Annotated in this window: 33 protein-coding genes and 2 pseudogenes; 19 read left to right on the top strand and 16 right to left on the bottom strand. The window is 73.1% G+C overall.

Features of this window, described 5'->3' with window-relative positions:
• Nucleotides 1-450: 450 nt before the first annotated feature.
• Both ABZ464_RS47410 and cyc2 read left to right on the top strand, forming a co-directional pair.
• Nucleotides 451-1854 carry a damage-control phosphatase ARMT1 family protein gene (locus ABZ464_RS47410; protein WP_359288284.1) on the top strand — a complete coding sequence of 468 codons (1404 nt, stop codon included), beginning with the start codon at nt 451-453 and terminating at the stop codon, nt 1852-1854.
• Nucleotides 1855-2003: 149 nt separating this feature from the next.
• Entirely contained in the window at nt 2004-4181 is a 2178-nt protein-coding gene (cyc2, locus tag ABZ464_RS47405) for a germacradienol/geosmin synthase Cyc2 (protein ID WP_359288282.1), read from the top strand.
• Here cyc2 and ABZ464_RS47400 read toward each other — a convergent pair.
• Entirely contained in the window at nt 4169-4900 is a 732-nt protein-coding gene (locus ABZ464_RS47400; protein ID WP_359288280.1) for a hypothetical protein, read from the bottom strand. The two genes, cyc2 and ABZ464_RS47400, sit on opposite strands and share 13 nt — an antisense overlap.
• Nucleotides 4901-4985: 85 nt before the next feature.
• Between ABZ464_RS47400 and ABZ464_RS47395 the strand changes: the two genes are divergently transcribed.
• The 5 genes from ABZ464_RS47395 to ABZ464_RS47375 all read left to right on the top strand — a co-directional run bounded on the left by ABZ464_RS47395 (nt 4986) and on the right by ABZ464_RS47375 (nt 9474).
• Nucleotides 4986-5852 carry a LysR family transcriptional regulator gene (locus ABZ464_RS47395; RefSeq protein WP_359288278.1) on the top strand — a complete coding sequence of 289 codons (867 nt, stop codon included), beginning with the start codon at nt 4986-4988 and terminating at the stop codon, nt 5850-5852.
• A gap of 116 nt (nt 5853-5968) precedes the next feature.
• The gene (locus tag ABZ464_RS47390) at nt 5969-6535 is read left to right on the top strand and encodes a PDZ domain-containing protein (RefSeq protein ID WP_359288276.1); all 567 of its coding nucleotides are present in this window, start codon (nt 5969-5971) and stop codon (nt 6533-6535) included.
• Nucleotides 6536-6611: 76 nt separating this feature from the next.
• Entirely contained in the window at nt 6612-7247 is a 636-nt protein-coding gene (locus ABZ464_RS47385) for a LysE family translocator (RefSeq protein WP_359288274.1), read from the top strand.
• Nucleotides 7248-7352: 105 nt separating this feature from the next.
• On the top strand, nt 7353-8480 hold the full coding sequence (locus tag ABZ464_RS47380) for an aminopeptidase P family protein (protein WP_359288272.1): 1128 nt from the start codon (nt 7353-7355) through the stop codon (nt 8478-8480).
• A gap of 61 nt (nt 8481-8541) precedes the next feature.
• A complete protein-coding gene (locus tag ABZ464_RS47375) occupies nt 8542-9474 on the top strand; it encodes an aminoglycoside phosphotransferase family protein (protein WP_359288270.1) in 933 nt (310 codons plus the stop codon).
• Between the two features lie 97 nt (nt 9475-9571).
• Here ABZ464_RS47375 and treZ read toward each other — a convergent pair whose 3' ends face one another.
• The gene (gene treZ, locus ABZ464_RS47370; RefSeq protein ID WP_359288268.1) at nt 9572-11317 is read right to left on the bottom strand and encodes a malto-oligosyltrehalose trehalohydrolase; all 1746 of its coding nucleotides are present in this window, start codon (nt 11315-11317) and stop codon (nt 9572-9574) included.
• Between the two features lie 173 nt (nt 11318-11490).
• On the opposite strand from treZ, the gene ABZ464_RS47365 reads away from it, so the two are divergent.
• From ABZ464_RS47365 to ABZ464_RS47355, 3 genes are all read left to right on the top strand, one after another.
• Nucleotides 11491-12042, top strand: coding sequence for a DUF1707 and FHA domain-containing protein (locus ABZ464_RS47365; protein WP_359288265.1), 552 nt, complete (start codon nt 11491-11493; stop codon nt 12040-12042).
• A 183-nt stretch (nt 12043-12225) separates the two neighbouring features.
• A complete protein-coding gene (locus ABZ464_RS47360; protein WP_359288263.1) occupies nt 12226-13545 on the top strand; it encodes a M14 family zinc carboxypeptidase in 1320 nt (439 codons plus the stop codon).
• The gene (locus ABZ464_RS47355) at nt 13542-13991 is read left to right on the top strand and encodes an SSI family serine proteinase inhibitor (protein ID WP_359288261.1); all 450 of its coding nucleotides are present in this window, start codon (nt 13542-13544) and stop codon (nt 13989-13991) included. The genes ABZ464_RS47360 and ABZ464_RS47355 overlap by 4 nt, the downstream gene beginning before the upstream one ends.
• Nucleotides 13992-14027: 36 nt before the next feature.
• Here the strand turns inward: ABZ464_RS47355 and ABZ464_RS47350 are convergent, their stop codons facing one another.
• The 4 genes from ABZ464_RS47350 to glgX all read right to left on the bottom strand — a co-directional run bounded on the left by ABZ464_RS47350 (nt 14028) and on the right by glgX (nt 20609).
• Complete coding sequence (locus ABZ464_RS47350; RefSeq protein WP_359288286.1) at nt 14028-15278, bottom strand: M14 family zinc carboxypeptidase; 1251 nt, start codon at nt 15276-15278, stop codon at nt 14028-14030.
• A 129-nt stretch (nt 15279-15407) separates the two neighbouring features.
• Nucleotides 15408-16019, bottom strand: coding sequence for a GNAT family N-acetyltransferase (locus ABZ464_RS47345; protein WP_359288258.1), 612 nt, complete (start codon nt 16017-16019; stop codon nt 15408-15410).
• 30 nt (nt 16020-16049) lie between these two features.
• Entirely contained in the window at nt 16050-18392 is a 2343-nt protein-coding gene (gene treY / locus ABZ464_RS47340) for a malto-oligosyltrehalose synthase (RefSeq protein WP_359288256.1), read from the bottom strand.
• A 108-nt stretch (nt 18393-18500) separates the two neighbouring features.
• Complete coding sequence (gene glgX / locus ABZ464_RS47335; RefSeq protein ID WP_359288254.1) at nt 18501-20609, bottom strand: glycogen debranching protein GlgX; 2109 nt, start codon at nt 20607-20609, stop codon at nt 18501-18503.
• Nucleotides 20610-20801: 192 nt separating this feature from the next.
• Here glgX and ABZ464_RS47330 point away from each other — a divergent pair, with 192 nt between their 5' ends.
• The 4 genes from ABZ464_RS47330 to ABZ464_RS47315 all read left to right on the top strand — a co-directional run bounded on the left by ABZ464_RS47330 (nt 20802) and on the right by ABZ464_RS47315 (nt 25189).
• Nucleotides 20802-21614, top strand: coding sequence for a Tat pathway signal sequence domain protein (locus tag ABZ464_RS47330; RefSeq protein WP_359288252.1), 813 nt, complete (start codon nt 20802-20804; stop codon nt 21612-21614).
• Between the two features lie 59 nt (nt 21615-21673).
• The gene (locus tag ABZ464_RS47325; protein WP_359288250.1) at nt 21674-22993 is read left to right on the top strand and encodes a copper amine oxidase; all 1320 of its coding nucleotides are present in this window, start codon (nt 21674-21676) and stop codon (nt 22991-22993) included.
• A gap of 102 nt (nt 22994-23095) precedes the next feature.
• Complete coding sequence (locus ABZ464_RS47320) at nt 23096-24334, top strand: SAV2148 family HEPN domain-containing protein (RefSeq protein WP_359288248.1); 1239 nt, start codon at nt 23096-23098, stop codon at nt 24332-24334.
• Between the two features lie 129 nt (nt 24335-24463).
• Nucleotides 24464-25189: a 3'-5' exonuclease gene (locus tag ABZ464_RS47315; protein ID WP_359288246.1), complete on the top strand. Its 726-nt coding sequence runs from the start codon at nt 24464-24466 to the stop codon at nt 25187-25189.
• Nucleotides 25190-25196: 7 nt separating this feature from the next.
• On the opposite strand, the gene ABZ464_RS47310 is transcribed toward ABZ464_RS47315, so the two are convergent.
• A complete protein-coding gene (locus ABZ464_RS47310) occupies nt 25197-26060 on the bottom strand; it encodes an aminoglycoside phosphotransferase family protein (protein WP_359288244.1) in 864 nt (287 codons plus the stop codon).
• Between the two features lie 84 nt (nt 26061-26144).
• Between ABZ464_RS47310 and ABZ464_RS47305 the strand changes: the two are divergent.
• From ABZ464_RS47305 to ABZ464_RS47295, 3 genes and pseudogenes are all read left to right on the top strand, one after another.
• Nucleotides 26145-26286: pseudogene (locus ABZ464_RS47305) on the top strand (sugar ABC transporter permease); the annotation flags it as partial.
• Nucleotides 26287-26735: 449 nt separating this feature from the next.
• The gene (locus ABZ464_RS47300) at nt 26736-27959 is read left to right on the top strand and encodes a transposase (protein ID WP_359288242.1); all 1224 of its coding nucleotides are present in this window, start codon (nt 26736-26738) and stop codon (nt 27957-27959) included.
• Nucleotides 27960-27999: 40 nt separating this feature from the next.
• Nucleotides 28000-28479: pseudogene (locus tag ABZ464_RS47295) on the top strand (nucleotide disphospho-sugar-binding domain-containing protein); the annotation flags it as partial.
• 72 nt (nt 28480-28551) lie between these two features.
• Here ABZ464_RS47295 and ABZ464_RS47290 read toward each other — a convergent pair.
• On the bottom strand, nt 28552-30807 hold the full coding sequence (locus ABZ464_RS47290; protein ID WP_359288240.1) for an MMPL family transporter: 2256 nt from the start codon (nt 30805-30807) through the stop codon (nt 28552-28554).
• Between the two features lie 211 nt (nt 30808-31018).
• Here ABZ464_RS47290 and ABZ464_RS47285 point away from each other — a divergent pair, with 211 nt between their 5' ends.
• Together ABZ464_RS47285 and ABZ464_RS47280 are read left to right on the top strand one after the other, a co-directional pair.
• Entirely contained in the window at nt 31019-31567 is a 549-nt protein-coding gene (locus tag ABZ464_RS47285) for a DUF1697 domain-containing protein (RefSeq protein WP_359288238.1), read from the top strand.
• A 9-nt stretch (nt 31568-31576) separates the two neighbouring features.
• On the top strand, nt 31577-32587 hold the full coding sequence (locus ABZ464_RS47280) for a 2-dehydropantoate 2-reductase N-terminal domain-containing protein (RefSeq protein WP_359288236.1): 1011 nt from the start codon (nt 31577-31579) through the stop codon (nt 32585-32587).
• On the opposite strand, the gene ABZ464_RS47275 is transcribed toward ABZ464_RS47280, so the two are convergent.
• The 8 genes from ABZ464_RS47275 to cysD form a co-directional block, all read right to left on the bottom strand.
• A complete protein-coding gene (locus ABZ464_RS47275) occupies nt 32577-33374 on the bottom strand; it encodes a serine peptidase (protein WP_359288234.1) in 798 nt (265 codons plus the stop codon). The genes ABZ464_RS47280 and ABZ464_RS47275 overlap by 11 nt on opposite strands.
• A complete protein-coding gene (locus tag ABZ464_RS47270; protein ID WP_359288232.1) occupies nt 33371-37321 on the bottom strand; it encodes an NACHT and WD repeat domain-containing protein in 3951 nt (1316 codons plus the stop codon). Before ABZ464_RS47270 ends, ABZ464_RS47275 begins: the two co-directional genes overlap by 4 nt.
• A gap of 294 nt (nt 37322-37615) precedes the next feature.
• On the bottom strand, nt 37616-38356 hold the full coding sequence (locus ABZ464_RS47265) for a sirohydrochlorin chelatase (protein ID WP_359288230.1): 741 nt from the start codon (nt 38354-38356) through the stop codon (nt 37616-37618).
• Nucleotides 38357-38364: 8 nt separating this feature from the next.
• Nucleotides 38365-39246, bottom strand: a complete 882-nt coding sequence (locus ABZ464_RS47260; RefSeq protein ID WP_359288227.1) for an ABC transporter permease — start codon at nt 39244-39246, stop codon at nt 38365-38367.
• Entirely contained in the window at nt 39233-40036 is an 804-nt protein-coding gene (locus tag ABZ464_RS47255) for an ABC transporter ATP-binding protein (RefSeq protein WP_359288225.1), read from the bottom strand. Before ABZ464_RS47255 ends, ABZ464_RS47260 begins: the two co-directional genes overlap by 14 nt.
• An 11-nt stretch (nt 40037-40047) precedes the next feature.
• Nucleotides 40048-41184: an aliphatic sulfonate ABC transporter substrate-binding protein gene (locus ABZ464_RS47250; protein ID WP_359288223.1), complete on the bottom strand. Its 1137-nt coding sequence runs from the start codon at nt 41182-41184 to the stop codon at nt 40048-40050.
• A gap of 235 nt (nt 41185-41419) precedes the next feature.
• Nucleotides 41420-42754, bottom strand: a complete 1335-nt coding sequence (locus ABZ464_RS47245; RefSeq protein WP_359288221.1) for a GTP-binding protein — start codon at nt 42752-42754, stop codon at nt 41420-41422.
• 2 nt (nt 42755-42756) lie between these two features.
• On the bottom strand, nt 42757-43212 hold a 456-nt coding region (gene cysD, locus ABZ464_RS47240; protein ID WP_359288219.1), incomplete at its 5' end, for a sulfate adenylyltransferase subunit CysD.

The raw sequence follows: 43212 nt of genomic DNA, 5'->3' as shown, positions 1-43212 counted from the left end.
GGCCTCGCGGCCTGGCGGCCTCGCGGCCTGGCGGCCTCGCGGCCTGGCGGCCTCGCGGCCTGGCGGCCTCGCGGCCTCGCGGCCTCGCGGCCTCGCGGCCTGGCGGCCTCGCGGCCTGGCGGCCTCGCGGCCTGGCGGCCTGGCGGCCTGGCGGCCTGGCGGCCTCGCGGCCTGGCGGCCTCGCGGCCTGGCGGCCTGGCGGCCTGGCGGCCTGGCGGCCTCGCGGCCTGGCGGCCTCGCGGCCTGGCGGCCTGGCGGCCTGGCGGCCTCGCGGCCGTGGCTGGGGCGGGTGAGCATGGTCGGCCGGCGGCGCGTGATGCAGTGGGTGAGGGGCGACGGACGCTGCGGGGCTGACGGTCCGGCAGGGGGCCGGCCCACCCGTTCGGGGCGGACTGATCGCGTGGGCGGACAACGGGCAGGTGGGGCGGCCCGGGCGTTACGGTGAGCCGTATGCCCGACAACCCCGCTCCGTCGCCCGGCACCCCCACCCCGCCACCCGGAACTCCGGCCCCGCAGCCCGGCACCCCTACCGCGTCGCCCGGAACTCCGGCCCCGCAGCCCGGCACCCCTACCGCGTCGCCCGGAACTCCGGCCCCGCAGCCCGGCACCCCCACCCCGCCACCCGGAACTCCGGCCCCGCAGCCCGGCACCCCAACCCCCACCCCGCCGCCCGGAACTCCGCCCCCGCCGCCCGTCATCCTCGGTGACGAGCCCGGTTCGTTTCCGTACGGTGTGCTGGCCGAGCGGCACCCGGCGATCATTCGGCAGGTGCGGGACGCCTTCCCGTACGACCCCGCCGTGCACCACGCCCTGGACGCGCTGCTGGAGAGCTGTCTGAAGGGCGTGATCGAGCCGCTCCCCGTCGGCGCGCACGACGGGGACCGCTGGCGGGGCTGGGGCCTCGGCACGTACACCGGCCGGTCCTGGTTCGAGGTGCCGTGGCTGTGGTCGGAGAGCTACTTCTACCGCCGACTCCTCGAAGCCGTCGGCCACTTCGGCCCCGGCGTCTGGCAGGGACTCGACCCGTTCCGCCCCTTCAAGCACGCCGAGCTCGACGCACCCGAGACCGGCGAGGAGCTGGCCGCGCTCGACACCCTCCGCACCCGCCCGGCCGAGGAGCGCGCCCGCGCCCTGCTCCACGGCTCGCTCTGGGGCAACCGCGCCGACCTCGGCTTCCGCCTCTCCGACGCCGACGCCGAGACACGGGACGCCGCCCCGGGACTGGTCGCCGACGACAGCGAGGCCCTGTGGGCACTGCTCCCGGCCGGCCGCAGGACCCCCGGCACGGTCTGCCTGATCGCCGACAACGCGGGCCGCGAACTGATCCCCGACCTCCTCCTGGCCGCCCACCTGCTCGAACAGGGCCGGGCGGGCCGGGTCGTGCTGCACGTCAAGCCGTACCCGTACTACGTCTCCGACGCCACGCCCGCCGACGTCGTCGACGCGCTCCGCACACTCACGGCCGCCCCGGGCGAGGCCGCCGCGTACGGCCGACGGCTGTGGGCGGCGATGGCGGACGGCACCCTCGGCGTCCGCGCCCACCCCTTCGCCGCCGCCCCGCTCCCGTACGCCGAGATGCCGCCCGACCTGCGCGCGGAGTTCGGCGCGGCCGACCTGACGATCGTCAAGGGCGACCTCAACTACCGCCGCCTGGTGGGCGACCGCCGCTGGCCCCCCACCACCCCCTTCGCCGACACCGTCACCCACTTCCCCGGCCCGGTCGCCGCCCTGCGCACCCTCAAGTCCGAGGTGATCACGGGCCTCACCGAGGAGACCGAGTCGGCCCTGATCACGGCGGAGGCCCAACGCTGGCGCACCACCGGCACCCACGCCCTGATCCAGGTACGCACCTGAGCCGGGCCCGGATCGCCCCGCCCCCCCGCCCCGCCGCCCCGGCCGGGAAAAGTTCCCGATGAGCAAGCCCGGCCGCCCGGTTCACGCGATGGTGTGATCATGTGCCGCCCCGCGGATGGCCCGATGAGGCCCCGGGTAGGGGCCCGGCCATGAAGCAGCCGTTCGAACTCCCGCACTTCTACCTGCCGCACCCCGCGCGGCTGAACCCGCACGTCGAGGAGGCGCGCGCGCACTCGACGGGGTGGGCGCGCGACATGGGCATGCTGGAGGGGTCCGGGATCTGGGAGCAGGCCGACCTGGAGGCGCACGACTACGGCCTGCTCTGCGCCTATACCCACCCCGACTGCGACGGCCCCGCGCTGTCGCTGATCACCGACTGGTACGTGTGGGTGTTCTTCTTCGACGACCACTTCCTCGACATGTTCAAGCGCACTCCGGACCGCGCCGCCGGCAAGGCCCATCTGGACCGGCTCCCGCTGTTCATGCCGCTGGACCCGGCCACGCCCGTGCCCGAGCCGGGCAACCCGGTCGAGGCGGGTCTGAAGGACCTGTGGGCGCGCACCGTGCCGGCCATGTCGCAGGACTGGCGGCGCCGTTTCGCCGTGGCCACGGAACATCTCCTCAACGAGTCGATGTGGGAGCTGTCCAACATCGACGAGGGGCGGATCGCCAACCCCGTCGAGTACATCGAGATGCGCCGCAAGGTGGGCGGCGCCCCCTGGTCGGCGGGGCTCGTGGAGTACGCCACCGCCGAGGTCCCCTCCTCCGTCGCCGGTACGAGGCCGCTGCGAGTGCTGATGGAGACCTTCTCCGACGCCGTGCACCTGCGCAACGACCTGTTCTCCTACCAGCGCGAGGTCGAGGACGAGGGGGAGAACAGCAACGGCGTGCTCGTCCTGGAGACCTTCTTCGGCTGCACCACCCAGGAGGCCGCCGACACCGTCAACGACATCCTGACCTCCCGCCTCCACCAGTTCGAGCACACCGCGTTCACCGAAGTGCCCGCGCTCGCCGTGGAGAAGGGGCTCCGCCCGGACGAGGTCGCCGCCGTCGCCGCGTACACCAAGGGCCTGCAGGACTGGCAGTCCGGCGGCCACGAGTGGCATCTGCGTTCCAGCCGGTACATGAACAAGAGCGTGACCGCCGTCGCGCCCTGGCAGAAGCCGACCGGCCCCGGCACCTTCGCCGCCGACGTCGTCGCCCTGCTCGCCTCGGCGGCCGCGGAGCGCCTGCGGGCGTACGCGCACGTGCCGTTCCAGAAGGTCGGCCCCTCCCCGCTCCCGGACTTCCACATGCCCTACCGGGTCGAGCTCAGCCCGCACCTGGAGGCGGCCCGCCCCCGGCTCACCGCCTGGATGCACGCCATGGGCATGCTGGCGGAGGGCGTCTGGGACGAGGACCGGCTCGCCGCCGCCGACCTCCCGCTGTGCTCCGCCGGCCTCGACCCGGACGCCACCCCCGAGGCCCTCGACCTCAGCGCCGCATGGCTCGCCTGGGGCACCTACGCCGACGACTACTACCCGCTGTGCTTCGGCACCCGCCGCGATCCGGTCGCCGCCCGTGCCGCCACGGCCCGGCTCTCGGCCTGTATGCCGCTGGACGACGAGCCGGTGCCCGTCGTCCCCGTCAACGGCATGGAGCGCGGCCTGATCGACCTGTGGACCCGCACCACCGCCGCGATGACCCCCGACGAGCGGCGTCCCCTGCGCGCCGCCGTCGACAAGATGACCGAGAGCTGGGTGTGGGAGCTGTCCAACCACGTCCAGAACCGCGTCCCCGACCCGGTCGACTATCTGGAGATGCGCCGCGCCACCTTCGGCTCCGACCTCACCCTGAGCATGTGCCGCAGCGGCCAGGGCCCCGCGATCCCGCCCGGGATCTACCGCACCGGCCCCGTCCAGGCCCTGGAGAACGCCGCCATCGACCACGGCTGGCTCACCAACGACGTCTTCTCGTACCAGAAGGAGATCGAGTACGAGGGCGAGATGCACAACGCGATCCTCGTCGTGCAGAACTTCTTCGGCTGCGACCACCCGACCGCGCTCGGCATCGTCCACGACCTGATGACTCAGCGGATGCGGCAGTTCGAGCACATCGTCGCGTACGAACTCCCCGTCCTCTACGACGACTTCCAGCTGTCGGCCGCGGCCCGCGCCGCGATGGGGAACTACGTGGCCGACCTGCAGAACTGGATGGCGGGCATCCTGCACTGGCATCGCGAGGTCGACCGCTACAAGCCGGAGCATCTCGCCCGCCGCACCCACGGGTTCGTCCCGGACCGGCTCCCCACGGCACCCGTGCCCCGTACGGCGGCTCACACGGGCTGACGGCTGCGCGCGGCGTGTTCGACGGCGGCCCGTGCCAGGCCCCGGATCATCGGGTGCGGACGCGAGCCGTCGCCGTACAGCTCCGGCTGGAAGAGGGAGGCGAGGAAGAAGGGGTGGCCGGGCAGTTCCGCCATCCGTACCTGGCCGGACGTGTCGTGCCCCGTGAAGCGCAGACCGTGGGCGCGCAGGGTGTCGAGGTGGCGGGAGGGCCCGTAGTGGCAGGAGTAGCGCTCGACCGTGCGGTCCGCGCCGGTGAGAGTGTGGGCGAGGGATCCCGGCTCCAGCAGGACCGTGTCCTCGTGTCCGGCCAGGGAGCAGGCGAGGGGCTCGATGAGGAAGTCGTCGGCGCCGGGGTCGTTCTCGGCGTGCGCCACGTGCGGGAGCCCGCACACGTTCCGCGCGAACTCCAGCAGCGCGTGCTGGAAGCCTCCGCAGGTGCCCAGGAAGGGGATGCCCTCCTCGCGTGCGGTGCGGATCGCGTTCAGCACGCCCGCCTCGCTGCGGTAGGGGCTGCCCGGCACCACCCACACCGCGTCGAAGCCGCGTACCGCGTCCGCGTCCTCGGCGTCCTCGGACGGGATCCAGTAGGCGTCCAGGACCAGCCGGTCCCGGGCGGCGAGGGCGTCCAGCAGAAGGGGGACGCGGAGGTGCGAGACGACATTGGGGGAGCGGTCGCCGACCAGGGCGACCTCGGCGATCCGAGCTGCGGTGTCCGTCATGCCCCCATCCTGGGCGCGGCCCCCGGTTCACGTCCAACGATGATTGCTGCATTCTCCATAAGCACCACTGATGAGACCCTGGTGTATGGACCCGCACCTCCTGCGCACCTTCGTCGCCGTCGCCCGCCTCGCCTCCTTCTCCGAGGCCGCCCGGGACCTCGGCTACACCCAGTCGGCCGTCTCTCAGCACATCGCGGCCCTCGAACAGGACCTCGGGGCGGCGCTGCTCACCCGCCGCCCCGTCACCCCCACGGCGGCGGGCGAGCGGCTCCTGGAGCACGCGGGCCCGCTGCTGCTGCGCCTGGAGGCGGCCCGCGCGGACGTCGTACGGATCGCCGCCGCGCCCGCGCACGGGCTGACCCTCGCCACCGCCCCGACCGCCCTCGGCCCGGCCGTCCTCGCCGCGCTTCCGCCCGCCGGGGTGACCCTGCGCGTCCTCGCCCGCGACGAGGTCCCGGCCGCCGTCGCCGCCGGCACCGCCGACCTCGGCCTCGTGGACGGCCTGGCCGCGCCCAGCGACCCACTCCGGCTGCCCGACGTGGCGCCGCTGACCACGTACGGCGTGGCGGAGGAACCCGTGTGCGTCCTGCTGCCCGCCGCCCACCCGCTGGCCCGCCGCACCGGCCTGCGCCTCGGCGACCTCGCCGACGCCCGCTGGCTGGACGCCCCCGACACGGCCCTCCCGTTGCCCCAGCTGCGCGCCGCGAACGGCGGCCACGGCTTCCGGCCCGCCCTGCGCTACGACGGCACCGACGTCCGCCTGCTGACCGCGCTGGCCGCCGCCGGCCACGGCCTCGCGCTGCTGCCCCGCTCGGCGGCCACCGACGTCCCCGGCGCGGCCGCCGTCCCGCTCACCGAGCCCCGGGTCGTCCACCGCACCGAACTCGTCCACAGCGGTACGCCGTCGGGCGCGGCAGGGGCGCTGGTGGAGGCGCTGCAGGAGCGGGCGTAGCCCCCTTCGGGGGCACGGGGGACCGCTCGACCGGGTCCCCGCGCGCAATCAGTCTCACTCGTTCGAGGAACGTCACGCGCCGTGGCGCCGGGTAGGGCACCAGCCGGAGGCGATCCATGGAACAGACCACCTTGCGTCCCAAGCCCCTGCCCGGCCGGGAACCCGGCGGCGGCGCCGAGCGGGGCGGCCGGGCCCGCCGCCCGCCTGCCGCCCGCCGCGGCGGCCGGCTGACGACCTCGCTGCTCGGCCTGCTCGCCGGGGCGGTGCTGCTGCTCTCCGGCGTGGGCCTCGGCACGGTCGGGGCGACCGTGATCGGCATGAACCGGCTGGCGGAGCTCCACCGGGAGACGGTACGGGGCCTCGCCGGCCGCCCCGGTCCGGGCGACACCGCGCCGGCCGCGCCGTCGCCGCGGCCCGCCCGCGCCACCCTGGGCCTGGAGGCCGTGGACGCGGAGCGGGCGGGCGCCCGGATCGTCGCCGTCCATGTGCCCGGGCCCGGCTGCACCGCGGGGCTGGTGCGCGGCGACGTCCTGCTGGCGTTCGGCGGGACGCGGATCGACTCGGCGACGGATCTGGCCCGCGCGGTCGGCGGCGCCCGCCCCGGCCGCCGGGTCACTCTGACGCTCCGTCATGCGGGCGGCGGTTACCAGCAGGTGGTCGTGGTGCCCGGCGTCGTCGTGTGACCGGTTGGCACCTCACCGCCCGGTTCGTCGCGCGCCCCACTGGTCACGGCCGCCCCCTCGGGGCCACCATGAGCCCATGTTCGGCACCCTTCTCGCCTTCCTCGGCGCCTGCACGCTCGTCGCCGCCTCGCCCGGACCCAGCACCGTGCTGATCGTCAAGCAGTCGCTGCGCAGCCGCCGCGCCGGCTTTCTGACCGTCCTCGGCAACGAGACCGGCGTCTTCGTCTGGGGCGTCGTCGCCGCGTTCGGCCTCACCACCCTGCTGGCGGCATCCGAACTGGCGTACGACGTGATGCGTGTCGTCGGTGCGATCGTCCTGGTCTGGTTCGGCGTCCAGGCGCTGCGCCAGGCGCGCCGTGTGCGGCGGGACGGCGACGACGCGGCCGGAGCCACGGACTGGACCACCGAGGAGCGCGGCGGCCGGGCGTCCTACCGGGCCGGACTGCTGCTGAACCTCGCCAACCCCAAGGCGGCCGTCTTCGCCCTGTCCTTCCTGCCGCAGTTCGTCCCCGAGGGCGCCCCGCACCTGCCCGCCATGGTGGGCCTCGCCGCCCTGTGGGCCGTCTACGAGGTCGGCTACTACGGCCTCTACGTCTGGTTCGTCGGGCGGATGAGGACCGTGCTGTCCCGGGCCGGGGTGCGCCGGCGCCTGGAGCAGGTCTCCGGCGGCGTGCTGCTGCTCCTCGGCGTCCGCATGGCCCTGGAGACCTGACCGGACCCGGCCCCGCCGCCCGCGCCGCGCGAACCGGCTCGCGCGGCCCCCGCTGTCCGGGCAGGATGCTGCCCGTAGCCACCGTCACCACCGAGGGAGACCCGGATGACCGGCACCGCGCCCGCGCCCTTCACCGCCGACGACTACCGGGCCCGTATGGCACGGGCCGCGCGCGAGGCCGCCGACGCCGGACTCGCCGGGCTGCTCGTGGCGCCCGGACCCGACCTCGTCTGGCTCACCGGCTACGCGCCCCCCGCCGCCACCGAACGGCTCACCCTGCTCGCCCTCGCCCCCGGCCACGACCCCGTCCTCGTCGTCCCCACCCTGGAGGCCCCGGACGCGGCGAAGGCGGCCGGCGCCCCGGCGCTCACCCTGCGGGACTGGACCGACGGCAAGGACCCCTACGCCGTCACCGCCGGCCTGCTCGATCCGCGCGGCCGGTTCGGCGTCAGCGACAACACCTGGGCCCTGCACCTGCTCGGCCTGCAACGGGCCCTGCCCGGCACCTCCTACACCGCCCTCACCGAGGTGCTGCCGATGCTGCGCGCCGTCAAGGACCCGGCGGAGCTGGCGCTGATGGCCGCCGCGGGCGCCGCCGCCGACCGGGCGTTCGAGGAGATCCGCAGGCTGCCCTTCGCCGGGCGCCGCGAGTCCGAGGTCGGCGCCGACCTCGCCGGTCTGCTCCGCCGGTTCGGGCACTCCCAGGTCGACTTCACCATCGTCGCCTCCGGCCCCAACGGCGCCAACCCGCACCACGAGGTCGGCGACCGTGTCATCGAACGCGGCGACATGGTCGTCCTCGACTTCGGCGGCCTCAAGGACGGCTACGGCTCCGACACCTCCCGCACCGTCCACGTCGGCGAACCCACCGACGAGGAACGCCGGGTCCACGACCTCGTCCGCGAGGCCCAGGAGGCCGGCTTCCGCGCCGTACGCCCCGGGGTCGCCTGCCAGGAGGTCGACCGGGCCGCCCGCGCGGTCATCGCCGACGCCGGGTACGGCGCCCACTTCATCCACCGCACCGGCCACGGCATCGGCGTCACCACCCACGAGCCGCCGTACATGATCGAGGGCGAGGAGCAGCCCCTCGTGCCCGGCATGTGCTTCTCCGTGGAGCCCGGGGTGTACCTGCCCGGCCGGTTCGGGGTACGCATCGAGGACATCGTCACCGTCACCGAGGACGGCGGCCGCCGCCTCAACGACACCACCCGCGAGCTGGTCGTCGTCGACTGAGCCCGCCCCACCGAGCCCACCCCAGGAGTCCGGCACCCACCCGAACGGCAACGGCGCGATCATGACCCAGGCACCGACACCCACCGCGGACACCGTCCGCCGACTGGTCCGCGCACTCCTCAAGGAGGGCGACCGCGGCGGCCCGGGACCCCAGGTGCGACCCGTCGCCGAGGAGGGCGGGCACTGGACCTGGTGGGTCGGCACCCGCCATGTGCTGCGGCTCGCCCCCGACCACGAGGCCACCGTCCGCCAGCGCCGCGAACTGCGGCTGCGCGACCTCGTCCGCCCGCATGTGCCCGTCGCCGTGCCGACCGGCGTCGCGCACGGCGAGTGGTCGCCCGGGCTCACCTACACCCTGGACACCAAGGTGGCCGGCGGCACCGCCGAGGAACACGACGTGTCCGCCGTCGGCGAGGCCGACCTCGCGGGCCTCCTCGGCGGGCTGCGCGAGGTGCCGCCCCGGCAGGCCGAGGCGCTCGGCGTGCCGCGCACCGCCCCGCGCTCCCTGGAGGCGCTGCGCCGCAGGGCCGTGGCCGCCGCCGACACCCTCGCCCGTGCCGACGAGTTCGACCCCGCGCGCCTGCACCAGCTCACCCAGGCCGGCGCGGCCCAGCTCGCCGCCCAGCCCGCCACCGCCGTGCTCGTCCACCACCGGCTGCGCGGCGAGCACCTCGTGGTCAGCGCCGACGGCCGGGTCCGGGGTGTCCTCGACTGGACGGACGCGGTCCTCGGCGACCCCGCCGAGGACATCGCCGGACTCGCCCTCGCCGTGGGCTCCGGCGCCGCCGTCCGCGCCGCCACCCTCGCCGGCTATGGCGCCCGCCCCTGCCTGCGCGGCCTGTGGCTCGCCCGCTGCGACACCGTCACCCACCTCGCCGACCGCCTGAACGGCCAGGGCACGACCCCCCTCCCCCTCCTGCACACCCACCTCCGCCACGCCTGGGAGGCGATCCTGCTGGAGCGGGTGACGGACTTCCGGGAGGACGAGGACTAGGGGCGCGGGGAACTGCGCGACCAGCCACGACACTCCCGCACCCGGCAGCCGGACAGAACCCGCCACACCCGACCCCGCACCCCCGCCCACCCCCACCTCACTCCTGCAACAGCACCACGCACGACTCCCCCGGCACCTCCAACACCCCGGCCGCCCCCGGCACGGAAACCGGCTCCCACGCGGCAAGCACCCGGGCCGGCCGCGCCCCCAGCGGGATCGCCGCCGGGCCCGGGCCCAGGTTCACCGCCACGCGCACGTCCCCGCGCCGGAAGGCGAGCCAGCGGGCCCCGGCGTCCTGGGCGACCTTGATGTCGGCGAGGTCGGGATCGGTGAGGTCCGGCTGCGCGTGCCGCAGCGCGATCAGCTCGCGGTACCAGGCCAGCACGCGCGCGTGGGGCTCCCGCCCCGGCTCGGACCAGTCCAGACAGGAGCGGTCCCGGGTCGCCGGGTCCTGCGGGTCCGGTACGTCCGTCTCGGCCCAGCCGTGCCCCGCGAACTCCCGCCGCCTGCCCCGCCGTACGGCCTCGGCGAGCTCGGGATCGGTGTGGTCGGTGAAGTACTGCCAGGGCGTGCCCGCCGCCCACTCCTCGCCCATGAACAGCATCGGCGTGAACGGGGCGGTCAGCGTCAGCGCCGCCGCGCAGGCGAGCAGCCCGGGGGAGAGGGACGCCGCCAGCCGGTCGCCCTGTGCCCGGTTGCCGACCTGGTCGTGGGTCTGGGAGTAGCCCAGCAGCCGGTGCGCGGAGACGCGGGCGCGGTCCAGCGGGCGCCCGTGGCGCCGGTCCCGGAAGCCGGAGAACCCGCCGTCGTGGAAGTACCCGCCGGTGAGGGTCCGGGTGAGCGCGGCGAACGGGTCGCGCGCGAAGTCGGCGTAGTAGCCCTGGGACTCCCCGGTGAGCGCGGTGTGCAGGGCGTGGTGGAAGTCGTCGTTCCACTGGGCGTGCAGCCCGAGTCCGCCCTCGCGGCGTGGTGTGATCAGCCGCGGGTCGTTCAGATCGGACTCGGCGATCAGGAACAGCGGCCGGCCCGTCTCCGCGGCGAGCGCGTCCACGGCCGTCGACAGCTCCTCCAGGAAGGGGTACGCGCGCGTGTCGGCGAGCGCGTGCACCGCGTCCAGCCGCAGCCCGTCGAGCCGGTAGTCCCGCAGCCAGGCCAGCGCACTGCCCAGCAGATACGCCCGCACCTCGTCCGAGCCGGGCGCGTCCAGGTTGACGGCCGCGCCCCAGGGCGTGTGGTGGCGCTCGGTGAAGTACGGGCCGAACTCCGGCAGGTAATTCCCGGAGGGCCCCAGGTGGTTGTGCACGACGTCCAGGACCACGCCGAGGCGCAGCTCGTGCGCCCGGTCGACGAACCGCTTCAGCCCCTCGGGACCGCCGTACGGCTCGTGCACCGCCCACGGCGAGACCCCGTCGTACCCCCAGCCGTGCCGGCCCGGGAACGAGCACAGCGGCATCAACTCCACGTGGGTGATACCGAGTTCGGCCAGATGTTCCAGGCGCCCGGCGGCCGCGTCCAGGGTGCCCTCGGCGGTGAACGTGCCCACGTGCAGCTCGTACAGGACCGCGCCCGGCAGCGGGCGCCCGGACCACGGGACACGCCAGTCGTAGCGGCCCTGGTCGACGACCGCGCTCCGTCCGTCCGGCCCGTCCGGCTGACGGCGCGAGCGGGGGTCCGGGCGGACCGGACCGTCGTCCACCGCGAAGCCGTACCGCGTGCCGTCGGCGGCCTCCGCCTCGCCCGTCCACCAGCCGGCCCGCTCCGGATCCGGCCGGAGCGCGCGGGTGACGCCGTCGCACTCCAGCGTCACCCGGCCGGCCTGTGGTGCCCACACCTCGAACTGCACGGACGGTTCCCCTTACGTCTGCTCACCGTGATGTAGCCGGGTCCATCGTGCTGCAAACGGATCCGTCCAGCGGGGCAACACCCCCATCGCCGGGGGTGTCTTCGGCCACGCGTGCGTGCGAGCGTTTACCCGTTTTCTGGACACCCGGGGTTCACTGACCGACAATCACGAGCGTGACGTCGTCTTTCGAGGTGAACCCGTACCCCGCGCGGTTGTCCGACGCGGAGCGCGACAGGGCGCTGAAGGTGCTCCGCGACGGCGTCGCCATGGGCCGTCTGTCGCACGACACGTTCATCCGGCGCATGGAACTCGCGCTCGCCGCCCGCCGCTCCGACGAGCTGGTCGCGCTCACCGCCGACCTGCCCAAGGAGAGCCGCCTCTCGCGCGTGGTCTTCGGCTCCGTGGAGGCCGTGTCCGGGTTCACCGTGCGGCTGCGCCTGGCCTGGCAGGCCGAGCGGCTGCCCAAGCTGCTGCTGCCGCACCCGGGCACCGAACAGGCGCTGCGCATCGGCCGCGACCCGGTCAACGGACTGCGGCTGACCCACGAGAGCGTCTCGCGGGTGCACGCCGAACTCACCCGCCAGGGCGGCATGTGGGTGCTGCGCGACCTCGGCTCCACCAACGGCACCAGCGTCAACGGCCGCCGGGTCATCGGCGCGGCCGTCGTCCGCGAGGGCGACCAGGTCTCCTTCGGGAAGGTCGCGTTCCGCCTCTCCGTGAACTGACACCGGGCCACCGCCGGTCGCCCGTACGGCGCCGGCTCGACCGGCTTGCCCAAGTAACGGCGGATACGGCGGTGTTGACGTACCCCCGGGCCATGACTCAGGGTGCGTAGACCGGATACGCCCGGTGAAGCGACGGCGCCGTCATGGAGGTGTGCCCTGCCGCCACTCCTCCGCTACCCGACCGTGGACGAACTCGCGGCCCGCGCCGCCGCGCTCGCCGCCCGTCACCCCCGGGACGCCCGGCTGCGCCGCGTCGGGTACTCCCGAGCGGGCACCCCGCTGTGGCTGCTCTCCGTCGGCCGGGGCACCCGCCAGGTCCTCGTCGTCGCCGGACCGCACGCCAACGAGCCCGCGGGCGGCGCCACCGCCCTCCGGCTGGCCGAACGGGCCCTCGCCGACCCCCGGCTCACCGACGGCGCCGACGCCACCTGGAACCTGCTGCTCTGCCTCGACCCCGACGGACTGCGCCGCAACGAGGGCTGGCTGACCGGCCCCTACACCCTCGGCCGCCACTTCCGGCACTTCTTCCGGCCCGGCTTCCTGGAACAGCCCGAGTGGCTGCCCGACGGGGCGGCCGCCGCCGCGCTCCCGGAGACCCGGGCGCTGCTCCGCCTCCAGGACGAACTGAAACCTTTCTTCCAGTGCTCGCTGCACGGCGTCGACGTCGGCGGCGGCTTCGTCGAACTCACCCGTGATCTGCCCGGCCTCGACCGCCGCATCGCGCACGCCGCCGCCCGGCTCGGCATCCCGCGCGAACTCGGCGCGTACGACACCCTCTACTGGCCGGTACTGGGACCCGCGGTCTACCGGATCCCGCCGCCGCACCGGCGCGACCTGGCCGCCGCCATCACCGAGGCCGCCGTCGAGTCGACCTGGTACCACCCGCACCGGCACGGCACGGTCACCGCGGTCGTCGAGGCGCCCATGTGGGGCGTGGCCGCCGTCGGGGACGGCTCCCCGCCCGCCGACCGGGACGCGGCGCTGCGGTCCGTGAGCGGCGCCCTGCGCCACGACACCCGGGTGCTGGAGGACATCCTCGCGCGGGTGCGGCCCCGGCTCGCCGGCGCGCCCGAGGCCGACCGGCTGCTCGCGCCCGTCGACGACTACCTCCTGGTCTGCCCCGGGCTCGCCGACGCCTGGGACCCCGACACCGCCGACCCCGGGCACCCCCTGCCGCCGCTCAGCACCGCCCATCTGACCGCCCTGCGCATCGCCGGCCGGCGCATCGCGGTCCGCACGGCGGGTCTGCTCCACCAGCTCGTCACCGGCTCCGGCCGCGACCCGGCCGGAGTCCTGCCGGAGCTGGACGCGCTCATCGACCGCTGGTGCGCCGCCTTCCGGGACGACTGCCAGGCCCGCTGGATCCCGGTGGCGCGCCAGGTGGAGTACCAGGCGCGGGTGGTGCTCGCGGCGTTCGAACTGGCCGGGCGGCCCCCTCGGCCCACGCGTTCGGGTGAGCCGGACTGGGGAACCCAGGCCGCCGTGCCGATGCACCGGGAATGAGACACTCGCACCCCCTCTCCCCGGCCCCCCTGCTGCCCGCCGTGGCCACCCTCCTCCTCGCCGCCGCCGGTGCCGCTCCGGTACAGGCGGCCTCCCAGGACCCCCAGCCCGGCAACTGGCTCCAGCTCTCCGTCACCCGGGACACCGCCCCCTCCGACGACACCCGCGGCACCCTGCTGCTGTGCGGCCCGCCCCAGGGCCACCGCCGCGCCGCCGAGGCCTGCGACCAGCTGACCGCGGCGAACGGCGACCTCCACGCCCTCCCGGCCGCCCAGGACACCATCTGCACCCTCGTCTACGCCCCCGTGACGGCCCACGCGAGCGGACAGTGGAACGGCAAGGCCGTCGCGTACACCCAGACCTTCGCGAACGCCTGCGAGATGGAGGCCCGCACCGGCGCGGTGTTCGCCCTGGACGACACCGGGACCACCGCACCCGGAGCCTGACCCCGGCACCGCCGAGGGGGTGGCGCGGGGCCTGCCCTACGCCGCCCCCTCGCGCGCGTGCAGGGCCGCCGCGACGACCGTGCGGCTCTGGTGCTCGACCTGGTGCTCCAGCGGCACCCAGCGGGCGCCGAAGCGCACGGCGAACGCGTCGCTCCACATCCCGACGAGCTGTTCCAGCCGTGGGGCGGCGTGGTCGTCGCTCTCCTGCAGCACCCGCCACAGCATCGCCGCCGCCCTCAGCGGCAGCCGCCGGGCGAAGGCGTCCACACTGCCGACGTACGCCATCGTCGTGTCGGCGGGCGGGGTGTGGGTCCAGTCCGAGGCCAGGCCCGGCACCAGCTCCAGCCCCCACCGGGCCGCCCGCAGCAGCGGCCCGTCCACGCCCTCCAGGCGCGGCAGCGCCTCGGCGAGCACCCGCTCCACCTCCCGCGCGTCCCGCAGCAGCCGCTCCGCGAGACGCCGGATCGCCGCGGCCGGCGCGGGATGCGGAGCGGAGTCGTCCACCAGGTCGCTCGCCCACATCGGCACCTCCACCACCGCCGTCAGACCGCCGTAGCGATGGGCGTGGTACCAGGTGCTGTGCCGGGCGTCGTCCGGCATGCTCGGGTACGCCGCACCCGCGTCGGCGTCCGGCATCACCCGCACCCCCGGCCCGGAGACCGGCCAGCCCGCCGCGTCCGAGGCGCCCGTCTCGACGGGGATGTGCAGCTGCGCCGCGGACTTCGCGAACGGCTCGGCGAGCCCCGGGATGTCCTTCGTCAGCTGCACCCAGCTGCCGCCCAGATCGGTCCCGTGCAGGGTCACCTGGAGGTAGGGCCGCAGCTCGTCGATGACCCGGGTCAGCGCGCGCGTCTCGGGCGGCAGCCGGTCGGGCGGCAGCACGGCGGGCGACCACTCCGGCTGCTCCGGACCCGCCGGCCGGAAGAACCCCAGGTGGTACTCCAACAGGCTGCGCGGCGCGGGCGTGACATGCAGGCTCGCCCCGTCCGGGTCCGCGCACAGCAGGAAGTGCCAGGAGGTTCCGTTGCGCAACTCCCGTTCGTGCAGCACCCGTTCCGCCAGGGACAGCAGGGTGGGGCCACCGGTGGGCTCGTTGGCGTGGGCGCCCGCGACGACCAGCACGGCCCGCCGGGCGCGCCCGACGGACAGCAGATGCAGCGGACGGCCCGCACGGGAGAGCCCCACCTGGCGCAGGGCGCACAGTCCGGGATGTCGCGCGGTCAGGGCCCGGGCGCTGGTCGTCAGTTCGGTCACCGTGGGGTAGCGCAGCACCGGCAGGAGACTCACCCCCGTCATGTCCGACCGGCTTCGCTCTCCGCAGTACCCCACGGACTCTGGGAACTGTCAAGAATGCCCAGGGGAGCCTCCGGGGGGCGCCCGGAAGCGCGCGCGGACGCAGACGGGGCGGCAGCGCGCCTACGCCCCCGCCGCCTCCCCCGTCGCCGGCCCCGCCACCGCCCGCGTCACCACCCAGTGGTGCTTGCCGAGCCGCCGTACCGGGGTGAACCCCCGGCCCTCGAACAGGGCGAGCGTCCCGTTGTGCAGGAAGGACGCGGACACCGAACGGTCGGCGGTGTCCTCCGGGTAGCTCTCCACGGAGCCGCCGCCGAGCCGGGCGATCTCGTGCAGCGCGCCGTCCAGGGCGGCCGCCGCCACCCCGCGCCGCCGGTGGTCCCGGGCGACGAAGAAGCATGTGATCCGCCAGTCGGCCGGATCGCGTGGTCCGCCCTCGCGGCCGGCCAGATACGCCCGGCGGTGCTTGATCCGGGGCAGCTCGTCCACCGGACCGAACTGGCACCAGCCGACGCACTCCGGCCCGTCGTAGACCAGCGCCGCATGCGCCCGGCCCGACCGGACCCGGGCCTCCTTGTCCTCGCGGTTCAGCGACGACGTCCTGCTCCCGCCGACGCCCTCCTCGTGGAAGGCCATGCACCAGCAGCCGCCCCACACACCGTTGTGCCGCTCGACGAGCCGGGCGAAGTCCGGCCAGGTGTCCTCGCCCAGGGGTCGCACGCCGTAGTCCGTCATCGGCCTCTCCCTGCCTCTCTCCCCGCCCGTTCAGTCCACGCGCTCCAGCAGCGCCACCGGCAGCTCCGCGAAGAGTTCCGCCACGCGCGCGTGCCCCTCGAACCCCCGCCCCGGCGCCAGGACGTCCGCCCACCGTCCCGGCGGCAGCGGCAGCCGGGTCTCCCGCCACCCGCCCGCCCGCGCCAGCCGCAGCGACAGCCGGGTCACGGCCGTGACCGTCTCGCCCGAACGCGCGAACGCCAGGCAGTGCTCCCCGGCCGGCCCCTCGGCGGTCAACGGCTCGTACGCCGCCGCGGCCCCGAACGCGGCGGGCCTGCTCCGGCGCAGCCGCAGCGCGGCCCGGGTCACGGCCGCCTTGGTGCCGGGATCCTCGGGCGGGAACCGTACGGGACGCCGGTTGTCCGGGTCCACCAAGGCGCGGCAATCGTTCTCGGTCCCCTGGTAGACGTCCGGCACGCCCGGCATCGTCAGATGCACCAGGGCGGTGCCGAGCACATTGGCCGCGATGTGCGGCTCCAGCGCGCGCCGCAGCGCCGCCACCGGTTCGCCGGGCTCCCCGCACGGGCCCGCCGCGACGAACGCGGCCACCGCCTCCTCGTACGGCGGCTCCTGCTCGGTCCAGCTCGTGTACAGGCCCGCCTCGCGCACATGCTTCAGCAGCGCCCCCTGGACGCGCTCCGCGGCCGCCGGGCCGAGCCCGAAGACCGTCTGCCAGGCGACCCACGCGAGCTGGCCGTCCGGTACCTCCGGCTCCGCGCGCGTGACCCGCTCCAGGACCTCCGCCCAGCGGTCCGGGCACTCGGTGAGCACGGCCAGCGCGGCCCGGACGTCGGCGCTGCGCTTGGTGTCGTGCGTCGACACGACCGTCCCGGTCGCCGGCCAGTCGCGCTGCACGCGCGCGCAGTACGCGTGGAACTCCGCCGGGGACACCCCGGGGCGGCCCGGCTCGCCGCCCACCTCGTTCGCCGCGAGCAGCGGGACGTACCGGTAGAACGCGGTGTCCTCCACCGACTTGGCGCGCAGCGCGGAGGCCGTCTGCGCGAACCGGGCCCGGAACTCCGCGCGCAGCGGACCCTCCCCGCCGAGCACCAGCGCCCGCACCGCGTCGACGGCGCCCGCCTCCTCCGCCACCGTGAACGCCCGCCGGGCCTCCTCGGCCGCCTGCTCGGTGACCACGGCGGCCGCGTCGCCCGAGGTGTACGGCCGGTAGACCTCCATCCGGACCAGCAGCTCCTCCAGCGCCGTGCGCAGCGCCCAGGGCGCCCGGTCGCGCAGCACCGGATCCGGGGCGTCCGCGCAGATCCGGGACGCGAGCCGGGTCAGCCGGTCCCGTTCGGCCGCCAGCTCGTGCGACAGCACCCCGTACGCCGCCCGCCGCGCGGTCGCCGCCCAGTCGCCGCCGCGGTCCGTCTGCGGGGCCGCGAAGCGCCGGTACAGGCCGAGCAGCTCCGCCGCCCCCGCGGGGTCCGTGAACAGCCCGTCGACGCGGCGCAGGGCGTCGTAGCCGGTGGTGCCGGCGACCGGCCAGGACTCCGGCAGCCGCTCCCCGTCCGCGAGGATCTTCTCCACGACCGTCCAGCGCCCGCCGGTGGCCTCGTGCAGCCGCTCCAGATAGCCGTCGGGATCGGCGAGCCCGTCCGGGTGGTCGATCCGCAGCCCGTCGAGCACGCCCTCGTGCAGCAGCCGGAGGATCGTGCCGTGGGTGGCCTCGAAGACCTCCGGGTCCTCCACCCGCACCCCGATCAGCTCCGAGATGCTGAAGAACCGCCGGTAGTTCAGCTCGGTGCGGGCCAGCCGCCACCACACCGGCCGGTACCACTGGGCGTCCAGCAGCCGCGGCAGCGGCAGCCCGGCGGTGCCCTCCCGCAACGGCAGGACATGGTCGTAGTAGCGCAGCACCCCGCCGTCGACCCGCAGCCGCTCCAGCTCCTCGCCGACGGGGTGGCCGAGGACCGGGAGCAGCAGCCGCCCGCCGCCCGCCTCCCAGTCGATGTCGAACCAGCGCGCGTACGGCGACCCGGGACCCTCCCGCAGCACCTCCCACAGGGCGCGGTTGTGGCGCGGGACCATCGCCATGTGGTTCGGCACGATGTCCACGACCAGCCCGAGCCCGTGCTCCCGCGCGGTGGCCGCCAGCGCCCGCAGCCCCTCCTCGCCGCCCAGCTCCTCGCGCACGCGCGCGTGGTCCACCACGTCGTAGCCGTGCGGGGAGCCCGGCACGGCCTCCAGGACCGGCGAGAGGTGCAGATGCGACACACCGAGCGAGGCCAGGTACGGCACGGCGGCCGCCGCGGCCGCGAACGGGAACGCGGGCTGGAGCTGCAGCCGGTAGGTGGCCGTGGGCGTGACGGGAGCGGGGCGCGCAGGGGTCATGAACACCTACGTACCCGCCCCGCCCGCTTTCCTGTCACCGGGGTCGCCGGGGTTGTCGGAGTCGCCGGGCTCACCGGTCACCGGCGCACCCGCGTTTTACCGGCGGGCTCACGCCGGCCGTTGCAGGACCGTCATGCTTCGGTCCGTCAGGGTGAGCCGGTCGCCGGCCTGCACCTTGCGGCCCCCGCCCGGTGCGACCGGCTCCGGGTCGGCGGTGTCCAACACCACCTGCCACTGCCGCCCGTGGTCGACCGGCACCACGAATTCCAGCGGCTTGGGCGAGGCGTTGAACAGCAGCAGGAAGGAGTCGTCGGTGATCCGCTCCCCGCGCGGGCCCGGCTCCGAGATGGCGTTGCCATTGAGGAACACCGACAGCGCCGAGGCCTGCGCCCGCTCCCAGTCCCGCTGGGCCATCTCCCCGCCCTCCGGGGTGAACCAGGCGATGTCCGACAGCTCGTCGTGGGTGCCCTCCACGGGCCGCCCGTGGAAGAAGCGCCGCCGCCGGAACACGGGGTGCTCGCGGCGCAGCCGGGTGAGCGCGCGCGTGAAGTCCAGCAGCTCGCTGCCGTCCTCGGGCCAGTGCACCCACGCCAGCTCGCTGTCCTGGCAGTAGGCGTTGTTGTTGCCCTTCTGGGTGCGCCCGAACTCATCCCCGTGGCTGATCATCGGCACGCCCTGGGACAGCAGCAGCGTCGCGACGAAGTTGCGCATCTGCCGGTCCCGCAGCCCCCGTACCCGCGGATCGTCGGTCTCGCCCTCCGCCCCGCAGTTCCAGGACCGGTTGTGGCTCTCGCCGTCCCGGTTGTCCTCCCCGTTGGCCTGGTTGTGCTTGTCGTTGTACGCCACGAGGTCGTGCAGGGTGAACCCGTCGTGGCAGGTCACGAAGTTGATCGAGGCCAGCGGACGGCGGCCGTCGTCCTGATAGAGGTCGGAGGAACCGGTCAGCCGGGAGGCGAACTCCGCCAGGGTGCGCTGCTCGCCCCGCCACAGATCGCGCACGGTGTCCCGGTACTTGCCGTTCCACTCCGTCCACAGCGGCGGGAAGTTGCCCACCTGGTAGCCGCCCTCGCCCACGTCCCAGGGCTCCGCGATCAGCTTCACCTGGGAGACGACCGGGTCCTGCTGCACCAGGTCGAAGAACGACGACAGCCGGTCCACCTCGTGGAACTGCCGGGCGAGCGTCGCCGCGAGGTCGAAGCGGAAGCCGTCCACATGCATCTCGGTCACCCAGTACCGCAGCGAGTCCATGATCATCTGCAGGACGTGCGGCGACCGCATGAGCAGCGAGTTCCCGGTGCCCGTCGTGTCCGTGTAGTAGCGGGCGTCCTCGGACAGCCGGTAGTACTTCTGGTTGTCGATGCCCCGGAAGGACAGCGTCGGGCCCAGATGGTTGCCCTCGGCGGTGTGGTTGTAGACCACGTCGAGGATCACCTCGATCCCCGCCTCGTGCAGCGCCCGCACCGCCGACTTGAACTCCAGCACCTGCTGGCCCCGGTCGCCCCAGGAGGCGTACGCGTTGTGCGGGGCGAAGAAGCCGATCGTGTTGTAGCCCCAGTAGTTGTTCAGGCCCATGTCGACCAGCCGGTGGTCGTTGACGAACTGGTGCACCGGCATCAGCTCCAGCGCCGTCACCCCGAGCCCCGTCAGATGCTCGATCACCGCCGGGTGCGCGAGGCCCGCGTAGGTGCCGCGCAGCTCCTCCGGCAGCCCCGGATGGAGCATCGTCAGACCCTTCACATGGGCCTCGTAGATCACCGTGCGGTGGTACTCGGTGCGCGGCGGCCGGTCGTCGCCCCAGTCGAAGTACGGGTTGACCACCACCGACGACATCGTGTGCGGCGCGGAGTCGAGGTCGTTGCGCCTCTCGGGGGAACCGAAGGGATACCCGTACACCTCCTCGCCCCAGCGGACCGCGCCGGCGACCGCCTTCGCGTACGGGTCGAGCAGCAGCTTCGCCGAGTTGCAGCGCAGCCCGCGCGCGGGGTCGTACGGACCGTGCACCCGGAAGCCGTAGCGCTGACCGGGCATCACGCCCGGCACGTACGCGTGCCGGACGAACGCGTCGCTCTCGCGCAGTTCCACCGCCGTCTCCGAGCCGTCGTCGTGCAGCAGACACAGCTCTACTCGGTCCGCGGCCTCCGTGAAGACCGCGAAGTTCGTGCCGGCGCCGTCGTACGTGGCGCCGAGGGGGTACGCCTCTCCAGGCCAGACCTGCATGAACCGACTCTTTCAGGTGTGCCGCCGAGCCGGGGGCGCCTTGGCGCCCGAGTCTCGCGGAAACTGATGGAACCGCCTTCGACTTACTGCCCTCTTACCTGTCGACCAGTGCATACGCCGGCATTCGGCGGATGCCGCATTCAGTGGGGCAGACATACGTACTCCCGGCAACAGGGGGAGTAGGGGGCAATTGTGCGCACGACAGTGCGCCGCCACCTGGGCAAGGTGGTGGCGGGTACGGCCATCGCGGTGGCTTCGACAGCCGTGATGGTCGCGATCACCCTGCCGGGCACGGCGGGGGCGGACGACAAGACAGGCGGCGGGACCGGGCAGAGCGCCGCGCAGACGGCGGCCGACGGCGCGGGCGGCTCGGTGCCGGCGGGCGTGGTCGAGGCCGCGCCCGACGAGGGCGAGAAGGGCAAGGGCAGCGACCCGCTCACGGACGACGAGATGAAGCGGGCCGAGCAGCTCGCGTTCAGCCGGCAGGCGTTCAACGCCGCACAGAACGTCGAGGGCGAGCGCGGCCCGCAGCGCCTCGGCGTGGAGCTCGCCGCGCCCGACGCCGGCGAACTCGACGCCCCGGACGCGCCCCGGCGCGCCGACGTGACGTTCTACGACTACAAGACGGACACGGTCGTCACCAAGACCGTCAACCTCGACACCGGCAAGGTGGAGAACACCGGCACCCAGCGTGGCGTCCAGCCGCCGCTGAGCGTCGACGAGCAGACCGAGGCGGCCCGGGTGCTCATCGCCGACCCGCTCGGCGCCGGCCTGAAGGGCGACTACAAGGACGCCACCGGCAAGGAGCTCACCTCCCCGGACCAGCTGGAGCTCTCCAGCATGGTCTACCACTCGGTGCCGGGCGCCCAGCCGGCCGCACTCGACAAGTGCGGCGAGCATCGCTGCGTACGGCTGCTGCCGAAGGTGAAGAACGGTCCCTGGATCGACGCCCGGTCCTTCGTGATCGACCTCAGCGCCGGCAAGGTCGTCAAGCTCAACGGCTGACACGGCCCCGCACCTCCACCCTTCCCACCCGTCATCTCCTGTCAGGGAGTCATGTCCTCATGCACGTCACCAGAATGAGCCGTACCCAGAAGGGGGCGGCCTTCGGCCTGTCCCTGGCCGCGCTGGCCGTCGGCGCGACCGCCGGGGCCGGCCCCGCCGTCGCCCAGCCGAAGACCGCCCCCGCGGCGGCGGCCGCCGCCGACTGCAGCGCCGCCTACCGGATCGAACAGAAGCTCTCCACCGGCACCACCTGGCGCATGTGCTGGCGCTACGAGGCCAAGTCCGGGCTCGTCCTGGAGAAGGTCAGCTACCAGCCGCCCGGCGAGCCCAAGCCGATCCGCGTCCTGACCAGCGCCAAGATCGCCCAGATCCATGTGCCCTACGACGACGGCAAGAACGAGTACAACGACGTCACCGACTTCAACTTCGGCTCGGGCCTGGTCAATCTGAAGCCCGCGGAGTGCCCCGGCGGCACCATCAAGACCATCAAGGTCCCGGAGACCGACCCGTCCGCCTCGAACGTCAAGGGCATGTGCACCACGACCCGCTCGCGCGGTCACGCCTACCGCATGCAGGCCGACGCCACCAAGGTCTACCAGGCCCAGGGCAAGGACCTGCTGATCTACACGGTCAACAAGGTCGGCTGGTACGAGTACATGACCGAGTGGCGCTTCTCCGACGACGGCACCGTCAACATGAACGTCGGCGCCACCGGCAGCCTCTCGCCCTTCGACTACGACGCCGGCGACGGCCGCGGCTGGCCCATAGGCAGGGGCGCCCAGGCCAAGGCCACCAGCCACAGCCACAACGTCTTCTGGCGGCTGGACTTCGGCCTCGACGGCTCCTCCGCGAACAAGATCGAGCAGTACGACTCGAAGGTCAGCGCACCCGCGAGCGGCCAGCAGGGCCCGACCAACAAGACCACCCGCACGGCCGTCACCAAGGAACTCGCGGGCGACGCCAAGAACATGCGCTGGTGGCGCGTGGTCAGCGCCACCGGCAAGAACAAGGACGGGCACGCGCGCAGCTACGAACTCGTCCCCGGCGCCACCACCAAGTACTCCGGACGCAGCTTCACCAAGCACGACGTCTACTTCACCGAGTACAACAAGTGCGAGATGTACGCGAGCAACAACCCCCTCAACTGCGGTACGGGACACCCGAAGGCCGTCGACGGCTGGGTGAACGGACAGACCCTCAAGCACCCCGTGGTCTGGGTGAACGTGGGCTTCCACCACATCGCCCGTGACGAGGACCAGCAGCCCATGCCGGTCCACTGGCAGGGCTTCTCCATCGCCCCCCGGGACGTCACGGCCATGAATCCGCTCACACCCTCCGCGCTCAGGGGCGAGAACGGCATCCCCCGCGACGGCAGTTGAGAAACGACCTGCCCATCCGGCTGCACCGCCGACCGGTCCCGGAGTACCCTTCCTTGATCGTTGAGACGGGGAGAGCTCGGGGGAGCGGAAGGCGGTGCTTGGGTGGGCTCGGGAGGGCTGGAGCTGCCCCCTGGTGACGAGGGTCACGAGGGGAACTCCACAGACATCCCGCCCGGAACGGTGTCCCTGGCCCGGCCGATGGAGACCAACGCCATCGGCCCGGAGCTGGACTGGGACGCCGACGCCTGGCGCGAGGTGCGCACCCGCGCCCAGCGGGCCGGCCGGGCCTACATCTGGCTGAACCTCGTCGAACAGCGGCTGCGCGCCGTGGTGGCCGCCGTGCTGCGGCCCATCTACGAACCCGTCCACGGCGACGAATGGGTGGTCGCCGCGGCCGGTCCCGCCGGCCAGGAATGGGTGCAGCGCGCCGTCGCCGTCCGCGAAGTCAGCCGCCGCAAGGGCTACTTGCTCGACCCGGCCGACGACAACGTCATCTCCTTCCTGACGTTGCCGCAGCTGCGCGAGCTGATGGTGCAGCACTGGCCGTGCTTCGAGCCCTACCTCGACGACCGCCGGGACGTCGAACTCGCCCTGGACGAGCTGGAGGTGACCCGCAACGTCGTCTCCCGCAACCGGGCGCTGTCCGAGGCCGTGCTGGGCCAGGCCGAGCGGGCCTCGGCGCGGCTCCTTGAGATGCTCGGCACCGGCGGGGACGTGCCGTCCGCGCGCCGGCTGCCCGTGGACGCGGTCGAGGACCTCGTCGGCGACCGGTACGCGGACGTGGTCGCCGTCCACTCCGACCGGGTGCGGCTGCTGCGCCGGTTCCCCGCCGAGGACATCTTCGACGGCTCGCGCCGCATCGACGCCATCGGCATCGGCCTCAACCTGCTGGTGCAGAACTTCTCCGGCCGCCGTCTGGTCCGCCTCGCCGAGGCGGGTGCCCGGGTCCGGCTGCTCTTCCTCAACCCGGCCTCCAGCGCGGTCAAGCGCCGCGAGCGCGAACTCGGGATGAAACGGGGCGAACTCAGCCGCTCGGTGGAGATGAACATCCTCCACATGCGCCGGGTCCGCGCCCGGCTGCGCGACCCGGGCGCCTTCCAGATCCAGGTGTACGACGAGACGCCCCGCTTCACCGCCTACCTCGTGGACGGCGACGGCACCGACGGCGTCGCGGTCGTGCAGTCCTATCTGCGGCGCATGCGCGGCATGGAGGCGCCGGTGCTGGTGCTGCGCGGCGGCAACCGGGTGGTCAAGCCGGGCGAGGTGGACGAAGGCGGTCTTTTCGCGGCCTACCGCGAGGAGTTCGAACTGGCCTGGGCGGATTCGCGCCCTGTGTCCTGATTCATCCCGGTTTTCGGTGGTCCGTGATGCCCCCTCGGAGTGGTAAGCGGAACGCGGTCCTCTGATTGTCAGTGCCGCATGCGAAGGTGGAGACCACTGGGGGAAGCACCACCGAGAAGGGGGGCCGTCATGGCCTGGTACCGGGAGCTGCTCGTCGGCTTCGACCTGGAGACGACCGGGACGGATCCGCGCGAGGCGCGCATCGTCACGGGCGCCGTGATCGAGGTCGGGGACGGACAGGTACTCGGGCGCAAGGAGTGGCTGGCGGATCCGGGCGTGGAGATCCCGGCCGACGCGGTCGCCGTGCACGGGATCAGCAATGAGCGGGCCGCCGCCGAGGGCAGCCCCGCCGACCGGGTGGCCGACGCGATCGCCGACGTCCTCACGGGCTACTGGCGCACCGGCGTCCCGGTCGTCGCCTACAACGCGACCTTCGACCTCACCCTGCTCTCCGCCGAACTGCGCCGCCACGGCCTGCCCTCCCTGCGCGACCGGCTCGGCGGCCTCGACCCGGCGCCGGTCGTCGACCCGTACACCATCGACCGCTGGGCCGACCGCTACCGGCGCGGCAAGCGCAACCTCGAGGCGGTCTGCGCCGAGTACGGCGTCACCCTCGACTCCGCCCACGACGCCTCCGCCGACGCCCTCGCCGCCGCCCGGCTGGCCCGCGCGATAGCCGTCCGCCACCCCAAGATCGGCGCCCTCGGCCCGGCGGAGCTGCACCGCCGCCAGATCGAGTGGTACGCGGCCTGGGCGGCGGACTTCCAGGGTTTCCTGCGCCGCAAGGGCGAGACGGACGCGGTGGTGGACGGGGCCTGGCCCGTGCGGGAGCTCGCGGACAGCCCCGCCGTCTGACCGGCGCTCAGAACGGGTACCAGCGCACCGTCTCGTCCCCGTCCCGCAGCGACGCCACCCTGCGCTCGAACTCCGCCAGCGCCTCGGGGCCGGCGGGCGCGTGCTGGGCGACCCAGGCGCAGCTCGCCGTCTCCCGGGCGCCGCGCAGCACCGCGCAGCCCTCCCACTCCCGTACGTCCCAGCCGTAGGCCTCGGTGAAGGAGTCGTAGGCGTCGGCGGGCAGGCCGTAGCGGTCGCGGGAGAGGGCCATCACCACCAGATCGTGCTCGCGCAGATCCGCCGAGACGGTCTCCAGGTCGACCAGGACCGGCCCGTCGGGACCCACGTGCACATTGCGCGGCAGCGCGTCGCCGTGGATCGGGCCCGGCGGCAGCTCGGGGACCAGCGCGGCGGCCGCCGCCGCGAAGCCGTCGCGGCGCTCGCGCAGATACGCCGCGTCCGCCGGGTCGATCGCGTCACCGGCGAGCCGCAGCCAGCGTTCCACCCCGGACAGCAGATCCCGGGGCGGCAGACCGAAGGAGGGGGTGGGCAGGGCGTGCACCGACCGCAGCAGTTCGGCCAGATCCCGCGGCTCGGCGGGCCGTACGGCATCGGGCAGCCGGTGCCACACCGTCACCGGGTGCCCCTCCACCAGCAGCGGCTCCGGCCCGGCCGCCCGCACGGCGGGGACACCGGCCTCCGCCAGCCAGCCGGCGATGTCCAGCTCGCGCCGCGCCCGGTCCAGGAGTTCGGCGTCCCGGCCCACCTTCACCACCAGGTCACCGGCGGCGAACACCGCGTTCTCCCCCAGGGCGAGGAGCCGCGCGTCGTGCGCCGCACCGGGCAGCACCCCCGCCCCGGCCAGTACGTCCCGCGCCCTCGCCTCGTCCATCGTCCGCCTCCGTGTCCTGTGCAGGTTCCGGCCAGTCTCGCATTTCCACAGGTCGGGCCCTTGAGAAGATGCCGTACCTCGTCATTGGGCGTTTGGGTGGGAATGCCCGGGACCACGGTCGCCCTGCTCGCCGGACTTGCGGAACACCTCACGCGAGCTCTGCGAGGCGGCGGCGGCGGTGGACGGCGCGGCCGGGTGGCGTCGCTTCCTCACGGCCACCTGGCCGCCCTCAAACTGCCCTCGCGCTTGCGCATGCTCCCGACTGTCCCCTGCGACGGGACGGTCACGGCCGCATCCGCCGGTCCCGGCTATCTCGGGACCGGATCTGGCATGTTGGCGCATACTCACCCCGAATGCGCGCGATGGCGCACGTCGACCCCGGCGACGTGGTCATCGCTGCGAGGCGTAGGCCGCATCCACCTGCATGCAAGGCCGGGGAGGAGAGGAATCGCGTCCTGTGACAGGGATGCGGCGTGTCGCGGTGTCCGGCTTCCGGGCGCGGAGCGCCGCTGTGGTCTTCCCGGCTGAGTCGGGTGGGATCGAATGCGCGTGCCCGTGTTCGTCGATTGGAGTGGCCGTCATGGAAGTGGGGAGCGGGTGTGCGGGTCTCGATCGTATGGTCGTCGGGCAGGGGTGGGTGACCGGAACGAACAGCGAGCATGAGGGGGTGTTGGGGTGGCAGCGGTGAGCAAGACTGGCGGACTGGGGCATGCCCGGTACACCTACCGGCTTCGTGTGTCGTCGGCCGCCCGCACCACGCTGGAAGCGGAGTGGGATCGGTGTCGGTGGATCTGGAACGAATGCGTCGCCAAATCCCGCCAGTTGCACCAGCACAGCAAGGCCACTTCGGACGGCAGGCTGACGTGCGGCCCGGCTTGGCTCGACAAGCTGCTGACCTCGGCCCGTGCCGCGACACCGTGGCTCCATGACGGGGCGAGCGTCCCACAGCAGCAGATCGTCCGGGACTTCGCCAAGTCCCGCTCCAAAGCCCTGAAGGACATCGACAAGCGGCTGCCTGCACGGCAGCGCGCTGGGATGCCGCGCCACAAGAAGAAGCGCGAGGCCCTGCCGACGCTGAACTACACCACCCGGGGTTTCAGGCTGAAGGACGGCCGCCTGCACCTCGCCGGCGGGATCGTCCTGACCGTGGTGTGGTCCCGGGGGCTCCCGGCCGTGCCCTCCTCGGTGCGGGTGTACCAGGACGCGGTGGGGCACTGGTGGGCATCGTTCGTCGTCGCCACGGAGGTGCAGCCGCTGCCTACCACGGGCCGGGTGCTCGGCATCGACTGGGGGGTGAAGGAGACCGCCACCACCACATCCGACGACCACGACCTCCCCCACCCGCAGCACGGGCGCGCGGTTCAGGCAAAGCTGGGCCGGTACGACCGGATGATGGCCCGCCGCAGGCCGAAGAAGGGACAGGCATCGTCGAAGGGCTACCGTGAGGCGAAGAAGTGGCGGGCGAAGACCTACGCCAAGATTGCCCGGCAGCGGCAGGACGCCGCCCGCAAGTGGGCCAAGCGCGTCGTCCGGGACCACGACGCGATCGCCGTGGAGGACTTCCGTCCGAAGTTCCTCGCGAAGACCACCATGGCCCGCAAGGCGGCGGACGCGGCGATCGGAGCCACCAAGACAGCCCTCCTGGAGATGGGCCGCAAGCACGGACGCGATGTGCGTCTCGTCAACCCCGCGCACACCACCATGGACTGCGCGTCGTGCGGTGCGAGAACCAAGCACGCACTCCCTCTTTGGGAACGTACTTACGCCTGCACCACGTGCGGAGCCGTCTCCCCCAGAGACAAGAACTCCGCCCGCGTGATGCTCGTCCGGGCAGGTCTGAACCCGGCTGGTGCCGAGGGCGTAGGACCTCCGGGAGCGCCGCTCCCGCAGGCAGCCTGAGCCAGGAATCCCTTCCCCTTGAGGGAGAGGAGCAGTCAACAAGCAGCCCGCCTTCTACCGGGAGTGCGTCCGCGCCTTCGGCGGGCTGCCCGGCTGGCACCTGGTCCTCCAGGTCGGCAGACTTGTGACCGCCGACGAGCTCGGGGCCGTACCGGAGAACGTCGAAGTGCATCCGTGGGTGCCGCAGTTGACGGTCCTGAAGCAGGCCGACCTGTTCGTCACGCACGCCGGCGCGGGCGGCAGCCAGGAGGGGCTGGCCACGGCGACGCCGATGATCGCCGTACCGCAGGCCGTGGACCAGTTCGGCAACGCGGACATGCTGACCGGGCTCGGGGTGGCGCGGCGGCTGGACACGGCGGCGGCGACCGCCGGGGCGCTGCGGGAGGCCGCCCTCGCGCTCGTCGACGACCCCGAGGTCGCGGGCCGGCTGAGGGACATCCGGGCGGAGATGGCCGAGGAGGGCGGCACCCGACGGGCCGCCGACCTCGTCGAGGCCGCACTGCCCGCCCGGCTCCGGTAGTCCGGACGGGCGCACGACGAGGGCCCGTCGGTTCCCCTGTGACCGACGGGCCCTCCGTTCGTGAAGCCGGGATCAGACGGGCAGCCGCTCGCCCTCGTCGTCGCGCGCCACCCCGCCCGCGACGGCCTCCGGCGACTCGTCGTGCGTCATGTCCGGCAGCCAGCCCAGCCAGCTGGGCAGGTACCAGTTGCGCTCGCCGAGCAGCGCCATCACCGCCGGGAGCAGCACACCCCGGATGATCGTCGCGTCGATCAGCACCGCCGCCGCCAGGCCCACGCCCATCTGCTTCATGGACTGCATGGACAGCGTCCCGAAGATCGCGAACACGGCGACCATGATGACGGCGGCGCTGGTCACGACACCGGCCGTGGTGACGACTCCGTGCTGGATCGCCTCGTTCGTGCTCCGGCCCCGCATCCGCGCCTCACGGATCCGCGACACCACGAACACGTGGTAGTCCATCGACAGACCGAACAGGATCACGAAGAGGAACAGCGGGAGCCAGGTGATGATCGCGCCGACGCCCTCCGCGCCGACCAGTGAGGCGCCCCAGCCGTGCTGGAACACGGCGACCAGGATGCCGTAGGCCGCCCCCACCGACAGCAGGTTGAGCACGATCGAGGTGATCGCGACCGTCAGCGAGCGGAACGACAGCAGCATCAGCAGGAAGGCGAAGACCACCACGAACGCGAAGACCGGGACGACCGAGCCGATCAGCTGGTCGTTGAAGTCCTGGTTGCCCGCGACCTGGCCGGTGATCGGCGCCTCGACGCCGTCGACCTTGCCGAGCGTGTCCGGCCGCACCTCGTCGCGCAGCGTGTCCAGGCTCGCGCCCGCCTTGTCCTGGTCGGAGCCGCCGACCAGCGGGACGTACACGAAGGCGACGTTCTGCGCGTCGTGCAGCTTGATCTCCACCGGGCCGCGCGAGGCGCCCGAGCTGACCGCCTGCTCCTTGAACGCGGCCAGCGCGCCCTTCACCTCGGAGGAGTTGATGTCGTCGGCCTTGACGACGACCGTGGCCGGGTCGGAGCCGCCCGGGAAGGCCTCGTTGAGCCGGTTGTAGGTCTGCACGATGGGCAGCGAGTCGCCGAACTCCTGGTCCAGGGTGAGGTTCTGGGTCTTCATGCCGAGCGCCGGAGCGGCGATGGCGAGCAGCGCGCCGGCCGCGACGACCACGGACACGACGGGCTTCGCGAGCACGCCCTTCAGGACCGCCGACCAGAACCGGCTGCCGTTCTGCCCGTTGTTGCCGTTGGTGCGCCGCCGCAGGAACGGGAGACGGCCCTTCTCCACCCGGTGGCCGAGCAGCGACAGCAGCGCCGGCAGCACGGTCACCGAACCGACCATGGCGACCGCCACCACCATCAGCGAGGCCAGGCCCATCGCCTCGAAGGTGGCGAGCCCGGTGAACAGCATGCCCGCCATCGCCACGCACACGGTGACACCGGAGACGATCACGGCCCGGCCGCTGGTCGCCGCGGCGATCCGCAGAGCGGTCTCCGGGTCCCGGCCCGCGGCCCGCTCCTCGCGCTCTCGGCGCAGGTAGAACAGGCAGTAGTCGACGCCGACGGCGAGACCGACCAGCAGCATCACGGAGCTCGCGGTGTCGTCCATCGGCTGGAAGTGGCTGACGATCGCCATCAGGCCGGTCGTCGCCATGATCGCGGTGAGCGCGAGCGCCACCGGCAGCAGCGCCGCCACCAGCGCGCCGAACGCGATCAGCAGGATGCCCAGCGCGACCGGCACCGCGGAGTACTCGGCCTGCTGGAAGTCGTCGCCGAAGGCGTCGTCGTACTGCTTCATCATGCTGGCGCCGCCGATCTCCTCGATCCGCAGCGACGAGTGGTCCTTCCGCACGCCGTCGACGGCCTTCAGCACCGGCTCGACCCGCTCACCGGCGGTGTCCGAGTCGCCCCGCATGTCGAACTGCACGAGTGCGCTGCGGCCGTCCTTGGAGATCGTGTCCGTGTCGTACGGCGAGGTCACGTCGGTGACCTTGCCGGTCCCCTCCACGGCCTTCACGATCGCGGCGACGGCGGACCGGAACTCCGGGTCCGTGGCCTTGAGCGCCCCGTCCTTCGCCTGGAGGAGCACGGTCTCCCCGGCCGGCTCCTCGATCCCCGCGTCCTCGATGATCTTCGCGGCGGTGTGGGTCTCGCCCCCCAGCTGGTCGCTCTCCTTGACCTCGACCGTGCCCGCCGCCGAGCCGATCCCCATGGCCAGGACGACGAACAGCACCCAGATGCCGACGGCGGCCCATCGGTGGCGTGCACTCCAGCCGCCGGCCCGGGCCGCCAGGCCCCGTACCCGCGTATCTCCATGTGCCATGACGGGCCTGCCCCCTCGTGAGCGGTGGCAGCCCCCTGCCGCCACCTTTCGATTCGAAGGTATGGCGCGGATAAAGCCTTCTCGTCGTGCTGTCCGGTGAAGTGCGGGCCGCCGGGGTCCTCCCCTCGGAGCGGGCCGCCTCACCGCAGGGGAGGAGGTGGGCCCCTACATCTATCCTGCGATCTAGGGGGCCGACCCTAGGCTGAGGGGCATGACGACGATGTACGCGGCCCTGTTGCGCGGGATCAACGTGGGCGGAGCCAGAAAGCTCCCGATGGCCGACCTCCGCACCCTGATGCAGGGGCTCGGCCACCACGACGTCCGCACCTACCTCCAGAGCGGCCAGGCGGTCTTCTCCTCCACCCACGGCGACGAGGAGAGCCTCGCCGCCGAACTCGCCGGAGCCATCGCCCAGCGGTTCGGCTTCGACGTCGACGTCCTCGTCCGCGACCACGCGTACCTGAAGACGGTCGCCGAGGCCTGCCCGTTCCCCGCCGCCGACCTTCAGCCCAAGCAGCTCCACGTCACCTACTTCTCCGCACCCGTCGAAGCCGAACGCTTCGCCGACGTCGACCGGCCCGCCCACCTCCCCGAGGAGTTCCGCCTCGGCGACCGCGCGCTGTACCTGTACGTCCCCGACGGCCTCGGCCGCTCCAAGCTCGCGGAGACGCTGTCGAAGCCCCGCTTCACCAAGGGGCTGGTGGCGACGAGCCGCAACTGGAACACGGTGGTCAAACTGGTGGAGATGACGGGACCGTAGGCTCGTCCCATGCGTTACATCATCATCGGGGCAGGGGCGGTCGGCGGCACCGTCGGCGGACGGCTGGCGGAGGCCGGACAGGAGGTCGTCCTGGTCGCCCGGGGCGCCCACGCGGCCGCGCTCAGGGAGGGCGGGCTGCGGCTGATAGTGCCGCAGGGCGAGCTGACACAGCGGCTCCCCGTGGTGGCCGGGCCGGCGGAACTCGGCGTGCTGCGCGCCGACGACGTCCTCGTCCTCGCCGTGAAGACCCAGGACAGCGAGGCGGCCCTCGGCACCTGGGGCCCCGCCCCGGTCGAGGGCGGCGGCACGGCCGCCGAACAGCTGCCGCTGGTCTGCGCGCAGAACGGGGTCGAGAGCCAGCGCCTGGCCCTGCGCCGCTTCCGGCAGGTGTACGGCGTCTGCGTCTGGCTGCCCTCCACCCATGTCGAACCCGGCGTCGTCTCCGCCGCCGGCAGCCCGCTCACCGGCATCCTCCACCTCGGCCGCCACCCGCACGGCACCGACGACACGGCCCGCCGGATCGCCGCCGACCTGGAGAAGGCGCACTTCGAGGCACCGGTCGTCGAGGACGTGGCCCGCTGGCAGTACGCCAAGCTGCTGTCCAACCTGGGCAACGCGCTGGAGGCGGTGGCCGGCGGCCTGGGCGGCGATCCGCAGGCCGAGACGTTGTTCGCCCGGGTCCGGGCGGAGGGCGCCGCCGTGCTGGACGCGGCGGGCATCGCGCACGCCGGCCCCGAGGAACAGCGCGCCGTGCGCGGCGACAAGGTCACCCTCGTCCCCCTCGACGGGGTCCCGCGCGGCGGCGGCTCCTCCTGGCAGTCCCTCACCCGGGGCGCCGGCACGATCGAGGCCGACTACCTCAACGGCGAGATCGCCCTCCTCGGCCGGCTGCACGGCGTACCGACCCCGCTGAACGAACTCCTCCAACGCCTGGCGAACGAGTCCGCGCGGGAGCGGAGGGCGCCGGGGGCGCTGGGGGTGGCGGAGCTGGTGCGCCTGGCCGACGCCGTCAGCGGCTGAGCAGCGCCGCGCTCACGCTCGGATGCCGCAGATAGTCCAGCACACCGTGCGGCCACCACGGCGCGATGCTGACGTCCGGCAGCTGCTCCACCTCCGGGAAGACCCGGGCCAGTTCACCCTTCGGTACGGCGACGAAGTCCCCGACGTCGGCGAGGTTCACCCACCGCCGCACATTCCCCGGCTTCGCGCCGAAACCGTCCCGTGGCGCGGGGGCGAGCCGGTGGAAGATCGCGTGGGGGAGGGCGAGGGGCGAGCCGAGCGTGAGGAACAGCCGGACGTCGAGGTCGTCGCCGAGGGCGTGGAGCGCCTCGTACGCCACCACACTGCCGAGCGAATGGGCGACGACGACGTCGGGGCGGTGGCGCAGAAGGGCTTCGCGCACGCGATCGAGCACGGCCGCCCGCCGGTCGGCGAAGTACCGGGCGACCTCGGGGAAGGCCAGCTTGACCGCCTTCTCGACCACCACCGGGTTCTCCCCGCAGCGCCGGGCGACCTCCCCGCAGATCCAGCGCAGCCAGCCGGTGGCCCGCCCCTGCACCCCGTCCGGTGCGACACCCCAGGCGGCGGCCCACTGCTCGACCAGCGCCACCTCGGCGTCGTCCAGCTCCTCACCCTGCCGCTCGCTGCGGAGCAGGTCCGCGTAGTAGGCGGTCTCCAGATCGAGGGAGGGGAGCGCGGCGCCGAGGGCGCCCTGCCAGTCGGCACGCAGTCGCTTCGCGCCGAGGGCGGGGGTGGTGTCGGCGGCTTTGTAGTTACGGACGCCGTGGATGCCTAGGGTGCGGGTCATGCGGGGGTGTCCTTCGGGGGGTCGGTGGGGAGGGCGAAGGTGGCGAGGGCGCCGTTGACGACGGCGTAGAGGTGGTGGGGGCCGGCGAAGCCGTAGGCCCTGGGGATGTCGGGAAGCGGAACACGCAGGCAGGGGTGGAGTGTCGCGGTCTCCCAGACCATGAGGACGGGGGTGTCCTGCTCCAGGAAGGCGAGGGCCATGAGCGTGCTGTCGTGGGAGAACGTGAGCGATGCCGACCGTCCCCGCCCGCCGATGGGCAGGACGTCGGGCTGCGGCAGCACATCTGCCGAGCCGAGCCGGAACACATACGCGTGCAGGTGGTCCAACGCTGCCAGGGTGCGACCGTCGGGAGAGACGAAGAGCTCGTACGCGCCGCGGCCCAGGGCCATACGGGCGAGCGTGCGGCCCGTGGCCGGGTCGCGGAGCAGCAGCAGTCTGCTCGCGGGTTCATGGACGGCGATGAACGGGGCGGTGGGGGAGCCGGCGACGGCTTCCTCCTCGAACTGCGACACCTCGGGGGACTGCAGCTCCTGGGAGAAGTCCTTCCAGAGCGCGAGGCGTCCAGCGCTGTCGCCGCTGACGAGTACACCCGTGACCGGGTGCACGGCCATGGCGGTGACCGAGTCGCCGCTCTGCGGCCGATCGAGCACGCGCGCCGCCGCCACGTCCACGATGTCCAGTGACCCCCAGCCGCCGACGACCAGCAGCGAGCCGTCGGGCGTGAAGGCGATCTCCGAGCCGTCTCCGTCCCTCAGGTCGATGTCCGCCACGTGCTCGCGCGTTGCGGCGGAACGAAGCGACACAGCGCGACGGGAGGTCGTGGCGAGCAAGCGGCCGTCGGGAGAGAAAGCGGCGGCGTGGGCGTTCGTGCGGCTGATCGACGTCCATCGGTCGTCCTCGGACTCCCAGAGCGTGACCCCGGCGGTGCCGCACGCGACGAGGAGACGCCCGTCCGGGCTGAAGGCCACATCGTGGACCTCCTCCACGTCCTCCACATCCTCGCCCGGCTCCCGGCGGGCACGCTCCACCGGACGGCCGTCGACGATGTCCCACACGGAGACGCCCTGTTCCCTGCTGCCGACCGCGAGCCGACGCCCGTCGGGAGAGAAAGACAGCGCTGTGGCGGTACCGGTCCGGCATTCCCATGGCGGTCCGGCGAACACCTGGTGGTGCACATCCCACAACTGGACGCTCCGGCGGAAGGACGACTTCGCGATGGCGAGCAGCCGACCGTCGGGAGAGAACGCGATCGTCTTGACGGTGGCGGATCCCCCTCGGCCGATCCGAGGGGCGATCGGCTTCCAGGTCTCGGTTTCCAGCAGCTCGATTCCGCTCCAGGTGGTGACGGCCAGGAGACCGCCGTCCGGAGAGAAGGAGACATGGTCGACTCTGCTTTGGGAATGGTCGACGAAGCGGTTGCCGGACACAGCCGTGCCGCCCTCCGCCCACCCGAGGGCGTACGCCGCCGACTCCGGCCGTACCGCGAGCTGGCGGGCGATGTCGGCGAACACCCGCCGCAGTTCGCCGAGTCCCAGGCGTTGCGCGTCGAAGGCGAACACGGCCGCCCGGTCGGAGGCACTGCGGAGCCGGGCGTGGGTCCGCCACGAGGCGCTGAGCAGCCGCATGCTGTTCTTCGCCGGTTCGCTCCGGACGAGGTCCATCGCCCGGTGGTCCTCCCGCAGATCGAAGCGGACGAGGAAGTACGGGTCGGTGAGCAGCGCCTCCGCCTGGGCCGCCGAGCCGGCCTGTGCGGCGTGCCCCAGGGCGTGGCGCAGCACGTACGGCTCGTCGTCGGCGGCCTCCCACGGATCCTCGCCGTCGTCCCCACCCCCGGTGAAGGGCTGGATGAGCTCGGCGAGGAGCCGCGTCTCGAGGGCGGCTCCCGCCGCCTCGTCCAGCGGATCCTCGCTCACGGGGTGGCTCCGCAGATAGTCGACCAGCCCCTGGTGGAAGAGCCGGTACAGGGTTTCCCCGCTCTGCGGGTCCGTGCCATAGCGCAGGTACGGCGACGCCTCCCACAGGGTGTTCCGCAGCTCCTCGTCGTCGATGTCCTCGCAGTCCGAGGCACGCAGACAGCGACGCAGCACCCTGCGCGGCATTCCGTCGCCGCGGGACCGGGCCAGCACGGCGAGCACGGCCCGCAGGGCGGGGAAGTCCTGGCGCCGGGTGGTCAGGATCGACTCCAGCAGGGACGGCAGATCCGCGGACGCCGCCTTCGCGTACGCGCCGGCGCCCGCCTCGTCCTGCGGAGGGTGCTTGAGGGTGAGCAGGAAGTGCACGTACAGACCGGCGAGGAGGAAGGGGCCCCAGGGCTCGCTCGGGCGGGCGCCGCGGACGATGTACCGCGCTCCCCGCTTCGCCAGGACGTCGACGAACTCGGCCGGTGCGCCGGTGGCGTAGGCCTCCCGGGCCCGCAGCATGGAGCGGATGTACCGCTGCACGTCGTCTTCCACCGTGAGGGGCGAGGCCGTGTCCAGGTCGATGCCCTCGCTCAGGACGTGGGTCACCTCTTCGAGGGCGTGCAGCGCGGTGACGACCTCACGCCGGCCGCCGAGCAGGATCCTGCACGGCCTCGCACCGGTGCCCCGGACCGGCGCGAGAAGGTCGGCCACGAGACGCAGTACCTCCTGGGGTTCGCCGCTCTCGTCGACCGCGTCGATCACGAGGAGACGGTCCCCGCCCTCCTCGGCGAGCGCCCTGCTCAGCCGACGGGCGTTCCAGGGAACCGAGGTCGCGCCGTCGGCGCTTCCCTCCGCGACCTCCCGCTCCAGCCCCGCCACCGAGGCGATCGCCTCCACCACCTGCTGCGCACTCCGCTGCCGCGCATGCACCGCCACCACCCCCGGCACCTCGGGCAGTTCCCGCCCCGCCGACTCCCACAGCTCCCGGAACCGCTGCCGCAGCGCGGGATCGGCGGCGCAGACGATCACCCCCAGCAGCCCCGACTTGCCGGCCCCCGCCGCGCCCGTGACCGTCAGCAGCGGGCCGTCCCCCGCCAACCACCGTGTGTACTGCTCCAGTTCCGCCGCCCGTCCCGAGAAGAACCCGGCGCCGGTGTCGGTCGGGACGAGTCCGCGTCCCGACGCTCGGTCGGCGAAGTAGGCCGAGTCGTCGACCTGTTGGTCTCCCGACCCGGAGGCGTCCCCGGTGCCCTCGCCGGGCACGTACCCCAACGACCTCTGCCGCAGCTGCCGTTGTTCATCGGTCAGCCCCACCAGCCGCGGGTTCGGCAGGAACGGCCAGTCCGCGTCGCCCTGTTCGACATGGAAGCCCAGCGACAGCCGCAGCCCCGCCGAGTCCTTGCGGTTGACCCGGATCACCTCGCGCACGAACCGGCCGAAGGAGACCGACTCCTCGTCGAGCGCGAAGTCCCGGTCCGCAAGCCGGTGCAGGGCGGCGGCGACCCACCCGCTGAACCGCCCCCGCTCGGTCGGCGTGTCCGCGACGCACGCCCCCAGCGCCCACACCCCCCGCTCCACGTCCAGTTCGGTGAACGGCTGCCGTCCCGTCGCTGTCCCCGCCGAGCACGTGTCCACCAGGAAGACCACCCGCCGCCGGTTCCCGCCCCGCCCCACCTCCTGCTGGGCCTTCTCGATCCAGCGGTCGACGTCCACCTCACGGTCGTCGCGCGCGACGAACGACAGCCGGGATCCACGGTCCACCCGGCCGTGCCCGACGAGGTGGACGACGATCACATCGGCGGGCCCCGGTTCCTTGACCAGGCGGCGGCGCAGCAGTGTCTCGATCTCGTCCTCGTCCAGGTCGAGGGCGGTCGCGACGTCGGCGTTCAGCCGGTCGAAGGCCTTGGCGACCTCCTCCACCCGCCCCGCGACGAAACCGAGCTCCTCCTCCGTGCCGCCCTCGTCGAAACTCCCCACCCCGATCGACAGCACCGACACCCGCGGAGCACGCCGCCCTTCGGCCGCCCCGCCAGCAGACTCGTCCACCACGATCTCCCCCGCGCACCGTACGGACCCACGACCGCCCGGAGGGCCACACCCCCCGGCACGACCTCCCGACGCTACCGGATCCCCTTCCCCCTCACACCCCGTCAGCCGGAAGCGACCGACTCCGGCTCACCACCACCCCCGGACTTCCGTATGCGGCTGCCCTGGGCCGGCACGAGCATCACCGGACGCGGCCTGCTCCCGCCGCCGACGCCCATCTCCCCGGCCCGCGGCCCGACCCCCTGTCCGGAACCCCGCCCGGTCACCGACGACACCCAGGCCGCTGTCGTCCGCTCAGGCCCCGACCGCCGCCAGCGTCGGCACCCGTGCCGTGTCGTACCGTTCCAGCAGCAGCCGTGCCACCTCGGGCGCCGGGCCCAGGACCTCGGCCAGGACGTCCGCTTCCGTCGCGCCGCGGGCGATGCGGTCCGGGAGGAAGCCGGGTGCCAGGACGTACGGCGCGACGGCGACCCGCGCACAGCCCAGCTCCCGCAGGGCGCGCACCGCGTCCTCGGTGCGCGGCAGGGATGCGGAGGCGAACGCAGGCCGCACGGCGCACCAACCGGTGTGCCGCCACTCCCGCGCGATTGCTGCGATCACTGCGATCGCCTCCGGGTCCGTGGACCCCGCCGAGGCCAGCACGACCCCGGTCGAGGACTTGTCGGCGGGCGTCAGGCCCGCCTCGTACAGCCGCCGGTCCAGCGCCCGCAGCAGCAGCGGCGACGGGCCGAGCACCTCGGCCTGCCGGATCCGCAGTTGCGGCGGCGCGTCCCGGAGGACCGCCGGGATGTCCGCCTTCGCGTGGAAGGCGCGGGTGAGCAGCAGCGGGAGGGCGACGACGTCGCGTACGCCCTCGGCCGCCAGGGACTCCAGCACTCCCTGCACGGAGGGGACGTTGAAGTCCAGGAAGCCGGTCTCCACGCGCAGCCCCGGCCGCAGCGACCGCACCCGCCCTACGAGGGCGTGCACCGTCGCGGCGTGCCGCGGATCGCGGCTGCCGTGGGCGATGACGAGGAGGACCGGCCCGGTGCGCATCCTGCGGATCAGCCCCTCACCAGCAGGCCGCGGCTGCGCAGCACCCACCGCTCCAGCGGGCTGAAGATCAGCAGGTCGATGGCGATGCCGACGAACAGGATGAGCAGGATCGCCTCGAACACCATCCCCATGTCGCTGGCGTTACGGCCGTTCTCCAGCAGCTGGCCGAGGCCCACGCCGAGGTCGGGGAAGGACGCGATGATCTCCGCCGCCATCAGCGACCGCCACGAGAACGCCCAGCCCTGCTTCAGACCGGCCACATAGCCCGGCAGCGCGGCCGGCAGCGTGATGTAGATCGTGCCCTTGACGCCCGTCGCGCCCATGGTGCGGCCGGCCCGCAGGAACAGCGGCGGCACCTGGTCGACGCCGGACACCAGCCCGTTGGCGATCGAGGGGACCGCGCCGAGCAGGATCACCGCGTACATCATCGAGTTGTTCAGACCCAGCCACAGCACGGCCGGCGGCACCCACGCCACCGACGGCAGGGACTGGAGCCCGGACAGGATCGGGCCGATCGCCGCCCGGACGAACTTCACCCGCGCCACCAGCAGCCCCAGCGGGGTGCCGATGGCGAGCGCGAAGAGGAAGCCGAGCAGACCGCGCGAGACGCTGGTCCAGATGTAGCCGAGCAGCTTGCCCTCGAGCCAGGCGGTCTTCAGCGTCTGCCAGACGTCCCCGGGGGCCACCAGCTTGGTCGGGTCGTCGACGACCTTGAACGCGATCTGCCAGACGACCAGCAGCAGCGCGGTCGCCAGGATCGGCGGCAGGATCTTGTCCACGAAGGTGCGCGCGAACGGCGTCCGGCCGGTGGTGGTGACACCGTCCAGCGCGTCGAGACCGGCCTCGACGCTCCCGGAGTCGGCGGCGGACTTCGTCTCAGTGCTGGCCATGACGGCGGATCTCCCCACGCAGGACATCGGTGATTTCCAGGGACAGTTCCGCCACGGGCGCGTCCTCGATACGGCGCGGCTGCGGGATGTCGACCACCCACTCGCGCGCGATCCGGCCGGGCCGGGACGACAGCAGGATCACCCGCTGGGCGAGCCGCACCGCCTCGCGCACATTGTGCGTGACGAACAGGACCGACAGGCCCGTCTCCGTCCAGATCCGGGTGAGCTCGTCGTGCAGCACATCCCGGGTGATGGCGTCGAGCGCCGCGAACGGCTCGTCCATCAGCAGCAGTTGGCTCTCCTGGGCGAGCGCGCGGGCCATCGCCACCCGCTGCCGCATACCGCCGGACAGCTCGTGCACCCGCTTGCCGTACGCGCCCTTCAGCCGGACGAGTTCGAGCAGCTCCTCGGCGCGGCCGCGCCGGTCGTTCTTGGCGACTCCCCTGAGCTTCAGGGCGAGTTCGATGTTCTTGCCGGCGGTGAGCCAGGGGAACAGGGCGTGCTCCTGGAACATCAGCGCCGGACGGCCGTCGGTCGTGATCGACCCGGCGGAGGGCTGGTCAAGGCCGGCCACCAGGTTCAGCAGCGTCGACTTGCCGCAGCCCGAGGCCCCCAGGAGGGTGACGAACTCACCCGGCGCGACATCGAGGGTGATGTCGTCCAGGACGAGCTGCTGCCCGCCCGGGCCCGCGAAGGACTTCGAGACGTGGTCGAGGCGCGCCGCGTACTCCACCGTTTCGGCGGCCTTGGCGAGGGTCGTGCTCATGGTCGTCACCTCCTGGGAACTCATCGGAACTTCGGTCAGCTGCCGCTCACGCCGAGACCGGCGTCGTCGACCGCGGTCTCACCCGCGGCCTTGAGGACCTTGTTCAGGATCGACAGGTCGTAGATGCCCTTGAGGTCGGGCTTCTCCAGCAGGCCCGCCTTGACGGCGTGCTCCGCCTCGGTGCTGAGGGTGGAGGCCAGCGGGTCGTTGATGAACTGGATCGACTTCCACGCCGGGTCCAGGACGTCCGTCGGCAGCGCCTTGCCGGAGTCCGCCTCCAGCTGCTTGTTCGCCGCCGCCTTCGCCTCGTCCGGGTTGGCGTTGATCCACTTGTTGGTGTCGACCGAGCCCTTCAGCACGGCCTCGACGACCTTCGGGTGCTCGGTGAGGAACTTCTGCGACACGATGATGTTCGTGATCACGAACTTCTGGTCGGGCCACAGCGTCGACTCGTCGAGGAGCACCTTGCCGCCCTCGGCGACCAGCTTCGACGCGGTCGGCTCCGGCACCCACGCCCCGTCGATCGAGCCCGCCTTGAACGCGTCCGGGGTCACCTTGTTGTCGCTGCGGACGACGGTGACGTCGCCCTTGCCGCTCTGCGCGTCGACCTTCCAGCCCTGGTCGGCGATCCAGTTGAGGAACGCCACGTCCTGGGTGTTGCCGAGCTGAGGCGTGGCGATCTTCTTGCCCTTGACGTCCTTGAGGGACTTGACCTTGTCCGGGTTCACGACGAGCTTCACGCCGCCGGAGGCCGAACCGCCGATGATCCTCAGGGACTTGCCGTCGGACTTGGTGTAGCCGTTGATCGCGGGGGAGGGGCCGATCCAGCCGATGTCGATGGACCCGGCGTTCAGTGCCTCGATCTCCGAGGGACCGGCGTTGAAGGTGGCGTACGAAGCCTTCGTGGCGCCCAGCGCCTTCTGGAAGATGCCCTGCTCACGGCCGACCAGAGCGGTCGCGTGGGTCAGGTTGCCGAAGTAACCGATCTTGACGGTGTCGAGCCCGTCGATCTTCTCCGCCCCGGCGGCGACCTTCTCGTTCTTGTTGGTGTCCTTGGCCTCGGACCCGTAGCCGCAGGCGGCGAGGGTGAGGAGGGGGAGAGCGGCTACGGCGGCGAGGCCGCGGCGAAGAAGCGTTGAGCGGGTCGAGCGGGTTGAACGGCTGGCAGGCACGGGAGGGGTTCCTCTCGTTGGCCCGGCGGTCACGGTCTTTCAGGTCGTGGCCGGGTAATCGGCAAAGGGTCTTCGTCGCTTCCGGGACGTCGGGTGGGGGGACGGGGCGCGCAGGCAGTGCGCGTACGTCAACGCACACATCGCGCCACTCCGCCCTGTCCGCTGCCGAGGGCGCCGCTGCCGACCCGGCCGCCCTCCTTCGCGAACGACCCGTAGAAATCCGTGGAGTTCATGATCAGAAGTCCCAGCCGTCGTCGTCGGACTCGTCCTTGACGGGCTCGGGGGAGGCGAACGACTCGCCGACCATGCCGGCGGTCAGCGTCGTGCCGTCCGCCGGATCGATCAGGATGAACGATCCCGTACGGCGCGAATCCGCGTAGGAGTCCACCGGCAGCGGCTCCGCGGTGCGGATCTTCACCCGGCCGATGTCGTTGGCGGCGAGCTGTCCCGGGTGCGGGTGCAGGGACAGGTCGTCGAGCGTGAGCCGGGACGGGATGTCCTTGACGATCGCCTTGACCGTGCGGGTGCCGTGCTTGATCAGCACCCGGTGACCGACGGTCAGCGGCTGGTCGGCGACATGGCACACCGTCGCCTCCACGTCCTGCGTGGTCGCGGGCGCGTCCTTGCTGGGCACGATCAGATCACCGCGCGAGACGTCGATGTCGTCGGCGAGCAGCACGGTCACCGACTGCGTCGTCCACGCCACGTCCACCGGCGCGCCCAGCAGGTCGATCCCGGAGATCGTCGAGGTGCGGCCGGACGGCAGGACCGTGACCGGGTCGCCCACCCGGAAGGTGCCGGCGGCGATCTGGCCCGCGTAGCCCCGGTAGTCGGGGTGCTCGGCGGTCTGCGGCCGGATCACGTACTGCACGGGCAGCCGGGCGTGGCAGTGCGCCAGGTCGTGGCTGACGGGGACGGTCTCCAGGTGCTCCAGGACCGTCGGGCCGCCGTACCAGTCCATGGTGGCGGAGGGCTCCACCACGTTGTCGCCGGCGAGCGCGGAGATCGGGATCGCGGTGATCTCCGGGACGCCCAGCTCGGTCGCGTACGCCGTGAACTCCTCGGCGATCGCCGCGAACACGGACTCCCGGTAGTCGACCAGGTCCATCTTGTTGACGGCGAGGACGACGTGCGGGACGCGCAGCAGGGCCGCGATCGCCGCGTGCCGGCGGGTCTGCTCGACGACGCCGTTGCGGGCGTCGACCAGGATCACCGTCAGCTCGGCCGTGGAGGCACCCGTGACCATGTTGCGGGTGTACTGCACATGGCCGGGCGTGTCGGCGAGGATGAACCGTCGCTTCGTCGTCGCGAAGTAGCGGTAGGCCACGTCGATGGTGATGCCCTGCTCGCGCTCGGCGCGCAGCCCGTCGGTGAGGAGGGCGAGGTCGGGGCCCTCCTGGCCGCGGCCGGCCGAGGCGCGCTCCACGGCCTCCAGCTGGTCGGTGAGGACCGACTTGGAGTCGTGCAGCAGCCGGCCGACGAGGGTGGACTTGCCGTCGTCGACGGAGCCGGCGGTGGCGAACCGCAGCAGCGTGGTGGCCGAGAGCTCCTCGGCGGTGATCGTGCTCATGGCTAGAAGTACCCCTCGCGCTTGCGGTCTTCCATCGCGGCCTCGGACATCTTGTCGTCGGCGCGGGTGGCGCCGCGCTCGGTGAGCCGGGAGGCGGCGATCTCGGCGATGACCTGGTCCAGGGTCACCGCGTCGGAGTCGACGGCACCGGTGCAGGACATGTCACCGACGGTCCGGTAGCGCACGAGGCGCTTCTCGACGGTCTCGCCGTCCTTGGGACCGCCCCACTCACCGGCGGTCAGCCACATCCCGGACCGCTGGAACACCTCCCGCTCGTGCGCGAAGTAGATGTCGGGCAGCTCGATGTCCTCGCGGGCGATGTACTGCCAGACGTCGAGCTCGGTCCAGTTGGACAGCGGGAACACGCGGACGTGTTCGCCGGGCGCGTGGCGGCCGTTGTACAGGTTCCACAGCTCGGGCCGCTGCCGGCGCGGGTCCCACTGGGAGAACTCGTCGCG

This window comes from Streptomyces sp. NPDC005820 (assembly GCF_040630255.1).
Classification (GTDB): domain Bacteria; phylum Actinomycetota; class Actinomycetes; order Streptomycetales; family Streptomycetaceae; genus Streptomyces.
The sequence above is the reverse complement of the archived record's forward strand: the minus strand, read 5'-3'. Positions and strand labels throughout refer to the sequence as shown.

What these genes read in the sequence shown, in the direction of transcription:
- ABZ464_RS47380 (WP_359288272.1), top strand. Translation starts at nt 7,353, where the DNA reads ATGACCGGCACCGCGCCCGCGCCCTTCACCGCCGACGACTACCGGGCC.
- ABZ464_RS47245 (WP_359288221.1), bottom strand. Translation starts at nt 42,754, where the DNA reads ATGAGCACGATCACCGCCGAGGAGCTCTCGGCCACCACGCTGCTGCGG.
- ABZ464_RS47410 (WP_359288284.1), top strand. Translation starts at nt 451, where the DNA reads ATGCCCGACAACCCCGCTCCGTCGCCCGGCACCCCCACCCCGCCACCC.
- glgX (WP_359288254.1), bottom strand. Translation starts at nt 20,609, where the DNA reads ATGCAGGTCTGGCCTGGAGAGGCGTACCCCCTCGGCGCCACGTACGAC.
- ABZ464_RS47255 (WP_359288225.1), bottom strand. Translation starts at nt 40,036, where the DNA reads ATGAGTTCCCAGGAGGTGACGACCATGAGCACGACCCTCGCCAAGGCC.
- ABZ464_RS47395 (WP_359288278.1), top strand. Translation starts at nt 4,986, where the DNA reads ATGGACCCGCACCTCCTGCGCACCTTCGTCGCCGTCGCCCGCCTCGCC.
- ABZ464_RS47265 (WP_359288230.1), bottom strand. Translation starts at nt 38,356, where the DNA reads ATGCGCACCGGGCCGGTCCTCCTCGTCATCGCCCACGGCAGCCGCGAT.
- ABZ464_RS47355 (WP_359288261.1), top strand. Translation starts at nt 13,542, where the DNA reads ATGAGACACTCGCACCCCCTCTCCCCGGCCCCCCTGCTGCCCGCCGTG.
- ABZ464_RS47275 (WP_359288234.1), bottom strand. Translation starts at nt 33,374, where the DNA reads ATGACCCGCACCCTAGGCATCCACGGCGTCCGTAACTACAAAGCCGCC.
- ABZ464_RS47345 (WP_359288258.1), bottom strand. Translation starts at nt 16,019, where the DNA reads ATGACGGACTACGGCGTGCGACCCCTGGGCGAGGACACCTGGCCGGAC.
- ABZ464_RS47310 (WP_359288244.1), bottom strand. Translation starts at nt 26,060, where the DNA reads ATGGACGAGGCGAGGGCGCGGGACGTACTGGCCGGGGCGGGGGTGCTG.
- ABZ464_RS47280 (WP_359288236.1), top strand. Translation starts at nt 31,577, where the DNA reads ATGCGTTACATCATCATCGGGGCAGGGGCGGTCGGCGGCACCGTCGGC.
- ABZ464_RS47285 (WP_359288238.1), top strand. Translation starts at nt 31,019, where the DNA reads ATGACGACGATGTACGCGGCCCTGTTGCGCGGGATCAACGTGGGCGGA.
- ABZ464_RS47400 (WP_359288280.1), bottom strand. Translation starts at nt 4,900, where the DNA reads ATGACGGACACCGCAGCTCGGATCGCCGAGGTCGCCCTGGTCGGCGAC.
- ABZ464_RS47325 (WP_359288250.1), top strand. Translation starts at nt 21,674, where the DNA reads ATGCACGTCACCAGAATGAGCCGTACCCAGAAGGGGGCGGCCTTCGGC.
- ABZ464_RS47290 (WP_359288240.1), bottom strand. Translation starts at nt 30,807, where the DNA reads ATGGCACATGGAGATACGCGGGTACGGGGCCTGGCGGCCCGGGCCGGC.
- ABZ464_RS47260 (WP_359288227.1), bottom strand. Translation starts at nt 39,246, where the DNA reads ATGGCCAGCACTGAGACGAAGTCCGCCGCCGACTCCGGGAGCGTCGAG.
- ABZ464_RS47390 (WP_359288276.1), top strand. Translation starts at nt 5,969, where the DNA reads ATGGAACAGACCACCTTGCGTCCCAAGCCCCTGCCCGGCCGGGAACCC.
- ABZ464_RS47375 (WP_359288270.1), top strand. Translation starts at nt 8,542, where the DNA reads ATGACCCAGGCACCGACACCCACCGCGGACACCGTCCGCCGACTGGTC.
- cyc2 (WP_359288282.1), top strand. Translation starts at nt 2,004, where the DNA reads ATGAAGCAGCCGTTCGAACTCCCGCACTTCTACCTGCCGCACCCCGCG.
- ABZ464_RS47315 (WP_359288246.1), top strand. Translation starts at nt 24,464, where the DNA reads ATGGCCTGGTACCGGGAGCTGCTCGTCGGCTTCGACCTGGAGACGACC.
- treY (WP_359288256.1), bottom strand. Translation starts at nt 18,392, where the DNA reads ATGACCCCTGCGCGCCCCGCTCCCGTCACGCCCACGGCCACCTACCGG.
- ABZ464_RS47385 (WP_359288274.1), top strand. Translation starts at nt 6,612, where the DNA reads ATGTTCGGCACCCTTCTCGCCTTCCTCGGCGCCTGCACGCTCGTCGCC.